Annotated in this window: 53 protein-coding genes and 2 pseudogenes (1 of these 55 cut by a window edge); 36 read left to right on the top strand and 19 right to left on the bottom strand. The window is 69.8% G+C overall.

Annotation, left to right across the window (positions count from 1 at the left end; all coding sequences use genetic code 11):
• The 6 genes and pseudogenes from gyrB to ACTJJZ_RS16375 all read right to left on the bottom strand — a co-directional run.
• Positions 1-777 carry the 5' end (the start) of a DNA topoisomerase (ATP-hydrolyzing) subunit B gene (gyrB, locus tag ACTJJZ_RS16400; RefSeq protein WP_440722259.1) on the bottom strand. 1,323 nt of this gene lie to the left of the window's left edge, so only the first 777 of its 2,100 coding nucleotides appear in the window; it begins with the start codon at positions 775-777; its stop codon lies off the left edge, out of view.
• A 117-nt stretch (positions 778-894) separates the two neighbouring features.
• Entirely contained in the window at positions 895-1,386 is a 492-nt protein-coding gene (locus tag ACTJJZ_RS16395; protein WP_440722258.1) for a DUF721 domain-containing protein, read from the bottom strand.
• The gene (gene recF, locus ACTJJZ_RS16390) at positions 1,379-2,683 is read right to left on the bottom strand and encodes a DNA replication/repair protein RecF (protein WP_440722257.1); all 1,305 of its coding nucleotides are present in this window, start codon (positions 2,681-2,683) and stop codon (positions 1,379-1,381) included. The genes ACTJJZ_RS16395 and recF overlap by 8 nt, the downstream gene beginning before the upstream one ends.
• 52 nt (positions 2,684-2,735) lie before the next feature.
• Positions 2,736-3,875: a DNA polymerase III subunit beta gene (gene dnaN, locus ACTJJZ_RS16385; RefSeq protein ID WP_440722256.1), complete on the bottom strand. Its 1,140-nt coding sequence runs from the start codon at positions 3,873-3,875 to the stop codon at positions 2,736-2,738.
• A 543-nt stretch (positions 3,876-4,418) separates the two neighbouring features.
• Positions 4,419-5,675: pseudogene (gene dnaA / locus ACTJJZ_RS16380) on the bottom strand (chromosomal replication initiator protein DnaA); the annotation flags it as partial.
• Positions 5,648-5,819, bottom strand: a pseudogene (locus ACTJJZ_RS16375) (chromosomal replication initiator protein DnaA); the annotation flags it as partial. The pseudogenes dnaA and ACTJJZ_RS16375, both read right to left, overlap by 28 nt.
• A 301-nt stretch (positions 5,820-6,120) precedes the next feature.
• On the opposite strand from ACTJJZ_RS16375, the gene rpmH reads away from it, so the two are divergent.
• The 9 genes from rpmH to ACTJJZ_RS16330 all read left to right on the top strand — a co-directional run bounded on the left by rpmH (position 6,121) and on the right by ACTJJZ_RS16330 (position 13,534).
• On the top strand, positions 6,121-6,258 hold the full coding sequence (gene rpmH, locus ACTJJZ_RS16370) for a 50S ribosomal protein L34 (protein ID WP_043595303.1): 138 nt from the start codon (positions 6,121-6,123) through the stop codon (positions 6,256-6,258).
• A 4-nt stretch (positions 6,259-6,262) separates the two neighbouring features.
• On the top strand, positions 6,263-6,595 hold the full coding sequence (rnpA, locus tag ACTJJZ_RS16365) for a ribonuclease P protein component (RefSeq protein ID WP_440722255.1): 333 nt from the start codon (positions 6,263-6,265) through the stop codon (positions 6,593-6,595).
• Positions 6,592-6,942, top strand: a complete 351-nt coding sequence (gene yidD / locus ACTJJZ_RS16360; RefSeq protein ID WP_440722254.1) for a membrane protein insertion efficiency factor YidD — start codon at positions 6,592-6,594, stop codon at positions 6,940-6,942. The genes rnpA and yidD overlap by 4 nt, the downstream gene beginning before the upstream one ends.
• 3 nt (positions 6,943-6,945) lie before the next feature.
• Positions 6,946-8,031, top strand: a complete 1,086-nt coding sequence (gene yidC, locus ACTJJZ_RS16355; protein ID WP_440722253.1) for a membrane protein insertase YidC — start codon at positions 6,946-6,948, stop codon at positions 8,029-8,031.
• Positions 8,028-8,513: a Jag family protein gene (locus tag ACTJJZ_RS16350; RefSeq protein ID WP_440722252.1), complete on the top strand. Its 486-nt coding sequence runs from the start codon at positions 8,028-8,030 to the stop codon at positions 8,511-8,513. Before yidC ends, ACTJJZ_RS16350 begins: the two co-directional genes overlap by 4 nt.
• Positions 8,514-8,528: 15 nt before the next feature.
• Positions 8,529-9,176: a 16S rRNA (guanine(527)-N(7))-methyltransferase RsmG gene (gene rsmG / locus ACTJJZ_RS16345; protein ID WP_440722251.1), complete on the top strand. Its 648-nt coding sequence runs from the start codon at positions 8,529-8,531 to the stop codon at positions 9,174-9,176.
• A 2,011-nt stretch (positions 9,177-11,187) separates the two neighbouring features.
• Positions 11,188-12,114: a ParA family protein gene (locus tag ACTJJZ_RS16340; RefSeq protein WP_440722250.1), complete on the top strand. Its 927-nt coding sequence runs from the start codon at positions 11,188-11,190 to the stop codon at positions 12,112-12,114.
• On the top strand, positions 12,114-13,097 hold the full coding sequence (locus ACTJJZ_RS16335) for a ParB/RepB/Spo0J family partition protein (RefSeq protein ID WP_440722249.1): 984 nt from the start codon (positions 12,114-12,116) through the stop codon (positions 13,095-13,097). Before ACTJJZ_RS16340 ends, ACTJJZ_RS16335 begins: the two co-directional genes overlap by 1 nt.
• A 98-nt stretch (positions 13,098-13,195) precedes the next feature.
• Positions 13,196-13,534 (top strand): tryptophan synthase subunit alpha, encoded by a 339-nt coding sequence (locus ACTJJZ_RS16330; protein ID WP_440722248.1) that lies wholly within the window; start codon positions 13,196-13,198, stop codon positions 13,532-13,534.
• 382 nt (positions 13,535-13,916) lie between these two features.
• Here the strand turns inward: ACTJJZ_RS16330 and trxA are convergent, their stop codons facing one another.
• The 5 genes from trxA to ACTJJZ_RS16305 form a co-directional block, all read right to left on the bottom strand.
• The gene (trxA, locus tag ACTJJZ_RS16325; RefSeq protein ID WP_440722247.1) at positions 13,917-14,240 is read right to left on the bottom strand and encodes a thioredoxin; all 324 of its coding nucleotides are present in this window, start codon (positions 14,238-14,240) and stop codon (positions 13,917-13,919) included.
• Between the two features lie 71 nt (positions 14,241-14,311).
• Complete coding sequence (gene trxB / locus ACTJJZ_RS16320) at positions 14,312-15,265, bottom strand: thioredoxin-disulfide reductase (RefSeq protein WP_440722246.1); 954 nt, start codon at positions 15,263-15,265, stop codon at positions 14,312-14,314.
• 231 nt (positions 15,266-15,496) lie between these two features.
• Positions 15,497-16,147: an IMPACT family protein gene (locus tag ACTJJZ_RS16315; RefSeq protein ID WP_440722245.1), complete on the bottom strand. Its 651-nt coding sequence runs from the start codon at positions 16,145-16,147 to the stop codon at positions 15,497-15,499.
• A 25-nt stretch (positions 16,148-16,172) separates the two neighbouring features.
• Complete coding sequence (murJ, locus tag ACTJJZ_RS16310) at positions 16,173-17,789, bottom strand: murein biosynthesis integral membrane protein MurJ (protein ID WP_440722244.1); 1,617 nt, start codon at positions 17,787-17,789, stop codon at positions 16,173-16,175.
• A complete protein-coding gene (locus tag ACTJJZ_RS16305; RefSeq protein WP_440722243.1) occupies positions 17,782-19,980 on the bottom strand; it encodes a DUF6049 family protein in 2,199 nt (732 codons plus the stop codon). Before ACTJJZ_RS16305 ends, murJ begins: the two co-directional genes overlap by 8 nt.
• Positions 19,981-20,114: 134 nt before the next feature.
• Between ACTJJZ_RS16305 and ACTJJZ_RS16300 the strand changes: the two genes are divergently transcribed.
• The 11 genes from ACTJJZ_RS16300 to ACTJJZ_RS16250 all read left to right on the top strand — a co-directional run bounded on the left by ACTJJZ_RS16300 (position 20,115) and on the right by ACTJJZ_RS16250 (position 34,348).
• Positions 20,115-21,710 carry a DUF7059 domain-containing protein gene (locus ACTJJZ_RS16300; protein ID WP_440722242.1) on the top strand — a complete coding sequence of 532 codons (1,596 nt, stop codon included), beginning with the start codon at positions 20,115-20,117 and terminating at the stop codon, positions 21,708-21,710.
• Between the two features lie 126 nt (positions 21,711-21,836).
• On the top strand, positions 21,837-22,892 hold the full coding sequence (locus tag ACTJJZ_RS16295; protein WP_440722241.1) for an LLM class flavin-dependent oxidoreductase: 1,056 nt from the start codon (positions 21,837-21,839) through the stop codon (positions 22,890-22,892).
• Positions 22,893-22,976: 84 nt separating this feature from the next.
• Positions 22,977-23,279 (top strand): hypothetical protein, encoded by a 303-nt coding sequence (locus ACTJJZ_RS16290; protein WP_440722240.1) that lies wholly within the window; start codon positions 22,977-22,979, stop codon positions 23,277-23,279.
• A 32-nt stretch (positions 23,280-23,311) separates the two neighbouring features.
• Positions 23,312-24,769 carry a CCA tRNA nucleotidyltransferase gene (locus tag ACTJJZ_RS16285; protein ID WP_440722239.1) on the top strand — a complete coding sequence of 486 codons (1,458 nt, stop codon included), beginning with the start codon at positions 23,312-23,314 and terminating at the stop codon, positions 24,767-24,769.
• Positions 24,770-25,098: 329 nt separating this feature from the next.
• Complete coding sequence (locus ACTJJZ_RS16280) at positions 25,099-26,424, top strand: GAF domain-containing protein (protein WP_440722266.1); 1,326 nt, start codon at positions 25,099-25,101, stop codon at positions 26,422-26,424.
• Positions 26,425-26,584: 160 nt separating this feature from the next.
• On the top strand, positions 26,585-28,135 hold the full coding sequence (gene exaC / locus ACTJJZ_RS16275; RefSeq protein WP_440722238.1) for an acetaldehyde dehydrogenase ExaC: 1,551 nt from the start codon (positions 26,585-26,587) through the stop codon (positions 28,133-28,135).
• A gap of 71 nt (positions 28,136-28,206) precedes the next feature.
• Positions 28,207-28,611, top strand: a complete 405-nt coding sequence (locus ACTJJZ_RS16270) for a DUF779 domain-containing protein (protein ID WP_440722237.1) — start codon at positions 28,207-28,209, stop codon at positions 28,609-28,611.
• 174 nt (positions 28,612-28,785) lie between these two features.
• Entirely contained in the window at positions 28,786-30,420 is a 1,635-nt protein-coding gene (locus tag ACTJJZ_RS16265; protein WP_440722236.1) for an ABC transporter substrate-binding protein, read from the top strand.
• A 100-nt stretch (positions 30,421-30,520) separates the two neighbouring features.
• On the top strand, positions 30,521-31,597 hold the full coding sequence (locus ACTJJZ_RS16260; RefSeq protein WP_440722235.1) for an ABC transporter permease: 1,077 nt from the start codon (positions 30,521-30,523) through the stop codon (positions 31,595-31,597).
• 1 nt (position 31,598) lies between these two features.
• On the top strand, positions 31,599-32,615 hold the full coding sequence (locus ACTJJZ_RS16255; RefSeq protein WP_440722234.1) for an ABC transporter permease: 1,017 nt from the start codon (positions 31,599-31,601) through the stop codon (positions 32,613-32,615).
• Complete coding sequence (locus ACTJJZ_RS16250; RefSeq protein ID WP_440722233.1) at positions 32,612-34,348, top strand: dipeptide ABC transporter ATP-binding protein; 1,737 nt, start codon at positions 32,612-32,614, stop codon at positions 34,346-34,348. The genes ACTJJZ_RS16255 and ACTJJZ_RS16250 overlap by 4 nt, the downstream gene beginning before the upstream one ends.
• A 101-nt stretch (positions 34,349-34,449) precedes the next feature.
• On the opposite strand, the gene ACTJJZ_RS16245 is transcribed toward ACTJJZ_RS16250, so the two are convergent.
• Together ACTJJZ_RS16245 and ACTJJZ_RS16240 are read right to left on the bottom strand one after the other, a co-directional pair.
• On the bottom strand, positions 34,450-35,607 hold the full coding sequence (locus ACTJJZ_RS16245) for a hypothetical protein (RefSeq protein WP_440722232.1): 1,158 nt from the start codon (positions 35,605-35,607) through the stop codon (positions 34,450-34,452).
• A 53-nt stretch (positions 35,608-35,660) separates the two neighbouring features.
• Positions 35,661-36,653 carry a hypothetical protein gene (locus ACTJJZ_RS16240; RefSeq protein ID WP_440722231.1) on the bottom strand — a complete coding sequence of 331 codons (993 nt, stop codon included), beginning with the start codon at positions 36,651-36,653 and terminating at the stop codon, positions 35,661-35,663.
• Positions 36,654-36,831: 178 nt separating this feature from the next.
• On the opposite strand from ACTJJZ_RS16240, the gene rpsF reads away from it, so the two are divergent.
• The 11 genes from rpsF (at position 36,832) to ACTJJZ_RS16185 (ending at position 46,847) form a co-directional block, all read left to right on the top strand.
• Positions 36,832-37,197 carry a 30S ribosomal protein S6 gene (gene rpsF / locus ACTJJZ_RS16235; protein ID WP_440722230.1) on the top strand — a complete coding sequence of 122 codons (366 nt, stop codon included), beginning with the start codon at positions 36,832-36,834 and terminating at the stop codon, positions 37,195-37,197.
• 5 nt (positions 37,198-37,202) lie between these two features.
• Positions 37,203-37,721: a single-stranded DNA-binding protein gene (locus ACTJJZ_RS16230; RefSeq protein ID WP_440722229.1), complete on the top strand. Its 519-nt coding sequence runs from the start codon at positions 37,203-37,205 to the stop codon at positions 37,719-37,721.
• 68 nt (positions 37,722-37,789) lie between these two features.
• A complete protein-coding gene (rpsR, locus tag ACTJJZ_RS16225) occupies positions 37,790-38,044 on the top strand; it encodes a 30S ribosomal protein S18 (RefSeq protein ID WP_040168021.1) in 255 nt (84 codons plus the stop codon).
• A gap of 11 nt (positions 38,045-38,055) precedes the next feature.
• Positions 38,056-38,508: a 50S ribosomal protein L9 gene (gene rplI, locus ACTJJZ_RS16220; protein WP_440722228.1), complete on the top strand. Its 453-nt coding sequence runs from the start codon at positions 38,056-38,058 to the stop codon at positions 38,506-38,508.
• Positions 38,509-38,807: 299 nt separating this feature from the next.
• Positions 38,808-39,509, top strand: coding sequence for a hypothetical protein (locus ACTJJZ_RS16215; RefSeq protein WP_440722227.1), 702 nt, complete (start codon positions 38,808-38,810; stop codon positions 39,507-39,509).
• 49 nt (positions 39,510-39,558) lie between these two features.
• Positions 39,559-40,260 carry a class F sortase gene (locus tag ACTJJZ_RS16210; protein WP_440722226.1) on the top strand — a complete coding sequence of 234 codons (702 nt, stop codon included), beginning with the start codon at positions 39,559-39,561 and terminating at the stop codon, positions 40,258-40,260.
• 118 nt (positions 40,261-40,378) lie between these two features.
• Positions 40,379-41,278, top strand: coding sequence for a hypothetical protein (locus ACTJJZ_RS16205; protein WP_440722225.1), 900 nt, complete (start codon positions 40,379-40,381; stop codon positions 41,276-41,278).
• A 9-nt stretch (positions 41,279-41,287) separates the two neighbouring features.
• On the top strand, positions 41,288-42,034 hold the full coding sequence (locus tag ACTJJZ_RS16200) for a SecDF P1 head subdomain-containing protein (RefSeq protein ID WP_440722224.1): 747 nt from the start codon (positions 41,288-41,290) through the stop codon (positions 42,032-42,034).
• 369 nt (positions 42,035-42,403) lie between these two features.
• A complete protein-coding gene (gene dnaB / locus ACTJJZ_RS16195) occupies positions 42,404-45,091 on the top strand; it encodes a replicative DNA helicase (protein WP_440722223.1) in 2,688 nt (895 codons plus the stop codon).
• Between the two features lie 236 nt (positions 45,092-45,327).
• Complete coding sequence (locus ACTJJZ_RS16190; protein WP_440722222.1) at positions 45,328-45,714, top strand: YciI family protein; 387 nt, start codon at positions 45,328-45,330, stop codon at positions 45,712-45,714.
• 56 nt (positions 45,715-45,770) lie between these two features.
• Positions 45,771-46,847, top strand: coding sequence for an RNA polymerase sigma factor (locus ACTJJZ_RS16185; RefSeq protein ID WP_440722221.1), 1,077 nt, complete (start codon positions 45,771-45,773; stop codon positions 46,845-46,847).
• Positions 46,848-46,893: 46 nt separating this feature from the next.
• Here the strand turns inward: ACTJJZ_RS16185 and ACTJJZ_RS16180 are convergent, their stop codons facing one another.
• The 3 genes from ACTJJZ_RS16180 to ACTJJZ_RS16170 all read right to left on the bottom strand — a co-directional run bounded on the left by ACTJJZ_RS16180 (position 46,894) and on the right by ACTJJZ_RS16170 (position 48,430).
• Entirely contained in the window at positions 46,894-47,637 is a 744-nt protein-coding gene (locus ACTJJZ_RS16180) for a sulfite exporter TauE/SafE family protein (RefSeq protein WP_440722220.1), read from the bottom strand.
• Positions 47,638-47,730: 93 nt separating this feature from the next.
• Entirely contained in the window at positions 47,731-47,955 is a 225-nt protein-coding gene (locus ACTJJZ_RS16175; protein ID WP_440722219.1) for an RNA-binding S4 domain-containing protein, read from the bottom strand.
• Positions 47,956-48,022: 67 nt separating this feature from the next.
• Positions 48,023-48,430: a cupin domain-containing protein gene (locus tag ACTJJZ_RS16170; protein ID WP_440722218.1), complete on the bottom strand. Its 408-nt coding sequence runs from the start codon at positions 48,428-48,430 to the stop codon at positions 48,023-48,025.
• A 78-nt stretch (positions 48,431-48,508) separates the two neighbouring features.
• Between ACTJJZ_RS16170 and ACTJJZ_RS16165 the strand changes: the two genes are divergently transcribed.
• Both ACTJJZ_RS16165 and ACTJJZ_RS16160 read left to right on the top strand, forming a co-directional pair.
• Positions 48,509-48,835: a hypothetical protein gene (locus tag ACTJJZ_RS16165; RefSeq protein WP_440722217.1), complete on the top strand. Its 327-nt coding sequence runs from the start codon at positions 48,509-48,511 to the stop codon at positions 48,833-48,835.
• On the top strand, positions 48,822-49,403 hold the full coding sequence (locus tag ACTJJZ_RS16160) for a carboxymuconolactone decarboxylase family protein (protein ID WP_440722216.1): 582 nt from the start codon (positions 48,822-48,824) through the stop codon (positions 49,401-49,403). The genes ACTJJZ_RS16165 and ACTJJZ_RS16160 overlap by 14 nt, the downstream gene beginning before the upstream one ends.
• Positions 49,404-49,429: 26 nt before the next feature.
• On the opposite strand, the gene ACTJJZ_RS16155 is transcribed toward ACTJJZ_RS16160, so the two are convergent.
• Together ACTJJZ_RS16155 and ACTJJZ_RS16150 are read right to left on the bottom strand one after the other, a co-directional pair.
• Positions 49,430-50,740 carry a serine hydrolase domain-containing protein gene (locus ACTJJZ_RS16155; protein WP_440722215.1) on the bottom strand — a complete coding sequence of 437 codons (1,311 nt, stop codon included), beginning with the start codon at positions 50,738-50,740 and terminating at the stop codon, positions 49,430-49,432.
• A gap of 156 nt (positions 50,741-50,896) precedes the next feature.
• A complete protein-coding gene (locus ACTJJZ_RS16150; protein WP_440722214.1) occupies positions 50,897-51,838 on the bottom strand; it encodes a J domain-containing protein in 942 nt (313 codons plus the stop codon).
• A 74-nt stretch (positions 51,839-51,912) separates the two neighbouring features.
• Between ACTJJZ_RS16150 and ACTJJZ_RS16145 the strand changes: the two genes are divergently transcribed.
• The 3 genes from ACTJJZ_RS16145 to ACTJJZ_RS16135 all read left to right on the top strand — a co-directional run bounded on the left by ACTJJZ_RS16145 (position 51,913) and on the right by ACTJJZ_RS16135 (position 55,690).
• Complete coding sequence (locus ACTJJZ_RS16145) at positions 51,913-52,731, top strand: 2-phosphosulfolactate phosphatase (RefSeq protein WP_440722213.1); 819 nt, start codon at positions 51,913-51,915, stop codon at positions 52,729-52,731.
• Between the two features lie 84 nt (positions 52,732-52,815).
• Positions 52,816-55,407, top strand: a complete 2,592-nt coding sequence (locus ACTJJZ_RS16140) for an FAD-binding and (Fe-S)-binding domain-containing protein (protein ID WP_440722212.1) — start codon at positions 52,816-52,818, stop codon at positions 55,405-55,407.
• A complete protein-coding gene (locus ACTJJZ_RS16135; protein ID WP_440722211.1) occupies positions 55,325-55,690 on the top strand; it encodes a hypothetical protein in 366 nt (121 codons plus the stop codon). The genes ACTJJZ_RS16140 and ACTJJZ_RS16135 overlap by 83 nt, the downstream gene beginning before the upstream one ends.
• Before the next feature lie 148 nt (positions 55,691-55,838).
• On the opposite strand, the gene ACTJJZ_RS16130 is transcribed toward ACTJJZ_RS16135, so the two are convergent.
• On the bottom strand, positions 55,839-56,269 hold a 431-nt coding region (locus tag ACTJJZ_RS16130), incomplete at its 5' end, for an LPXTG cell wall anchor domain-containing protein (protein WP_440722210.1).

Genomic DNA, 56,269 nt, shown 5'->3' with positions numbered 1-56,269 from the left:
CTCGACCTCCTCGTCGACCGTGGCACCGGCGCGCTCGTCGTGCAGCTCGATGCGCAGCCCCTTGTTCAGGAACGCCATCTGCTGGAACCGGGTGCGCAGAGTGTCGTAGTCGAAGTCGACCGTCTCGGTGAAGATCGTCGGGTCCGGCCAGAAGGTGATGGTCGTACCGGTCTCGTCGGTCGGCTCGCCCTTCTCCAGCTGCTGCTGCGGGTGGCCGCCGTTCGCGAAGCTGTGCCGCCAGACGAAGCCCTGGCGCTTGATCTCGACCTCGAAGCGGGTCGAGAGCGCGTTCACGACAGAGGATCCGACGCCGTGCAGACCGCCGGAGACCGCGTATCCGCCGCCGCCGAACTTTCCGCCGGCGTGCAGGATCGTGAGCACGACCTCGACCGTCGACTTGTTCGGGTCGGAGGAGTGCGGGTCGACCGGGATGCCGCGCCCGTAGTCGATGACGCGGATGCCGCCGTCGGCGAGGATCGTCACGATGATCGCGTCGTTCGCGCCGGCGAGCGCCTCGTCCACCGAGTTGTCCACGATCTCGTAGACGAGGTGGTGCAGACCACGCGGACCGGTGGATCCGATGTACATGCCGGGACGCTTGCGCACGGCCTCGAGACCCTCGAGGATCTGGATCTCGTCGGCGCCGTACGCGGCTGCCTGTCCGCTCGCCTTCGCCGGTGAGGATACCGTGGCGGAGCCGGGTGCCTCTGAAGCTCCCGTCGGGGTCGATTCGCTCTCGGTCGATTCGTTCGCGTCAGAGGTGTTTTCAGGTGTCATCTGAGAGGAGGCTCCACATCGAAATCTAGGCCTTCAGTCTATCGGAAACCGTTCTCAATGTCGCGTTGTACGGCGTTCTGCGCGCCTGAATCCTCCGTGAACGGGATGGATCATGTCCTAGCCGTAGGTATCGCGCGGGCCGCGCCCTGGAGCGACTCTGGGGCCCCATTTCCAGGACGGGACGTCCGGCCCGACGAAGCGCAGGTTCTGCACCCCTGCCTCGGGATACCTGCGGCCGATCTCGGTGATGATCACGGCACGCATGTACTGCAGGTTCTTCGCCCACGCCGTCGAGTCGCATTTCACCGTGAGCATGCCGCCCTCGAGCGACACCGGCTCGGAGTGCTTGGCGGTGTCGGGCCCGGCGAGTTCGGCCCACTGCAGTACGAGGTCCTCACGGCTGAGCGCGGCCTCCCAGCCGGAGTCGCGGGTGAGCTTGGCGAGCACGTCGCCGAGGGATCCGGGGTCCCGGCCGGGGGTGAACGGTGCGTTGTCGTCGTCGACCAGGCGCTTCTTGCGCTTCCAGTTCTTCGAGCTCGGCTTCAGCCCGCGCAGCCGCAGGTAGGTCGCGACCGTCTCGGGGACGTCGGGTTCCGCGGGTTCAGGCATTCGCGCTCTCCGTTCCCTCGGTCGCTGCGGTCGGCGAAGCGTCCTCGTCCGACGCCGAGGTCCCTTCGACAGGCTCGGGGACCGACGGGACCGGGTCAGGGACCGACGGGACAGGCCGGACCGGCTCGGGGACCGACTGCTCGCGTTCGTCGGAGATCGTGCCGGCCGAGATCCGCACCACGTGGCGGTGCAGAACCTCGGGGATGTCCTCCTCGACGGCGGCCGTGACGATGACCTGCTCGTATCCCGCGGTGATCCCGGCGAGGCGCTGCCGGCGCTCGGCGTCGAGCTCCGCGAAGACGTCGTCCAGGATCAGCACCGGATCACCCGCGGGGGACTCGCGCCGCAGCAGCTCGGCCGAGGCGAGGCGCAGGGCGAGCGCCACCGACCAGGACTCCCCGTGCGAGGCGTAGCCCTTGACCGGGAGATCACGCACCCGCAGCACCAGGTCGTCCCGGTGCGGCCCGACCAGCGTGAGCCCGCGCTCGAGCTCGGCCGGGCGCTTGGCCGCGAGGGCCGCACGGAACAGGTCGGCGGTGCCGGCGGATCCGGTGACCTGGTCGGCCGACTCCTGGCCCTCGCTCTCCTCGGGGTCTCCGCCGCGGATCGACTGCGCCCACTGCAGCCGCGGATCGTGGTCGGCGCCCGCGATCGCCGCGTACGAGTCCGCGACGCCGGGCTGCAGGTCTGCGGCGAGGCGCGTGCGGGCGTCGATGATCTCTGCACCGAGCGCGATGAGCTTGTCGTCCCACACGTCGAGGGTGGTGAGCGCCTCGGCCTTGATGCCCCGGGCACGAGCCGACTTCAGCAGCGCGGTGCGCTGTCGCAGCACCCGGTCGTAGTCGCCGAGCACCGCGGACATGCGCGGCGTGCGCTGGATCAGCAGCTGGTCCGCGAACCGGCGCCGGGCAGACGGATCCCCCCGGACGATCTGCAGATCCTCCGGCGCGAACAGCACCACGTGGGCGTAACGTGGCAGGTCGGCGGTGCGCCCCGGTGCGGCGTTGATCCGCGCCTTGTTGGATCCCTGCCGGTTGATCTGCACCTCGATCAGGACTTTCCGCTGACCGTGCGCGAGGCGGGCACGCACGATCGCCGCCTCGTACCCGTCGCGGACCATCGGTGCGTCGGAGGAGACGCGATGCGAGGCGAGCGTCGCGAGGAACACGATCGCCTCGGCGAGGTTCGTCTTGCCCTGCCCGTTGCGGCCGACCAGGACGTTCGGACCGCGGTGCAGCGTGAGTTCGGCGGTCGCGTAATTGCGGAAGTCGACGAGGCTGAGATGCTCCACAATCACCCGAGCAACCTTACCCGCGGGCACCGACAGGGGACCCTGCCGCGGACTCGGCTCAGCGCAGCAGCAGGTTGGGCTGCAGCAGGTACTTGAACGAGTCGAGACCCGCCTGCTCGACCGACGTCTGGCTGGTGATCAGCACCGGACTGAGCTTGTTCGCGTTGTCCGACGACGTGAACGTCACCCGCACGAACTCGCTCTTCACGGCACCGAGGGCCTCGAGCAGGTACTGCGGGTTCAGGCCGAGGGTGACCTCGCCGCCGTTGAGGTGCGCGTCGACGGACTCCGAGGCGCGGGCCTGCTCGCCGCCGGACGCGTCCATGGTGACCGCCGAGGTGTCGAACGTGAAGCGCAGCGGGGCGGAACGGTCCAGCACGAGGGCGACGCGGCGCACGGCCTCGGTGAGATCCGCGGTGCTCACGACGGCGTGGTGATCGGTCTGCTCCGGGAACAGCCGGCGCACGGGCGGGAAGTTGCCCTTGATCAGCAGCGAGGTGACGGTCTTGTTGCCGGCGGTGAACGCGATGATCTCGCGGTCACCCGCTCCCGAGAACGAGATCTGGATCGTGCCGGCGTGACCGAAGGTCTTTCCGACCTCCTGCAGGGTGCGGGCGGGCACGAGAGCGGTCTGCTCGACCGACTCGCCGTCCCAGGGGACATCGCGCAGCGAGACGCGGTAGCGGTCGGTCGCGACGAGACTGAGGGCGTTGCCGGTGACCTCGAGCTGCACGCCGGTGAGGACGGGGGTGACATCGTCGCGCGAGGCGGCGAAGGCGACCTGTGCGATCGCGGTGCTGAAGTCCTCCGCGGGAACCAGGCCGGAGGTGCCGGACACCTCGGGGATCGAGGGATATTCCTCGACCGGCATGGCCGCGAGCGTGAACCGCGCGGATCCGCAGCGCACGGCGATCCCGCCGTCCTCCTCGACAGCGATCTCGATCGGGGCGTTCGGCAGCCGGCTGGCGATGTCGGAGAGCAGACGGCCGTGCACCAGGATCGTGCCTGGCTCGTCGACCGTCGCGTCGATCGTCGTCCGCGCGGAGGCCTCGTAGTCGAAGGCGGAGAGGGTCAGCCCGTCCGGTCCGGCCTCGATCAGCACGCCGGCGAGGATCGGCTGCGGGTTGCGCTGGGGCAGCAGTTTGACGACGAAGGACACTGCTTCGCTGAAGACATCGCGATTGACCTGGAACCTCACCGGCGCTCCTTCGTCGTTGGATCGCGGAGGGTCATGTCGGACACGCCTTCCGCTGCATGGCGAACGCCACGGGCTCCCATGCTAATGCCATGGTCGCGCGCTCCGGGGTCGCGGGGGACGGCGGCGCCTCCCATCAGCTCGTCGGCAGCGGTTCGCGGTTCGTGATCGGGGACCGCTCGGCGCTCGACCACGATCCGGCAGACGGATCCATCCCCAGGCCGGTCCTGGAAGGTCATCGATGGACCTGAATCTCAAAAGGGTTCTTAACGGTGTTAACGCCTGTGGATACTGTGGATAAGTCTGGGGATGCTTTACGGGACAAGGGAACTACACGTCTGTCAGTTGTGGAGATCCTGCGGAATCACTGGGGTCTCGGTCGGTCCCCCGGGAGCCGGGAGACCGAAGTTATCCACAGTTCCGGGGTTCCTGTGGGGATCGGCGAGGGTGCGGACGCCGAGATATCCCCAAGTTATCCACATGTGGACTCTTGGCCCCGGTCGTGCAATGATCCTCCGTCGCGATCCGCGTTCCGGACCTGCGGGGTCAGCGCCGGCTGAGCTGCGCGGTGATCTCGGTCACCTGGTTGAAGATCGCGCGGCGCTCCTTCATGAGCTCGCTGATCTTCTTGTAGGCGTACATCACGGTGGTGTGGTCGCGGTTGCCGAAGAGCTGACCGATCTTGGGCAGCGAGAGGTTGGTGCGCTCGCGGCACAGGTACATCGCGATCTGCCGGGCGGTCGCGATCTGCTGCGAGCGGCTCGATCCGTACAGGTCGTCTTCGCTGAGCTTGAAGTAGTTCGCGGTCGTCGTGATGATGTCGGTCGGCGAGATGATGCTGTCCTCGTCCTGATCCACGATGTCGCGCAGCGCGGTCTGCGCGGTGGCGATGTCGAGCGCCGACCGGTTCAGGTTCGCGAAGGCGGTGGCGCGGATGAGCGCACCCTCGAGCTCGCGGATGTTGGACGAGACCTTGGTGGCGATGTACTCGAGCACGTCGTCCGGCACGTGCAGCTGCTCGCTCTGCGCCTTCTTGCGGAGGATCGCGATGCGCGTCTCGAGGTCGGGCGCCTGCACGTCGGTGATCAGGCCCCACTCGAACCGGCTGCGCATGCGCTCCTCGAAGCCGGTGAGGTGCTTGGGCGGCACGTCGCTGGTGATCACGACCTGCTTGTTGTGGTCGTGCAGCTGGTTGAACGTGTGGAAGAACGCCTCCTGCGTCTCCGCGCGGCCCTGCAGGAACTGGATGTCGTCGATCATCAGGATGTCGACCTCGCGATAGCGCGCCTGGAAGGCGGATCCGCGGTTGTTCGCGATCGAGTTGATGAAGTCGTTCGTGAACTCCTCGCTCGACACGTAGCGGACCTTCACCCCCGCGTACAGGGATTGCGCGTAGTCGCCGATCGCGTGCAGCAGGTGGGTCTTGCCCAGTCCCGGGCCGCCGTAGATGAACAGCGGGTTGTACGCCTTCGCGGGGGCCTCGGCGACTGCGACCGCGGCCGCATGCGCGAACCGGTTGGACTGCCCGATCACGAAGTTGTCGAACACGTACTTCGGGTTCAGCCGGGATTCGTGGCGGATCGGGGTGGGCTGCTGCTCGATCGGGGAATCGATGCGCGCGGAGTCGGTGCGTCCGGAGGCGAAGTCGGCGACCGGGATCGGAACCGTCTGCTGTTCGACCATGTCGTGGTTGACGGTGACGCGGAACGAGGTGACCTCGTCGCCGATGCGGGAGAGGGCCTCCATGATCGGCAGCCGCAGGCGCTTGTTGATCTGTCCGGCGGTGAGGTCGTTCGGCACCTCGAGGTAGAGCGTCGCGGTCATGACCCCGGCGGGAACCGCCAGGTTGAGGAAGCCCTGAAGCGGGGCGGTGACCCGATCGTCCGCGGCCAGCTCGGCGAGCAGCTCGTCCCAGATCGGCACGTCGGACGCTGTGGCTGCTGACATTGTTCCCCCGGCGACTCGGCACGGCGGCGGAAGGGATCGCGCTGCCTGTGGATAACTGCTCGTGCCACGGTAGTCAGCGCGGGCGTCGAGAGCAACCTGTGACTGGTCTGTCCCGGAGGCGTGTCCCTGTGGGCAGATCGATCCACAGGTGTGGATAATGGCGATTCCGCCTGCTCGGTTTGCGATGTGGGGGCCGACGTCGTAGCCTTAATCGGTTGACTTATGCCTGTTCGGCATCCTTTTGTCCACCTCGTCTCCGGCAGCATGCGATCCCGGTGACAGCTTCCCTCCCGGAGAAATCATGAGCAAGCGCACTTTCCAGCCCAACAACCGTCGTCGCGCCAAGAAGCACGGCTTCCGCGCCCGCATGCGCACTCGTGCCGGCCGCGCGATCCTCGCGGCTCGTCGCGGAAAGGGCCGCACCGAGCTCTCGGCGTAAATCCGTGCTCGCCCGCCCGTATCGCATCACGCGCGGGTCCGACTACCGCACGGTGGTCCGGCGCGGGCGACGGCACGGCGGGCCCCGGCTGATCCTCTCGGTGCTCGACACGGGGGATCCTCGTCCGGCTCGGTTCGGTTTCATCATCAGCAAGCAAGTGGGGAACGCGGTTGTCCGCAACACCGTGCGTCGGCGTCTCAAGGACGTCTGTGCACGGCAGCTTCCCCTGCCCGACGGCGTGGATGTCGTGATCCGCGCGCTTCCCGCCGCGGCTGCAGCGCCGTTCTCCGAGCTGCTGTCGGACGTGGAACGGGCCCTGCAGCGAGGCGTGCGATGAGCGCGCTGCCGGCGTATTCGCGGGGCACTGCGCAGCTGCACGCCGCGGACGCCCTCCGCACGATCCCGCTGCTGCCGCGGAATCTGCTGCTCGGGCTGCTCGCGGTGTATCGCACGGTGATCTCCCCGCTGTACGGAGACGTGTGCAGCTACTACCCATCGTGTTCCGCCTACGCTGTAGGTGCGGTGCAGCAGCACGGCGCGGTGAAGGGCGCAGTCCTCTCGGCGTGGCGGATCCTGCGCTGCAATCCCTGGAGCCACGGCGGTGTGGACGACGTACCGCTGCACAAGAACTTCCGACACGCCCTCACGTCCCGAGGATTCGTCGTCCCTTCCCGAAAGGACTGATCAGTGGGTTACGACCTCCTGCTTGCCGCGTCCACGTCGACGCCCGCTCCCTCGAGTGGCGGCTTCGACCTGCTCGGCACCGTCATGTGGCCGTTCAAGGCACTGGTCGAGGCGATCCTCGTCGCCTGGCACTGGCTGTTCACCGCGATCGGGCTGCATGGCGCCGCCGGTCTCACCTGGGTGCTGTCGATCATCGGCCTCGTGCTGGTGATCCGCGCGGCGGTCTTCCCGCTCTTCGTGCGGCAGATCAAGAGCCAGCGCAAGATGATGGAAATCGCCCCTGAACTGAAGAAAGTCCAGGAGAAGTACAAGGGCAAGCGCGATCAGCTGAGCCGTGAGGCGATGAGTCGCGAGACCATGGCGCTGTACAAGAAGCACGGTACGACACCGTTGTCGAGCTGCCTGCCGCTGCTTGTGCAGATGCCCTTCCTGCTCGGCATGTTCTACACGTTGAGCGATGTGAAGAAGCACGCTCTCGCCGGCGAAGGCGGAGTGTGGCTGCTCACGAAGGAGCTGACGAAGCAGTTCTACGACGCCACGCTCTTCGGAGTGGCACCGCTGCACACCAGCCTGGTGGACGCGGTGCAGCACAAGCCCGCCGGCTGGGAGACGACCGTCGCGATCCTCGTCGTCCTGGTGATCCTGATGATCGGATCGCAGTTCTTCACGCAGCTGCAGATCATCTCGAAGAACCTCGCACCCGAGGCGAAGACCGGCCAGGCGTACCAGATGCAGCGCATCATGCTGTACATCCTCCCGCTCGGCTTCATCTTCTCGGGTCTGTTCTTCCCGCTCGGCGTCGTCATCTACTGGTTCATCAGCAACCTGTGGACCATGGGACAGCAGTTCCTCGTGCTTCGCGAGATGCCCACCCCGGGTTCGGACGCCGCCAAGGCGCGTGAGGAGCGCCTGGCGCGCAAGGGCAAGGCGATCAACTCAGAGGGCAAGATCGTGCCGATGGCCGCGTACCAGGCCGAGCAGCAGAAGATGCTCGAGGATGCCGAGCGCCTGCGCGCGCAGCAGCCGAAGCGGCAGCAGCCGAAGAGCGCCAAGCGCGCCAAGAGGGAGCAGAACGGGAGCGGGGCATGACCGAACAGGGCGCTGCGGAGCCGACGGTCGCCGAACTCGAGCACGAGGGCGACATCGCGGCCGACTTCATCGAGGGTCTGCTGGACATCGCGGACATCGACGGTGATCTGACGCTGGATGTGAAGCAGGGACGCGCCTACGTCTCGGTTGAGGCGGAAGGCGACGCACTGCGTCTCCTGTCGGCACCCGACACCGTGCAGGCGCTGCAGGAGCTGACTCGGCTCGCGGTGCAGAACGCCACGGGATCCTTCTCCCGCCTGATCCTCGACGTCGCTGGATCCCGTGACGCGCGACGCTCTCAGCTCGAGCGGCTGGTGGACTCCGCCGTGGCGAAACTGGATGAGGGAGCCTCGCAGGCCTCGCTGCCGTCGATGTCGAGCTACGAGCGCAAGCTGGTGCATGACATCGCGTCGGAGCGCGGGCTGGTCTCCGAGTCCTACGGTGAGGGTCCGACGCGTCACACCGTGATCCGCCGACGCTGACGTTTCACGTGAAACATGACTGAGGCCGTGCCCGGGACGCCCGAGCTGGAACAGGAGCCGGACGTCGCGGCGGAGCTGTTCGGCGAGGGTATAGAGCGTGCACGCCGGTTCGCGGCTGCTCTCGCGCGTGAGGGGGAGGAGCGCGGCCTGATCGGCCCGCTCGAGCTGCCGCGTTTGTGGACTCGGCACATCCTGAACAGCGCGATCGCTGTGCCGCTCTTCCACGGGTCCGTTGCCGACGTCGGTTCGGGTGCCGGGCTGCCGGGTATCGTCCTCGCGATCGCACGCCCGGACGTCGAGTGGACTCTGATCGAGCCGATGGAGCGCCGCGTGACGTGGCTCGACGAGCAGGTCGCCGAGCTGGAGCTGGGCAACGTGAGCGTGGTGCGCGGACGTGCGGAGGATGTCGGACTGAGCGGCACCTTCGACATGGTCACGGCTCGTGCGGTCAGTGCGCTGCGCACCCTCATCCCTTGGACCGCGCCCCTGGTGCGGAACGGGGGAGAGCTCGCGCTGCTCAAGGGCGTGAACGCCGAGAACGAGATCGCTGCTGCGCAGAAGGCGATCAGGAAGTTCCTGCTCACCGACGTTCGGGTCGAGACCCTCGGCGAGGGCGTACTCGCGGAGACGACACGCGTGCTCCGGGCGACCGTCCGCGCTTGAGGGATCTTCGTTCGCTGTTTGCGGTCCGTCATTCTCCGTTCGGTTCTCGGTTCGCCGTTCGCGGTAACCAGGTTGGCCGTCCTCGACAGCGGTCGGACGGACATCCGGCTGGCATGTGTGCCTGCGTTGGGAAGCGGCGATGTTTCACGTGGAACATCGCGGTAACGAGGGACCGCGCGATCTGTTCCGGGCGACACCATGGTCGCTGAGAGCGTGATTCGCGGACGGTTCGGCGTTGCCATCCACGGATGGTGATTCGGCGGATGGTGATTCGGCCGATTCCTAACGGTCTCCGCCTTTCACCCGGGGTTCGTACTGGGGTGCATCGCGCGCACGAGGTAGGCGTCCCGGAAGCACTCTGCCGGTCGTCGTCGATCTTCGGGTGGTTGATGATGGACGCCGGCGAGGGGAGTTGTTTCTCGACGCCGGGGGCCTGGTTCGTGACGAGATCGCGGCCGTCTCGGCATTGCAGGGTGCCACACGTTGAATGACTCAAAGGCAGGTCGAGAAGGTGCGAACGTCAGTGACCACTGGTTCTGTGGATAGGTCACGACACCGCACCGCGCCTCACCGCAGCCATTTCGGACACATCATCAGCCGGCCGAACACCGAGGTGAGGGGCGGCCGCGCGTGGCGAGGCTTCGGCCGGTGGGTCGTGCGTCGGCTTAGGAGTGATGTCCCCCCCGCCCCGATCTGGTTCGCGGTTCCGTGAGCGACTGGCGGAGCGCTCTCTGATGGACGGGCTTCGTGCGTCGCTCACCGTCGGAGTTCTTAAACCTCACAGGCCAACGAACGGTCGTCTCTGTGCGTGTGCGACGCACGCAGGGAGATCCGAATAGTCCGCGGCCGGCGAGCCGGGGCATTCGATGAGCCCGATCCCGTCCGCCTCTTGCTGCTCAAGGCGATGTTTCACGTGGAACGTTGTGATGGCAACGCGTGGTGCGTGGACGTGGGCGGCGGGGAGCCATCGATGACGGGCGGCCGTGGACGTCGTGTTTGTGGCGCTGATGCGCGCGACTGTAGGTGGTAGCTGGATTGCGTGCCAGACAGTGGGCTGTTTTCGCGGCGCGGGCTGCGCTGGACAGCGAGTTCGATGTCATGTTTCACGTGAAACGAGGGGCGCCATCCACTATCGGCTTCCCGAGGGTGTCGACGGTAACGGGAGAGACCTCTCGTCCAGGCTTTCGACCCTGGTGGAACACTGGGCGCCGGGCCGACCGCCTGCCTGCGCGCGGACCGCCCGGCAATGGGGGATATGCCACTGCGTGTGGGGTCTATCGCTGCGTGTGGGGTCTATCACCGCGTGCGGGTTCATCACCGCGTGCGGGTTCATCACCGCGTGCGGGTTCATCACTGCGTGCGGGTTCATCACTGCGTGCGGGTTCATCACTGCGTGCGGGTCCATCACTGCGTGCGCGGTCGATCACTGCGTGCGGGGTGCGGCGTGCGGGGTGATCCGCCTCTGTGCGGGCCGTCTTTCTGTGTAGCGGGTGCTCACCGCATCCCGGGTGGCCCCATTCCTACCGGTTTGCGATTCCGCGCGCGGGGCTCACCACATGCCGGCCTCATCCTTGCCGGTTTGCTACCTGTGTGCGGGGCCGACCGCCACGTAGTGTCTGAACTCCTCCGTCCGGGTTGACCACCGGCTCACCGGGTTGACCACCTGCGTATCCGAAGTGACCAGTTCCGTGCCGGCCAAATCTCCTACCGGCCGGGGTCCTGGTGCAGGGTGTTCGACACCTGCGGAGTGAGTTTCGCCCATCTCGCCAGATCAAGAACGCCACCCGTCATCGGGTCCTGGCGGCACGATACTGGCCGTCCGATGGCACCGTGCCTTTCCTGTCGGACAGACGCCTTACCGGTGTCTCGATCGGGCGGACAGCAACCACCCTCCACACCCTTGTTTCACGTGAAACATCACCCAGATTCCGGCTTGGCGACAGGAACGTCGGGCGCGCAAGTTAGAGTGGAGGTTCCGTCGTGTCCCGTCGGAGATCGTCGAAAGGAGTGGATGTTTCACGTGAAACAGTCCTCGAGCACCTCGACAACAGGATACGGAGCGGACACCCCACTCGCCCGAGAACTCGCGGATCTGACGGCCCGGCGCAGAGCACTCGAGGGAGTCAGCGTCTCGTTCGACGGTCCGACCCGTGTCTTCACGATCTCCAATCAGAAGGGCGGAGTGGGGAAGACCACCACGGCCGTCAACATCGCCTCCGCGATGGCTGATCTCGGCGGGAAGGTCCTCGTCGTCGATTTGGATCCCCAGGGCAACGCATCGACTGCACTCGGGGTGCCGCACACCGCCGATCTCCCGAGCATCTACGACGTGCTGATCGGCGACAGCGCCCTCGCGGAGGTCATCCAGGTCAGTCCGGAGTCCCCGAACCTGCTCTGCGCACCGAGCACCATTCACCTCGCCGGCGCCGAGATCGAGCTCGTGTCACAGGTCGCTCGCGAACACCGCCTCCGCACGGCACTCAACGACTATCTGGCCGCACATCACACGGACGTCGTGATCATCGACTGCCCGCCGTCGTTGGGACTGCTCACGATCAACGCCTTCACGGCGGCGACCGAGGTGATGATCCCGATTCAGTGCGAGTACTACGCGCTGGAAGGCCTGAGCCAGCTGCTCGGCAACATCCGGATGATCCAGAAGCACCTCAATCCCTCCCTCAGCATGTCGACGATCCTGCTGACGATGTTCGACGGGCGCACCAGGCTGGCACAGCAGGTGGCTGAAGAGGTCCGCAGCCATTTCCCGAACGAGGTGCTGGAAACGGTGATCCCGCGGTCGGTCCGTGTGTCGGAAGCGCCCAGCTTCGGGCAGACCGTGATCACCTATGACGGGCAGTCGGTCGGCGCGGTTGCCTACCGCGAAGCAGCAGTCGAGATCGCCGGACGGGCGAAGAACAACAACGAGAAGGGTCACTGATGGCGAAACGCACGGGACTGGGGCGCGGGATCGGCGCGCTCATTCCGACCTCCGACGCGACGGAACGGCCGGTCGACGTGTTCTTCCCGGGTGCGAAGCTCGCGGAAGCAGTGGCGGAGAAGTCCTCTGAGCCGGAAGTGCCGGTGCAGAACGAGCAGCTGGTGGAAGTCCCCGGCGCACGCCTGGTGCGCATCGATCCGCACGACATCGTCCCGAACCCCCGTCAGCCGCGCGTGCATTTCAACGAGGACGACCTCGCGGAACTCGTGCACAGCGTCCGCGAGTTCGGCGTGCTGCAGCCTGTCGTCGTCCGGGAGAACGCCGAGGGCAAGTACGAGCTGATCATGGGGGAGCGCCGCACGCGGGCCGCCCGCGAGGCCGGCCTTGAGTCGATTCCGGCCATTCTGCGCGAGACCGCCGACGAGGATCTGCTCCGAGACGCGCTTCTCGAGAACCTGCACCGTTCCCAGCTGAACCCTCTCGAGGAGGCCTCGGCCTACCAGCAGCTTCTCGAGGACTTCGGCATCACCCAGGAGGCCCTCGCCAATCGCATCGGCCGCTCGCGCCCGCAGGTGAGCAACACGATCCGCCTGCTCCGCCTGCCGATGCCCGTGCAGCAGCGCGTCGCCGCGGGAGTGCTGACCGCGGGACATGCGCGTGCGATCCTCTCGCTCGACGACCCGGAGCTCATGCAGCGTCTCGCCGACAAGGTCGTGAACGAGGATCTCTCGGTTCGTGCAACGGAGGAGGCGGCCAAGACGATCGCCGCCGCCGGAACGGTGACGAAGGCCGTGAAGCCGCAGGCCGGCTCCCGGCGCGCCTACCTCGATGACGTGGCAGGCAAGCTCGGGGACCGCCTGAATACCCGGGTGCAGATCGCCCTGGGCGCACGAAAAGGCCAGCTCAAGATCGAATTCGCTTCCATTCAGGACCTCAATCGCATCCTCACTGAGATCGGCGAGGAGAGCTACGGAGCGCGGTAGCAGCCGCCCCTGGCGCCGCTGTGACGAGGCCGGGACGGATCCGCGTGACGCGGGTGGTTCCCGGCCTTCGTGCATGCGGTGGCACGTAGGCTTGTCGGGTGAGTGATTCCCCGACCAGGCGCGCGAGCCTCGAAGTGCTGAGGGCTGAAGCGGCGGACGAGCTCGCGGTGCTCGTCCAGGAGCGCCTGCACGGGGGAGAGGACCCCTGGGACTTCATGGAGGAACTGCCGAGCGTCGATGAGCTCGTGGTGTTCCTGCTCCGTGCGGATGAGATCGTCGAACGCGGTGGAGTCCGTCCCGATCAGCCGCGCAACTTCGAAGTGCTGCGCAGGATCGCACTCGATTATCCGGAGCTCACCAGAGTCGTCTGGAGCCTGCTCGGCAACGGCCCGAAGTACCGCCGCTGGGACCTGCTGGCAGACGACGCTCGGTCCTGAGGGCCGGCCGGGTCGCCGACCGGACGCTCGGGGAGCACCGACCGCTTGAGACCGTGCACTCGGCGCGATTCCTGCACAGCGGCGTGCTCGCGCGGTCGATCACCATCCGTTCCACGCTGGGCTCCGTGTCGTCGCGCCGCTCCGGCAATGGATGGCAGGCGGCAATGGAGAGCGAGCGGGAATGGAGAGCGGCACCGTTCCGAAGGGGACGTTTCACGTGGAACATCGGCGACCGTGACACCAGGAACGTCCGCAGCACGCCGCCGCGCTCGTCGCTCCACGTGAAACATCGCCCACCGATCCCGCCGGTCCCAGATTGGGCGAGGAAGACGACGAAGCCCCACCCTCCCAGGGGAGAGCGGGGCTTCGGAAGACGACGGGATCAGCCCAGGAAAGCGGCGAGATCCTGCTCGAGCGCGAACTTCGGCTTGGCGCCGATGATCGTGGTCTTGACCTCCCCGCCCTGGAACACCTTCATGGCGGGGATCGAGGTGATCTGGTACTTCATCGCCAGATCCGGGTTCTCATCCACGTTGAGCTTCAGGATGGTGATCTTCTCCGGGTGCTCGGTCTGGATCTCGTCCAGAACGGGCGCGACCATGCGACACGGACCGCACCACGCGGCCCAGAAGTCGACCAGAACGGGACCCTCGGCCTTAAGCACGTCCTGTTCCCAGGTCGCCTGGCTGGTTGCCTTGGCAGTCATGATTCTCCTTGATTGGTTGAGACGCTCTGAGGCGTCAACAGTGGTGGGCGCGGAAGTGTTCCTGCGCGCTGTCAGGCGACAGCAGCCTCAGCCGGGGTGCCATCGGCCACAGCGGCGAGGAAGTGCTCGACGTCGAGAGCCGCGACGGTGCCGGAACCCGCGGCGGTGACCGCCTGCCGGTAGGTCGGGTCGAGCACGTCGCCGGCGGCGAAGACGCCGGGGACCGAGGTGCGCGACGAGCGCCCGTCGACCCAGATCGTTCCCTCCGGCGTGAGGTCGAGCTTGCCGTGCACGAGATGCGTGCGCGGGTCGTTGCCGATGGCGATGAACAGGCCGTCCAGAGCGAGTTCGCTCGTGGTGCCGTCGACGGTGTTGCGCAGACGGACGCCCGTGGTCTGGTCCTCGCCGAGGACCTCATCGACCGCACTATTCCAGATGAACTCGATCTTGTCGTTCGCGAAGGCACGGTCCTGCATGATCTTCGACGCGCGCAGGGTGTCCTTGCGGTGGATCACGTAGACCTTCGAGGCGAACTTGGTGAGGAACGCGGCCTCCTCCATGGCGGAGTCGCCGCCGCCGACCACGGCGATGGTGCGCTCGCGGAAGAAGAAGCCGTCGCAGGTCGCGCACCACGAGACGCCGTGCCCGGACAGCCGCTCCTCGCCCGGGATGCCGAGCATGCGGTACGCGGATCCGGTCGCGTAGATGATGGAGGCGGCCTCGAGCACGGTGCCGCTGCCGAGCGTGACCTTCTTGGTCTCGCCGTCGAGGTCGAGTTCGGTGACGTCGTCGTACAGGACCTCGGTGCCGAACTTCTCGGCCTGCTCCTGCATCCTGGCCATCAGGTCCGGGCCCTGGATGCCTTCCGGGAAGCCGGGGAAGTTCTCCACCTCCGTGGTCTTCATCAGCTCGCCGCCGACCTCGACCGAGCTCGCCACGAGCACCGGGTTCAGGTTCGCCCGAGCTGCGTAGATCGCAGCGGTGAACCCCGCGGGACCCGAGCCGATGATGATGACCTGTCGCATTGCCTCTCCTTGCTTTCGCACGCTTCAACACATGGTAGCCGCGCGGCATTCCGCGGACCTGGACGAGGTGGTGGCAGGGGTGGCGAGGGCGGATGGCCGTGCCGGAACCATCCGCTCCAGCAACGGAAGGCTCGGGTCCGCCGTCCCAGTGGGTTGCGGGAGCTCCGACGGTCCGACGCCGGCCGCCCCCGCTCCAGGCCGGCGTTCGTGCTGCCTGCGCTGCGCACGGCGTCAGCCGGCAGGCACGTCCACGACGCGGGTCGCACCGAACGCGACGGAGAGGGATCCGGCCGAGAGCGCAGCAAGATCATCACGGAATCGATCCTCTTCCGCGGGCGGGATCCACAGCGTGAAGATCGCCGAGGCGCCGTACACGGCGTCGTCGAGGGCGGCGCCGTGCGCGCCCGCCCAGTCGCGCAGCGCGTTGTCGATCCGGCCGGCATCGGCGTGCGGAACCTCGACGACTGCTTCGCGCAGCTCCCGCCGGTGCAGCAGGCGGGCCCCGTCGAGGACGTCGGAGACGGCCGTGGAGTATGCGCGCACGAGGCCCCCGGCGCCGAGCTTCACCCCGCCGAAGTAGCGCGTGACGACCGCAACGACGTCGGTGAGGCCCCGTCGGCGCAGGACTTCGAGCATCGGGATCCCGGCCGTGCCGGAGGGCTCGCCGTCGTCGGAGGACCGGGCCTGATCGCCGGCGACGCCGATGACCATGGCGGTGCAGTGGTGACGCGCGTCCCAGTGCCGCTTGCGAACCGCAGCGATCACGTCCTCCGCCGAGGCCACGGATCCGGCGGGCGCCACGAGCGCGATGAAGCGCGACTTCTTCACGACCAGCTCGCGGGTGAGGGGTGCAGCGATCGTGTCGGGATACGGAGCGGGCATGAGCGAGGCGGAGCGAGGATCAGGCTCAGGGCGACGGGACAAGGCGTCGGACGAGGCCCTTCAGCGCGTCCAGCTCGGGCGCGCGCAGCAGGGCGAGGATCCCGATGTAGATGGCGAGCACGATCGCAGCGACGATGGCGGCCCCCAGCGCGCCCGTGACCTGGGTGGCAGTCGTCCATCCGCGGGCTCCGTCGAGGAGAAGGAACACACCCCAGCCGGCGGCGCTCGCGGGGACGGCAGCGAGTGTGAAACGGCCGATCGCAGACATCCATGACGCGGTCCCGATCCCGCCGAGTCGGCGGTGCAGCAGCCACACGGCCAGTACCGCCTGGATCGTGCTGGCGATGGATTGCCCCAGGGCGATCGTCGCGGCGAGGCTCTCGATCGGGAGTACGCCGCTCTGGGTGAGCTCGCGTGCGCCGAACGTCGTGGCGACGATCAACGCGCACTGCACGAGCGTGAACAGGAAAGGAGTACGAGTGTCGCCGTACGCGTAGAAGGTGCGCTGCACGATGAACAGCACGGCGAGAGGGATGAGCGCCAACAGATATGCGAGAAGAACAATCGCGCTTGTCGTCGCGTCTTCGGACGTCGTGGTGAACACGCGGGACGTCGGCACGACCGCGGCGACGACAGCGGCAAGGGCACCCATCAGGAAGAAGCCGAGGGTCCGGATGGAACGCACGATGTCGCCGCGGACCTGTTCGTCGTCGCCCGCGTGCGCGTGCTCGCTGAGCTGGGTGAAGTAGGGGGTTCCGATCGACAGAACAATCACCGAGTACGGCAGCATGAAGACGAGCCAGGCGTAGCTCATGACGGCGACAGAGGGCCCGGCGCCCGACGCGACGCTGGCGACGTTCGTCTGGAAGATGCCTGCACCGAGACCCATCAGCGCCATGAGCAACGTCCAGCCCGCCATGCGTCCGACGCTCCCGAGGCCGACCCCTCGCCAGCGGAAGTCCGGTCGCAGGGCCAGGCGCGTCCGAGGCCAGAAGGCGATGAGGATGCCGGCCTGGACCGCGATGGCGCCGGTCACGGTGACTCCCAGCCACGCGATTCGATCAGGGGTCCATTGCGAGACCTGCTCAAGAGGGGCACCGAACATCGCCCCGATCACGAGGAACCCGGCGATCGAGACGATGTTGTTCGCGACGGGGGCCCAGGTGAACGGCCCGAAGATCCGACGTGCGTTCAGTGTCTCCCCGACCAGGGAGTACAGGCCGTAGAAGAAGATCTGCGGCAAGCACCAGTACGAGAGGGCGATCGCGAGTGCCTGCTGTTCGGGGTGAGCGCTGCCGTACGCGATCCAGACCAGCCACGGAGCGGCGATCATCGCGATGGCCGTGGTGATGAGCAGCACGAAGGTGCCGAGGGTGAAGAGTTTCGAGATGAAGGCGCTGCCTCGATCGGCGTGCGTCGTCGCCTGGACGATCTGCGGGACGATCACCGCGGTGAGCACTCCAGCCGAGATGATGGCGTAGACATCGTTCGGCAACTGGTTCGCGATGTTGAACGCATCGGCCGCCGGCGCTTTGTTGGCCCCGACGACGCCCACGAGCACGATCGTGCGCAGCAGCCCGGTGATGCGGGACGCCATGGTCCCCGCCGCGAGCAGGGCACTGGCGCGGCCGAGGCTACTCATGGGGCTCCTCGCCGTCGTCCGCGGCCTGCGCGGTTCCCGCCGAACCGGCCGGATCCTGATCCATGCCGTCTGCGGCATGTTTCGCGGCAGCCTTCCGGCGCCGACGGACCGTGCGGAAGGTTCCGCCGGCGATGAGCAGTACGGCGAGAGACCCGAACACGATCAGCCCGATGGTCTCCCACTCCGCGCGGATGGTGAGCTGGGCGGTCTGGTTCGTGCCGATCGCGACCCCGGTCGGACTCGTGAGCTTCATGCTCAGATCGACCTCGGCGTTCGCGACGCGTGCTTCGACCGGCATCTTGACCCGCGTGGTGCTGGACGGCTGCGCGTCGACCTCGGTCAGGGGCGGCACGTCGATCCGCGGGTCGTTCGCCACGGCATGCAGTCGCACGTGCACCGGGAACGGCAGGTCGTTGCGCACCCAGACCGGCACGTCGACCTTGGCGCTGATCAGGATCGGGTTGGACGGCTGGATCCCGACCGCGTTCAGGGTCTTGCGAGTCGCCTCGCGGTGCGCCGCGAGGGCCGCTGCGAAATCGTCGGCCGTGGTGTGCACGCCGACGCCGAGCAGGCGCATGATCGAGATGCGCTCCCGTACGGTGAGATCCTCCGGACGGTCCAGGATGGTGGCGAACTCGGCCACCTTCCCGGCGTCGCCGTTCAGCGCGACGACGGCGTTCGCGCGGTCCGCCGCGGAGGTCGTGGCGACCGCGAGGTCGGCGGCCGACGTGGAGAGGACCCGGCTGAGGCGCCCGTCCTGACCCCCGCTGAAGGTGGTCACGGCGGCGGTGAGGCCCTGATCCGACCGCACCTCCGCGCGGGAGAGCCCGGCGAGCACGGTGGATCCCGGCGCGGCGAACCACAGCATCGCGTTCGCCTCGGTGAGGGCAGCGCCGCGCCGGCTCGCGTCGGACTCGGCGGCCGCGTTGCTGAGGGCATCGGACACGGCGGTGTCGGTGACCAGGACCGAGGTGCCGCCGACGCTGCCGTGCGGAGCGACCGGCGCACCCTTGGTCCCGGACGCGAAGGTCGTGGACGGGAGGATCGGGAGCGCGCTCGTGCCGCCGGCAGGGGCATAGCGCGACATCGTCGCGATCTCCTGGGCCGTCACCTGCCCTCGCGGCCAGAGGAGGTCGTCCCTGGCACCGGAGATCGCGGTGATGTCCTCGCCGCCGAGCGGCGTCACCACGCCCGGCGTGGGGGTCGGCGACGGCGTCGCGGGCGTCTTGCCGGACGGGTTCGTGAACGGTTCGAAGGAGGGGACGGTGAGCGGTGCGCTCAGGCCGGCCGCGGCCTGGGCCGCCACGTCGGCGTCGCCGAACTGCAGCAGGAACCGCTCGTTCGGCAGTGCCTCCAGGCGGGCGAGCCAGGCGGTCGCGCTGGGCGGGGCGTTCGGACCCAGCACCCGGATCGCGGCAGGGATCGACGGATCGATCGCGAGCACGGCGGGGGTGCCGGTGACGCCGTTCAGCTGGACGGTGAGCGCGCCGGTCGGACCGGTGAGCGCGGTGAGCTCGGTCGCGCTCAGCAGGTCGCCGGCCGGGGTCGCCGTGATCGGGACGATGGTGATCACCGACGGCGCCGCGCCCTGCGGCACGACGATCACGCTCGACGAGCTGTGCGTGGAGGTGCGGGGAGTCCCCTGGACGGTGGGCGCCTGAAAGGTCGCGCGCAGGGGGTAGACGCCGGGGGCGAGGGTGCCGACATCCGGCACGGGCACCACGACCGAGGTGCGGACGTCGTCGCCGGCGTTCAGGGCGGACGTGCGCGCATCGCCGATCGAGGACAGCGCCGGCGCAGGGCCGGATCCGCTGAGCCAGGCCGACACGGCGGCACGGTCGGCGAGAGCGGTGCGTCCGAGCTCGAGGTGCACGGTGCCGGGTGCGAGCGCCGTGGTGTCGTCGTTGTGGATCTCGAGCGTCGTGGTCAGCGGCGACCCCGGGGCGTAGGCGCCGTTCCCGTCCGGAAGCAGCGACACCTGCAGGCCCGCGTGCTGCGGAGTGGGCGTCGGCGACGGCGTGGGGGTGGCGGCGGTCGCAGGCGAGACCGCCGCCAGCGGCAGCAGCAATCCCAGGGCGACGGCGGCGGTGCCGAGAGCCCGGCGGATCCCACGTCGCGACAGCGCCCGCAGCGACGAGGCCGAGGCCGACCGGTCAGGTGCGGGGCGTGGAGGTGCGGAGTGTGCTGTCATGGAGGGATCCGCCCGCGCTCGTCCCGCGGTCGCGGAGAGTGCTGGCCCTGCGATTCTAGGCGGGGCACCCGGTCGATCCCTGGAGGCGGACGGTCCCCTCCGCCCGCCCGGTCCGCTCCGCGTAGAGTGACGCCGTGGTCCGTCACCTCGTCCCCCGTCCCGACGCGCTGCGCTGCGCGGCGCTCGCCGCCGATCTCGACGCTGCGGACTTCCGCTCCGATCCGCTGCGCACGGCCTGGGGTGCAGAGGCGGACGACGCCCTCGCGCGGGGGATCCGATCCCCGCTGTTGCGCGCCGTCGAGGGCCGCAGCGACGCGCTCGTCACTCTCGGCCGCCTGTTCGTGGTGGGGATGCCGCAACCCGAGGATGCCGTCGCCGCCGCTCTCGCGCGCACCGGGATCGACGGGCTGGAGGAGCTCGGGCTGGCCTACCGCGAAGAGGGGCAGGTCGTCCCCGCGGCCCTGATCCGCCCGCAGTCGTTCGTCGACGCGGACGGCGTCGGGGAATGGTGGATCGCGAGCGATCTGGACGAGTTCGCGCTCGGCGGTGCGCTGCCGCCCGACCACACGCTCGGCGTGGGCGGAGCGTCGCGCACCCTCGCGTCGCTGGTGATGCCGATCGAGGTGGAGCGCGCGCTGGACCTGGGCACCGGCTGCGGGATCCAAGCGCTGCTGATCGCGCGGCATGCCGGGTCGGTCGTCGCGACGGACATCTCCGCGCGCGCCCTCGCCTATGCGGAGCTGAACGCCCGGCTCGCCGGCGCCGGCAACATCGAGTTCCGGCAGGGCAGCATGTTCGAGCCGGTCGCCGGGGAGGCCTTCGGCCTCATCGTCTCCAACCCGCCGTTCGTGATCACGCCGCGCGGTGCCGGGGTGCCCGAGTACGAGTACCGCGACGGCGGCCTGATCGGCGACGCGCTCGTCGAGGCCTTCGTGCGGGAGGCGCCGGCGCACCTCATCCCCGGCGGATCCGCGCAGCTGCTGGGCAACTGGGAGTCGCGGTCCTCGATCCCCGCGCCGCCCTCAGAACCGCGCTTGACGCCGACCGGAGCCCGCGGCGCGCGCGAGCCCGGCTCAGGGGACGAGGGGGTCGGGCTGCGCCGGCTGGAGTCGTGGATCGACCCCGCGCTCGACGCCTGGGCGGTGGAGCGCGAGAGCCTCTCGCCGCTGGGCTATGCCGAGCTGTGGATCCGCGACGGCGGCACGACCCCGCGAGACGCGGCGTTCGAACCGCTGCTGGACGCCTGGCTCGACGACTTCGCCGCGCGCGACGTGACCGAGATCGGGTTCGGGTACGTGCTCATCCGGCGGCCTGCGACCGCGAACGGACGAGGCCCGGCACCGCTCCGCCGCTTCGAGGCGGTGTCGCAGCCGGTCACCGGTGCGGGCCGCGCGTTCCGGGACGGCCTGGCCGGACACGACGCGCTTGCGGACGGCATCCCCGACGTCCTCCTGGTCGCGCCGGACGTGACCGAGGCCCGCCACCATCTGCCCGGGCAGGATGCGCCGAGCGTGATCGAGCTGCGTCAGGGCGGCGGGTTCGGCCGCACCGTGCCGGTGGATCCCGCGCTCGCCGGCTTCGTCGGCGCGTGCGACGGCGATCTCACCGTGTCCCAGATCGCCGCGGCCCTCGCCGACCTGTTCGAGGTGCCGCTGGCCGAGCTCTGGGCCGATCTGGAGCCGCGGCTGCGCGCGCTCGTCGTCGACGGGTTCCTGATCCCCGGGGAGTGACCAGTGGGTGCCACACTTTTCGACATGCGCCGCATCGATCTGTGGTGCATGAGTCGAAAACTGTGGCAGTGGGCGAGGAACTGCCGGACGAGGAATAGGATCCCGATCCATGCGTTTGGATGAATCATGAAGGCTTTCGGATTCCTCTCGTTCGGGCACTACGCGAACGTGCCCGGATCGGTGACGCGCACGGCGGGGGAGATGCTGCACCAGACCATCGAGCTCGCGCAGGGGGCGGACGAGATCGGCGTGAACGGCGCGTACGTGCGGGTGCACCACTTCGCCCGGCAGGCCGCATCCCCGATGCCGCTGCTGTCGGCGATGGCGGCGACGACGAAGCGGGTCGAGGTCGGCACCGGCGTGATCGACATGCGGTACGAGAACCCGCTGTACTTCGCCGAGGAGGCTGCGGCGCTCGACTGGATCGCCGACGGCAGGATCGCCCTCGGCGTCAGCCGCGGCTCACCCGAGACCGCGCTGCGCGGCTACGAGGCGTTCGGCTACCGCGACACCGAGGACGTCGAGCGCGGCGGGGTGCTCGCTCGCGACAAGTTCGACCAGTTCCTCGAGGCGATCGAGGGCGCCGGCGTGGTGCAGGGCGACCCGCGGATGGTCGGCGAGGGACGCTACCTGCCGATCGAGCCGCGGACGGCGACCCTGCGCGACCACATCTGGTGGGGATCCGGATCCCGTGCGACCGCGGAGGAGACGGGACGCAAGGGCCTGAACCTGATGAGCTCGACGCTGGTCACGGAGGCCACCGGCCAGCCGTTCCACGAGCTGCAGCGCGAGCAGATCGACCTGTTCCGCGCCGCGTACAAGGAGGCCGGCCACACCGGCTCCCCGCGCGTGTCCGTGAGCCGCAGCGTCTTCCCGCTCGTCTCCGATCAGGATCGCGCCTACTTCGGGCTGCGCTCCGAGGAGAACCACGACCAGGTCGGCGTGATCGACGGCTTCCGCTCCACGTTCGGCAAGACCTATGCGGCCGAGCCCGACGTGCTCATCTCGCAGCTGTTGCAGGACGAGGCCGTGATGGCCGCGGACACCCTCATGCTGACGATCCCGAACCAGCTCGGCCCCGAGTACAACCTGCACGTGCTGCAGGCGTTCGCCGAGCACGTGGCGCCCGCCCTCGGCTGGCAGCCGAACACCGAGGGACCGGTGCACGGCGATCCGGTCTAACGAGGGTCGGTCGCTCGCTCGGCGGCTCGGTCGCTTGGCCGGTCGCTAGCTCGGTAGCTCGGGGACGCTGGTTAGGCTGACCGCATGACCGACGCCGCTGACTATTCGACCGGGGCGCAGGTGCGCCGCATCACGGCGGAGTTCACCCGCCGGCGGACGCGCCTGTTCCTCGTGTTCGCGACCGCGGAGGGGCTCGCCTTCGTCGCGGCCGTCCTCGCCGTGTACGTGCTGGGACTCACGGATCCGAAGTCCGGCGTGTGGATCTTCGCCGCGATCGCGATCGTCGGGGGCGGCGTGCTCAGCACGCTGCTCCTCACGCAGATCCGGGCGCAGCAGCAGGCGATCCGCGACGTCGGCGGCACACCCTTCCCCTCCGCGGGCCGCTGAAGCCGCCGGCGCGCCCCGGTACCCTGGAATCCATGCTCAACATGGCCGAGGGACTCGCGCGTCTGCGCGGGCTCGCCGAGAACCCGGTCGTCCGGATCCTGGCGCGTGCCTTCGCCGACGCCGGGTTCGATCTCGCCGTCGTCGGCGGGCCGGTGCGGGACGCGCTGCTCGGCCGTCCCACGCACGACCTCGACTTCACGACGAACGCGCGTCCTGACGACATCCTGCGCATCGTGAAGCCGATCTCGACCACGCAGTGGGACATCGGGCGGGAGTTCGGCACGATCGGCGCGAAGGTGCACGGCGAGCAGGTCGAGATCACGACCCACCGCGCCGACGCCTACGACGGGGTGACCCGAAAGCCGGTCGTCGAGTTCGGCGACGGCATCGAGGGCGACCTGGTGCGCCGGGACTTCACCGTCAACGCCATGGCCCTGCTGGTTTCCTCTCCCGCCGGGGGCAAGGAGTCGGCGCTCGTCACGAAACTCGTCGATCCGACCGGTGGGGTCGAGGATCTCATCGCCGGCCTGCTGCGCACCCCGACCGCTCCCGAGGTCAGCTTCGGCGACGACCCGCTGCGAATGCTGCGCGCGGCCCGTTTCAGCGCGCAGCTCGGTTTCGCGATCGAGGAGCGCACGCTGGCGGCGATCGCCGACCTCCGCGAGACGCTGCGGATCGTGAGCCCGGAGCGGATCCAGTCCGAGCTGGTGCGGCTGCTGCAGTCCGACGACCCGGTGCGCGGGATCCGCGTGCTCGTCGACAGCGGGCTGATCGAGGAGTTCCTGCCCGAGGTGAGCGCGCTGCGGCTCGAGGTCGACGAGCACCACCACCACAAGGACGTCTACGAGCACTCGCTCACCGCTCTCGACCAGGCGATCGCCCTGGAGCACGAGCGGCACCCCGGTGAGCCGGCCGACGCGATCCTGCGCCTCGCGGTGCTGCTGCACGACATCGGCAAGCCGCGCACCCGCAAGCTCGAGCCCGGCGGCGCCGTGAGCTTCCACCATCACGACGTGGTGGGCGCCCGCCTCGCCCGCAAGCGGCTGCAGGCCCTGCGCTTCGACAAGGAGTCGACCGAGGCGGTCGCCAAGCTCATCGAGCTGCACCTGCGCTTCTTCGGCTATTCCGAGGGAGCGTGGACCGACTCCGCGGTGCGCCGCTACGTCCGCGATGCGGGGGACCAGCTCGAGCGCCTGCACATCCTCACCCGCGCTGACGTGACCACGCGCAACAAGCGCAAGGCGGCACGGCTCGCCGCGGCTTACGACGACATCGAGGATCGGATCATCGCGCTGCGCGAGCAGGAGGAGATCGACGCGATCCGCCCTGAGCTCGACGGCAACGACGTGCAGCGGATCCTGGAGATCCCTCCCGGTCGCGAGGTCGGCGAGGCCTACCGGTTCCTGCTCGAGCTGCGCCTCGACGAGGGCGTCATCGGGCCCGAGGCCGCCGAGCAGCGTCTGCGGGAATGGTGGGCCGCGCGGGGCTGACCCACGGTCTCGCGGATCTACGCACCCGAGCGGGATGCCGGTCGCCCGGCACGACGTTCCGAACTCAGTCGATCCGGACGTTCGTGCGAGGACTCGGCCGGATCGGCCCTGTTGTGACTGAGTTCGGAACCGGCCGCGGTCCTAAGGATGCCCCCGGCCGCGATGGCGAGGATGCCGCCGGCCGCGATCACGACGGCGCCGTCGGGCCGCGATCGCGAGCACGCCGCCGGCCGCGGTCACGAGGATTCCTCGCGCCCGTCCTCGTCGCCCGCCGTACACTGGTCGCACTCCGTCGTCGATGATCGGAGGCCGTCGTGACCGGAGGAACCGTGCCCTCGCCCTGGCAGCCCTCCCGCGAGCCCGTTCCCGGGGCGTCGCGCCTGCTCATCGAGCGCGCGCACGAGGAGCTCGTCGCGGGCAACCTCGCCGACGGCCGGTTGCAGAACGTGCGGTCCCTCGTGCGGGAATCGTGGGAGCGGTCCTGGCGGCAGCGCGTCGGCGCGGAGGGCCTGCCGCCGCTGGAGTTCACGGCCGACGCCCTCGACGCATACCGGCTCGCGCATCCCCTCGCCGGTGCGATGGACACGATCCGCGCCCTGCTGCTGCCCGGATCCGCGGAGGACTCCGGGGTCATCGTCGCCGTGGGCGACCACGCCGGGCGGCTGCTGTGGGTCGAGGGGGATCTGAATCAGCGGATCCTGTCCGGAGACATGGGCTTCGTGGAGGGCGCGAACTGGTCCGAGCGCGCGGTCGGCACGTCCGCACCCGGCACCGCGCTCGAGCTGGGCGCCTCGGTGCAGATCCACGGGGCCGAGCACTACAACCGCCTGGTGCAGCCGTGGTCGTGCACGGCCGCCCCCGTCTTCGACCCGGAGGACCGGCGGATCCTCGGGGTGATCGACGTGACCGGCGGATCCGAGGCCGCCAGCCCGCAGGCGCGGATGCTCGTCGACGCCACCGCGCGCGCCGTCGAGGCGGAACTGCTCGTCGCCCGGCTGAGGGCGCGGGCGGAGCCGGCCGCGCCCGTCCCGGCGCGGAAGCGCCGCCAGAGCCCGGAACGCGCGGCGCTGCGGGTGCTGGGCCGGGACCGCGCGCGGCTCGAGGTGACCGGAGGCGACGGCGAGCGCTCGGTCGAGCTGAGCGCGCGGCACGCCGAGATCCTGCTGCTGCTCGCGGTGCACCGGCAGGGGCTCTCCGCCGAGCGGCTCGCCGAGCTCGTGTACGGAGAGGGATCCTCGGCCGACACGCTCCGTCCCGAAATGGTGCGCCTGCGCAAGGCGCTGGAGCGGGTCTGGCCCGCGCTCGTGCCGGAGTCCCGGCCGTACCGGATCACGGTGCCGCTGGAGACCGACGCGCAGGACGTGCTGTCGCTGCTGGACCGCGGTGCGCACCGGGTCGCCCTGTCCGCCTACCGCGGACCGGTGCTGCCGGACTCGGTCGCACCCGGGGTCGAGGAGTACCGCGAGACCGTGCGGTCGACCCTGCGCGAGACCATGCGCACCGAGGCCAGCGTCGACGTGCTGCTGTCGTACGCCGAGATCCCCGAGGGCGCGGACGACACCGAGATCCTGCGTCTGTGCCTGGAGCTGCTGCCCGCGCGCTCCCCGAAGCGGGCGGCCCTGGTGAGCCGGATCGAGCGCCTCGAGCAGGGCTGACACTCCGCGCCGGGACTGGACGTCCCTTCGACAGGCTCAGGGACCGGCCTGCGTGCAACCGGATGCAACGTGACGCATCGGGGCGCAACGTGCGCGCGCATAGCGTCGAGGCACATCAACCCGCGCGGCGCCGGAGCCGCGGATCGTCGAAGGAGACGCGATGACCATCATCGAGGAGAGCGTGTCGACCGCCTACGCGGCGCCGGGGCAGCCGGGCGCGCTCGCGAACTACCGCCCGCGCTACGGGCACTACATCGGCGGCGAGTTCGTCGAACCCGTCAAGGGCCAGTACTTCGAGAACATCAGCCCGGTCAACGGCAAGCCGTTCACCGAGGTCGGCCGCGGCACCAGCGAGGACATCGACCGCGCGGTCGATGTGGCCTGGAAGGCGTTCGCGAGCTGGGGCAAGACGAGCCCCACGGAGCGCGCCAACGTCCTGAACAGGATCGCCGACCGGATCGAGCAGAACCTCGAGATCATCGCGATCGCCGAGACCTGGGAGAACGGCAAGCCGGTGCGGGAGACCCTCGCCGCCGACATCCCGCTCGCGGTCGACCACTTCCGCTACTTCGCCGGCGTGCTGCGCGCGCAGGAAGGCGGGATCAGCCAGCTCGACGAGACCACCGTCGCGTACCACTTCCACGAGCCGCTGGGCGTGGTCGGCCAGATCATCCCGTGGAACTTCCCCCTGCTCATGGCGACCTGGAAGCTCGCCCCCGCGCTCGCCGCGGGCAACTGCGTCGTGATCAAGCCGGCCGAGCAGACCCCGGCGTCGATCCTGTTCCTCTTCGACATCATCGGCGACCTGCTGCCCGCCGGCGTGGTGAACATCGTCAACGGCTTCGGCATCGAGGCGGGCGCCCCGCTCGCGTCGCACAAGCGGATCCGCAAGGTCGCGTTCACGGGCGAGACGACCACCGGCCGGCTGATCATGCAGTACGCCTCGCAGAACCTGATCCCGGTCACGCTCGAGCTCGGCGGCAAGAGCCCGAACGTGTTCTTCGAGGACGTCGCGCGCTCGACCTCCGACCCGTACTACGACAAGGCGCTCGAGGGTTTCACGATGTTCGCGCTGAACCAGGGCGAGGTGTGCACCTGCCCGTCGCGCGCGCTCATCCAGCGCTCGATCTACGACGGCTTCCTCGCCGACGGCCTGGATCGCGTGAAGAAGGTGGTGCAGGGCAACCCCCTGGATCTGACCACGATGATCGGGGCGCAGGCCTCGAACGATCAGCTGGAGAAGATCCTCAGCTACATCGACATCGGCAAGCAGGGCGGCGCGAAGCTGCTCACCGGCGGCGAGCGGGTCGACCTCGGCGGCGACCTCAGCGAGGGCTACTACGTCGCGCCGACCGTGTTCGAGGGCACCAACGACATGCGGATCTTCCAGGAGGAGATCTTCGGCCCGGTGCTGTCCGTCACCTCGTTCGACGACTTCGACGACGCGATCTCGATCGCCAACGACACGCTCTACGGCCTCGGCGCCGGCGTGTGGAGCCGCAGCGGCGACACGGCGTACCGGGCCGGCCGGGCGATCGAGGCCGGGCGCGTGTGGACGAACACGTACCACCAGTACCCGGCGCACGCCGCGTTCGGCGGGTACAAGCAGTCCGGTGTGGGTCGCGAGAACCACAAGATGATGCTCGACCACTACCAGCAGACGAAGAACCTCCTGGTGTCGTACGCCGAGGGGCCGATGGGCTTCTTCTGATCCGCGTCGGAAGCCGGGGGAGAGGACCGGGCGGGCGTTCCAGGGNGCCCGCACCACGAGAGGAGGGCAGGATGCCCGAGTACCACCGCGTCGACGTCTCCCCGGAGGCGGCGGCGCTGCTGCGCGAGCTGACCGCGCAGCACGGCCCGCTGATGTTCCACCAGTCCGGCGGCTGCTGCGACGGATCCGCACCCATGTGCTACCCGGTCGGGATGTTCCTGATCGGATCCGGGGACGTGCTGCTGGGACGGCTCGACATCGGACTGGACCCGGCGACGGGCGCAGGGCAGGCGGAAGGAGTCGAGGTGTACATGTCCGAGTCGCAGTTCGAGTACTGGAAGTACACGCATCTCACGATCGACGTGGTGGACGGCAGAGGATCCGGGTTCAGCGTCGAGTCGCCGACCGGCAAGCGATTCCTCACCCGGTCGCGGATGCTCGACCAGGAGGAGCTCGAGCACTTCGCCCTGGCCTGACCCGGCGCCTTCTCCTGCTGGGACCGAGTGCCGCCGAGGTCACGTCTCGGTGTCAGGGCTCACAGGATCCGCTGACGCGTGCCTACAATCGGTTGTCCCGTGCGCCGTGAACCCCTTCGGCCATGGATGTGTGGCTGCGACCAAGCGCGGCCTGGAACCGATACAGAGGTGTATATGTCATTCCACAGCACTCGAGGCCGCCTCGGCTTCGCCATCGGAGCGCTCGGCGTCTCGGCTCTCGTCCTCGCGGGCTGCGCGACGAGCAGCACGGGCGGCGGCGGCTCGACCGGCGGATCCTCCGGCAGCACGATCACGGTCGGCACCACCGACAAGATCACGTTCCTCGACCCGGCGGGGTCGTACGACAACGGCTCCTTCGCCGTGATGAACCAGATCTACCCGTTCCTGATGAACAGCAAGTACGGCACCGGCGAGGTCACCCCCGACATCGCAGAGTCGGCGTCGTTCACCTCGCCGACCGAGTACACGGTCAAGCTCAAGAAGGGACTGAAGTTCGCCAACGGCGACCCGCTCACCTCGGCCTCGGTGAAGTTCTCCTTCGACCGCATGGTGAAGATCAACGACCCCAACGGCCCGGCCTCGCTGCTCGGCAACCTCGACAGCACCGCCGCGCCCGATCCCACCACCGTCGTGTTCACGCTGAAGAACGGCAACGACCAGATCTGGCCGCAGATCCTGTCCAGCCCGGCCGGCCCGATCGTCGACGAGAAGGTGTTCTCGGCCGACAAGGTCACCGACGACGACACCATCATCAAGGGCAAGGCGTTCGCCGGTCAGTACGAGATCACGGACTACAAGAAGAACCAGCTCGTCGCCTACAAGCCATACTCCGGCTACCAGGGCGAGCTGGGCAAGCCCGCGAACTCGGCCGTCAACGTCAAGTACTTCGCGGACGCGTCGAACCTCAAGCTCGCGATCGGCAACGGCGACATCGACGTGGCCTTCCGCAGCCTGTCCGCCACCGACACCGCCGACCTCGCCAAGAACAAGAAGGTCAAGCTCGTCGACGGACCCGGCGGCGAGATCCGCTACATCGTGTTCAACTTCAACACGCAGCCCTACGGCGTCACCACGCCGGACGCCGACCCGGCCAAGGCGCAGGCCGTGCGACAGGCGGCGGCCGACCTCGTCGACCGCGCGGCGATCGCGAAGGACGTCTACAAGGACACCTACACGCCGCTCTACTCCTTCGTCCCGGACGGCGTGGCCGGCGCCACCCAGCCGCTGAAGTCGATGTACGGCGACGGCAACGGCGGACCCTCCCTCGACAAGGCGAAGCAGGTCCTCACGGCGGCCGGTGTGACCACGCCGATCACCCTGAACCTGCAGTACAACGGCGAGCACTACGGTCCGTCCTCGGGCGACGAGTACGCGGCGATCAAGGCCCAGCTGGAGAAGGGCGGCCTGTTCACCGTCAACCTGCAGCAGACCGAGTGGACGCAGTACTCGAAGGATCGCACCGCCGACGTGTACCCCGCGTACCAGCTCGGCTGGTTCCCGGACTACTCCGACGCCGACAACTATCTGTCGCCGTTCTTCCTCACGAAGAACTTCCTCGGCAACCACTACGAGAACAGCGCGGTGAACGACCTCATCGTGAAGTCGCAGACCGAGACCGACAAGGACAAGCGCATGGCCGACCTGGCCCAGGTGCAGGACATGGTCGCGAAGGACCTGTCGACCCTGCCCCTGCTGCAGGGCAAGCAGGTCGCGTTCGTCGGCACCGGCGTGAACGGCACCACGCTCGACGCGTCGTTCAAGTTCCGTTACGCGCCGCTCACCAAGTAGCGCAACCCTGAGACGGGGCATCGCCGCACGCGCGACGGTGCCCCGTCTCCCGTGCACGGCGCAACGCCGCGCCTCCTGATCTCACAAAGGTTCCACTCACATGGCCGTAGACGTCCTCGCCGCAGACCCCGTGGCGACGCGCTCGACATCCTCCGGCGGAGGACTCTGGCGCTACATCCTGATCCGCCTTCTCCTGATCATCCCCACCGTGCTGATCCTGGTCACCATGGTCTTCTTCCTGATGCGGATCACCGGCGATCCCATCACCGCGGCCCTCGGCGGCCGCCTGCCCGCCGCGCAGCTCGCAGAGCGCGTGCACGCGGCGGGGTACGACCGCCCCGTGCTGATCCAGTACTTCGAGTACCTGGGCAAGATCCTGCACGGCGACTTCGGCAACACCATCACCGACGGCACGCCCGTGCTGCAGGTGCTGCTGACGTACGGATCCGCCACGCTCGAGCTCGCGATCTACGCGCTCATCGTCGCGTTCGCGGTGTCGATCCCGCTCGGCCTGGTGGCCGCGCACCGCCGCGACAAGTGGCAGGACGCATCGCTGCGGATCATGGCGATCCTCGCCTACGCGACACCCATCTTCTTCGTCGGCCTGCTGCTGAAGCTCGTCTTCTCGGTGTGGCTGGGCTGGCTGCCGGTGTCCGGCCGGGCCAGCACCTTGACCGAGCTGCTGATGAGCGGCGTGAGCACCCCCACCGGGATCTACCTCCTCGACGCGATCCGGCTGGGCGACGGCGCGGCGATCGGCGACGTGCTGTGGCACGCGATCCTGCCTGCGCTCGCCCTCGGCCTGCTCACCGCCGGCATCTTCCTGCGGTTGATCCGCACGAACGTGATCGGCACGCTCGGCCAGCAGTACGTCACCTCCGGCCGCTCTCGCGGCGTGAGCGAGTACCGCCTGGTCACCAAGCACGCGTTCCGCCCCGCCCTCATCCCGATCATCACCGTGATGGGACTGCAGATCGCCCTGCTGCTCGCCGGCGCCGTGCTGACCGAGACCACGTTCGAGTGGAAGGGGATCGGCTTCATGCTGGCCGAGTACCTGAAGGCGCGCGACTTCGTGGCCGTACAGGGCATCGTCGTGATGATCGCGGTGATCGTCGCGGTGACCAACTTCATCGTCGACATCATCGCCGCCATGATCGACCCGAGGGTGAGGTACTGAGATGACCGCGGACTCTTCGACCGATCCCGTCCTGGACCGGAACCTCCCGACCCCGCAGACGTCGGTGCTGGCGGCCCAGCCGCCGCGCAAGCGCCGCTGGACGGAGCGGGTGCCCGTCGTCTCCCAGCTGCGCCAGAGCGTCGGGCTGCAGCGCGGCATGCTCGTGACCGGCCTCGTCATCACCGGCCTGTTCGTGCTCACCGCGATCTTCGCCCCGCTCATCGCGCCGTACTCCTGGGCACAGCAGACGACCGCGGCGGGCGTCAAGTTCGGCACGCAGCAGCCGCCGAACCCGACGAACCTGCTCGGCACCACCGTGAGCGGCTTCGACGTGCTCTCCCGCGTGATCTGGGGCGCGCAGACGGCCCTGCTCGTGATCATCGCGGCGATCGTCTGCTCGATCTTCATCGGCATCGCCCTCGGACTGATCTCGGGCTACTTCGGCGGTTGGCTGGACCGGATCCTCGTGGTGGTCGCGGACGCGATCTACGCGTTCCCGTCGCTGCTGCTCGCGATCGTGATGTCGATCGTGATCAGCCACGGCCAGTCCAACCTGTGGTCGGGCGTGATGGCGACCGCCCTGTCGATCACGGTCGTGTTCGTTCCGCAGTACCTGCGCGTGATCCGCGCCGAGGTGGTGCGGGTGCGCTCCGAGCCGTTCGTCGAGTCGGCGAAGGTCATCGGCGTGCCGACCGGGCGGATCCTGCTCCGGCACGTGCTGCGCAACGCGACGCGCTCGCTGCCGGTCGTGGTCACGCTGAACGCCTCCGAGGCGCTGCTGACCCTCGCCGGCCTCGGCTTCCTCGGCTTCGGCATCGAGGCGACCTCGGCCGCCGAATGGGGTTATGACCTGAACCGCTCCGTCGCCGACGTCACGAGCGGCATCTGGTGGACCTCGATCTTCCCCGGTCTCGCGATCGTGCTCGTGGTGCTCGGCATCACGCTCGTCGGTGAGAGCCTGAACGACCTGAGCGATCCGCGACTGCGCACCCGCCGTCGCGCGGGAGGTGCGGCATGACCATCACTACTGGCCTTCCGGATGTGGCAGAGCTCCGCAACCTCAAGGTGCGGTTCGCGACCGACGGCGAGCCCGTCGATGCCGTCAAGGGCATCGACATCCAGGCGCACGCGGGCGAGGTGCTCGCGATCGTCGGCGAATCCGGATCCGGCAAGACCGTCACCGCCAACGCGCTGCTCGGCCTGCTGCCCGAGACCGCGACCATGTCGGGCGCCGTGATCGTGCGCGGCCGCGGTGGCGAGACCGACGTCGTGCACGCCTCGCCGGCGAAGCTGCGCGCGATGCGCGGGCGCGATGCGGCGATGGTGTTCCAGGAGCCGTCGACGGCGCTGAACCCGGTGTACACCGTGGGCTGGCAGATCGCCGAGGGCCTGCGCGCCCACGAGGGATCAGGGAAGCTGTCCAAGAGGGAGGCGAAGGCGAAGGCCGTCGAGATCCTCCGGAAGGTGGGCATCCCGGATCCGGACAAGCGCGTGGACGACTACCCGCACCAGTTCTCCGGCGGGCAGAAGCAGCGCATCGTGATCGCAATGGCGCTCGTGCTGAACGCCGGCCTGATCATCGCGGACGAGCCGACCACGGCGCTCGACGTGACCGTGCAGGCCGAGATCCTCGAGCTGCTGCGCGCGTGCCGCGACGAGTTCGGCGCGACCATCGTGCTGATCACGCACAACATGGGCGTCGTCGCCGACCTCGCCGACCGCGTCGTGGTGATGCTGCGCGGCGACATCGTCGAGCAGGCCCCCGTGCGCGAGCTGTTCGCGAGCCCCCGTGAGGACTACACCCGCGAGCTGCTCGCCGCGGTGCCGCACGTGGGCCAGGGCAAGTCGGCTCTGGCGTCGGTCCCTGAGCCCGTTTCCTCGGTCCCTGAGCTTGTCGAAGGGACGTCCGTCGAGGCCCCCGCCGGCAGCCTGATCGTGGCGCGGTCGTGCGAGATCGGCTACCCGGGTCGCTTCGGGCGCGGCGGCGTGATCGCGGTCAAGGGCGTGGACTTCCACGTCGGCCCGGGCGAGGTCGTCGGGCTGGTCGGGGAGTCCGGATCCGGCAAGACCACGATCGGTCGCGCCGTCGTCGGCCTGACCACCGTGGTGGGCGGCTCGCTCACCGTGCTCGGGCAGGAGATGAAGGGGGTGAAGCAGCGCCAGCTGGCGCCGCTGCGCCCCGACATCGGCTTCGTGTTCCAGGATCCGGCGACGAGCTTCAACCCGCTGCTCTCGATCGCGGAGTGCATCGCCGAGCCGCTCATCGTGCACGGCAGGGCGTCGAGCGTCGCCGCCGCTCGCCCGCGCGTGGACGAGCTGCTCGACGCGGTGCGGCTGCCCCTGAACTTCGGGGACCGGTTCCCGCACGAGCTCTCCGGCGGGCAGCGTCAGCGCGCCTCGCTCGCCCGAGCGCTCGCGCTGGATCCCAAGCTGCTCATCGCCGACGAGCCGACCAGCGCGCTCGACGTGTCGGTGCAGGCGAAGGTGCTCGAGCTGTTCGTGCAGCTGCAGGCCGAGCTCGGCTTCGCGTCGCTGTTCATCAGCCACGACCTCGCCGTGATCGACGCCGTGAGCGACCGGATCATCGTGCTGCAGCGCGGCACGATCCGCGAGCAGGGCACGACCGCGCAGGTGCTGAACGACCCGAAGGATCCCTACACGAAGGAGCTGCTCGCCGCCCTCCCCGTGCCGGATCCGGTGGAGCAGGCCGAGCGCCGCGCCCTGTGGCAGGCGGTGCGCCGGGGCGCCTGAGCCGGCGGACCCTGGTCTCCGGCCCGACCGTGAAGAGGGAAGCCGTCGCACCGATGTTCGGGGCGACGGCTTCCCTCTCGCTCTGCGATCCCGGACGCTCGTCAGCGCAGGGCGAGGAGGTGCATCGCGAACCAGGCGATCCCGAAGAACGCGATCACGACCACCGACACCCACGGGATGGATCGCTTCAGCCGGCGCCCCGGCGCGGCCACGCCGGGCGGCGGCGCCCACGACTGGCCGGCGGGGCCTGGCGTCGGCGCGGCGACACCCGCGAAGGCCGCGGGCGCGGGGGAGACGCTCCCTCCCGGCCGCACGGGTGAGGCCTGCCCCGCGGCGCTGAGCCGCTCGTCGCGCCACCGCGCCCACTGCGCGAGCTTGTCGATCACCGCGCTCACGGTCGCGAACGCGTGCGCCCACGCGGCCGGATCCAGCGTGGAGACCTGCCGGTTCTGCGCGTACAGGAGCAGCCAGTCGTCGACGATCTCGACGTCGAAGGCCGCTGCGTTGTCCATGAAGCGCGCCATGATGTCGGGTGTGAACAGGTAGAGCGCGTCGCGCTCGTAGCCCTCGGGGCAGTACAGCGCGAAGGAGCGGTCGAAGTCCCCCTCGAGGGAGAGACGCTGGTGCCGGCTGTACGAGGCGGGCAGGTTCGAGCCCAGGAAGCCGTTGTTCGCGAGCGAGTCGAGCACGATGTTCGGCAGCGGCACGTCGAGGCGGATCGCGATGTAACCCCAGTTGTGGGTCTGTGCCTCCTTGCCCGACCCCGTCGTGTACCGGTAGTTCGCGAACTCGACGAAGCGGGGGGAGGATCCGCGCACCAGGTCGATCGACTTCCGGCTGTGCCCCAGGCCGAAGATCATGCCGGGCAACTGCGGGTCGGCGAGCTCGGGGAGATAGGTCATCCCGTTCGCGGCGGCGAACGTCTCGAGGCGGTACGCCCTGATCCGCCGGCTCCGCACCCAGGCCACGATGCCGACGACGGCCGCCGCCAGGACGACGACGATCAGCACGGGCGTGAGGATGAAGCCCGCCGCGCCCAGCGCCGCGCTCAGCATCGCGCCGGCGACCGTGCCGAAGGTGCTGAGGAGCACCAAGAGGAAGATCCCGCCGAACACCAGGCCGATGATGTGGGAGGCGCTCAAGGCCGCGGACGGCGTCGAGCGCGAGTACGCGGCCAGCGCGGCACGGTCGACCGGGGCGGTCAGGGGAGCGGCATCGAACGGATAGGTGCCGGCGGGTCGGCTGGTCGGGACGGTCACGCGTCCACGCTAACCCGCGGGACCCGGGTTCGGTACGGCCCCGACGCGGAGCGTCAGCGGTTGACGACGTCGGCGTCCCACTGCAGGTCCGCGCCCTCCGGGATCGGCACGGCCTCGATCCGGGTGTCCGCGCACAGGGCGGCGACGAGCGCCGCGGACCCGCCGACGACCGTGGAATCGAAGTCGATCTCGCTGACCAGGATCCACGCCCGGTCCGCGGGCCAGATCAGGCTCGGGTGCTGCGTGATCGGCGGGAAGCCGTGCCCTTCGGCCGCGGTCCCTGAGCCCGTCGAAGGGTCGCGCCAGGGTGCGAAGGCGACCCAGTCCGGATCCGCGAACGCCCGTGGCGGCGCGGCGAAGAGCACGTGCTCCCGCATCGGAAGCTCGAGGCGGGCGCCCTCGGAGATCTCGCGGGAGAGGATCCCGTCGTGCCACACCGCCTTCTGATACGGGTTGTTGAACGGGTCGTGGATGCTCTCGGCGAGCATCGCCGCGTGCGCGCTCTCGGCCCCGTCGGTCGCGGTCAGGATCACACTGCCGCTGGAGCCGTAGCCGCCGAGCAGACCGCCCCAGCCCGCCCAGACGCCCGCCACGCCCTCGTCCGGCGTGGCCGTGTGCGCGACCAGATGTCCTGCCACATGGGCGAGCAGCGCCGGCGGCAGGTCTCCCTCGATCGGCGCGGAGAACTCCCGCCCGTCCGGTGCGCGGCGGTGCCGCCAGTCCTCGCCCTCGGGCGTGCGCACGATCCGGTTCCACTGTGCGATCGGGTGCATCACGGTGCCGAATGCCGCCGCCGTATCCGCCCAGGTCGCCCCTCCGTCGTGGAACGCCGCGATGGTGAGGTCGAAGTCCTCCTCCGACATCGCCCGCAGTTCGTCGGACGTCGGCACGATGCCGCCGCCGGCGACGCTGCGGACCGACGCCGGATGGAAGATCCGCGCATACGCCTCGAAGCCGCGCGGCACGACCCCGTGCATCGTCGCGAAGCCGGGATCCAGGCGATCCCGGATCCAGCTCCCGACCTCGATGTCGTCCTGCCAGCGCATGGGCCCAGGCTACCCGGACCGATCACGGGCCCACCGGTGATCCGGGCGATTCGCCGCCCGGGAGCGGATCCGCTAAGCTGTTCAGGTTGCCTGGGCGCATTCTGCCCGGGCACGTGCACACACCCTCCTGCTTCCGGGAAAGTCCCGGAAGCCGTTCTAGTCCGAAGGAGGTGGGTAAGTGACGCACCAGTACGAGCTCATGGTCATTCTGACCCCCGAGCTGGACGAGCGCCAGGTTGCCCCCAACCTCGACAAGTTCCTGAAGGTCATCACCAACGATGGTGGCTCGATTGACAAGGTCGACGTCTGGGGCAAGCGCCGTTTCGCCTACGAGATCAACAAGAAGACCGAGGGCATCTACGCCGTCGTGAACTTCACCGCGACGAGCGCGGCCACCAACGAGCTCGACCGTCAGCTGAACCTGTCGGAGCTCGTGTTCCGCACCAAGGTGCTGCGCGCCGAGGAGGCCCAGGCCATGGTCGCCGCCGAGGCGAAGCGTGCCGCGGAGAAGGCCGCTCGCAAGCCCAAGGCCGCGAAGGTCTAAGGATCATGGCCGGCGAGACCGTCATCACCGTGGTGGGCAACCTCACCGCCGACCCCGAACTGCGCTACACGCAGAACGGGCTGCCGGTGGCGAACTTCACCATCGCCTCGACGCCGCGCACGTTCGACCGCCAGGCGAACGAGTGGAAGGACGGCGACGCGCTGTTCCTCCGCGCGTCCGTGTGGCGCGAGTTCGCGGAGCACGTCGCCGGATCCCTGACGAAGGGCATGCGGGTCATCGCATCCGGACGCCTGCGTCAGCGCTCCTACCAGGACCGTGAAGGCCAGAACCGCACGGCGATCGAGCTGGAGGTCGACGAGATCGGCCCCTCGCTCCGCTACGCGACCGCGCAGGTCACCCGTGCCGCCTCGAACGGCGGCGGCGGGTTCTCCGGCGGTCAGGGCGGCGGACGCCCGCAGCAGCAGGTCTCGGACGAGCCCTGGTCGACCCCCGGGTCGTCCGGATCCTCGAGCGCCGACGCGTGGAGCACTCCCGGCAGCTTCGGCGACGACACGCCTTTCTGATCCGAAGCATCAACAAGATCTGCGGATCCTGACGGATCCGATCATCATTTTCTCGTAAGGAAACAACCATGGCTGGAAAGTCGAGCGGCGACCGCCGCAAGCCGCGGAAGGGCGCGAAGAACGCCGCTCCCGCGAAGTCCATCCGCGTGGGTGTCATCGACTACAAGGACGTCGCGACCCTCCGCAAGTTCATCTCGGAGCGCGGCAAGATCCGCGCCCGTCGCATCACCGGTGTGTCCGTGCAGGAGCAGCGTCTGATCGCCAAGGCGATCAAGAACGCACGCGAGATGGCTCTCCTGCCCTACGCCGGCGCTGGCCGCTAAGGGGTACCGACATGGCAAAGCTGATTCTCACGAATGAGGTCGCCGGGCTCGGAAGCGCCGGCGACGTGGTCGAGGTCAAGAACGGGTACGCCCGCAACTACCTCGTCCCGCAGGGTTTCGCCGTCGCGTGGACGCGCGGTGGCGAACGGCAGGTCGACCAGATCCGTGCCGCCCGTCAGGCGCGCGCGATCCACGACCGTGACGACGCCGTGGCGCTGAAGAACGCGCTCGAGGCCGCCAAGGTCCGCCTGGCCGTCAAGGCCGGCGCCGAGGGCCGTCTGTTCGGCTCGGTCAAGACCGCCGACATCGCCGCCGCCGTCGAGGCTGCGGGCGTCGGCGCGATCGACAAGCGCAAGGTTCACGTGACCGCCCCGATCAAGTCGGTCGGCGAGCACGAGGCGACCGTTCGTCTGCACGACGACGTGACCGCCGTGATCACGCTGCAGGTCGTCGCCGCGAAGTAATCCGGCGGGCGCTGCGCTGCAAGGCGCGCGCCCTGTCAGGGGCCGTCTCCTTCGGAGGCGGCCCCTTTCGCGCGCCCGGCCGGGGAAGGCTGCGGATGTGCCGCGGGGCGTTGCCGATATGTTGCGCCGCGAGTATCGTCAGCCGCAGAGGTTGCGCGGGCTGGGGCGTGAGCAACTGTCGAAGTGGTCGGACCCGACGACCTGGGGACAAGGTCGTCGTGGTCATGGCACGACTCCGTCGTCCACACCCTGTTCGCGTGATCCGAACCGATCACAATCGAATTCTGGGGAGTGGGGCCATGACCCTGTCGAAGGGGAGCGCTGGGGCGCTCAGCTATGTTGCATCCGCGGCGGGAGCGCTGACGCTCGCCGCTGCGGGGATCCTGATCGCCGTCCCTGCTGCGTATGCGGCGGACTCGACGACGTGCACGCCGGCCGCGGCGTACGACGAGCAGGTGCTCGTGACGCCGGCCGTGCCGGCGACGCCGGGCACGCCCGCCGTGACGCAGACGGTTCCCGACCAGCGCTGGAGCTGGAATCCGCACGGGGATCAGGCGGGACCCGGCGGCTCCACCCCGCTGAACGATCCCGACCACTGGACCGCCAACACCGAGCAGTACAAGGACGGCGAGCCGCTGGGCGTGGCCTACCAGGCCGGCACGCCGGGGAACGGGGACTGGTTCTACTGGACGACGAAGGAGGTCGTCGTCACTCCGGCCGTGCCGGGAACGCCAGGGACGCCTGCCGTGTACAAGACCGTGCATCACGACGCGGTGACCTGCCCGGCGACGGTCGTCACGCCTCCGGTCGTGACACCGCCTGTCGTCACGCCGCCGGCACCCGCGCCGGTGGCCGAGCAGCCCACCGAGCACACGATGCCCGCCACGGTGCAGACCGACGGCGACACGACGTGGATCCCGATCGCCGCGGGCGGGCTCGGCGCGCTCGCCGCGGCCTCGCTGGCGGGGGCCGGTCTGCTGATGCGCGGCCGCCGCAGCTGAGCACCCGACGGGGAGAGGAGGGGTCGTCGTGATGCGCAGGCGCCTCGAGATGACCCTTCTCGTCGTCGCGGTTCTCGCCGGAACCGGCGCGGTCGCGCTCGCGGGTGCGGCGCATGGCATCGGTGCGGTGCCGATGAAGCCGGCGCCGCAGGCCGCCGCGACCGCCTCCGCGACCCCTGCACCCGCGCCGACCGCGTCGCCGAGCCCTGCGGCGCCTGCCACGCCCACCCCCGCGCCCCTGCAGGACATCGCGGGCACGCCGGTGCACGTCACCGTGCTCCAGCAGGGCGCGCCGCTGATCGACGCTGATGTCAACCGGATCCAGCTCAACGGCGACGGCTGGCTCAGCCCGGACCCGGGGCTGGCCGGCTGGTACGGGCCGCCGCAGTGGGACACCGTCCCGGGCGACCTCTCCGACTATCACGGCGTCATCGTCGGGCACAACGTGACCGGATCCGGCACGAAGGACGTCTTCTACGATCTGGGCCGGGTGCGGGCGGGCGACAGCGTCGTGCTCACTTACGCGCTGCAGGGCGGCGGCTACGCCACGGCCGGGTTCACGGTCGCCCAGGACGCCCGCTCGGTCCCGAAGCAGGATGTCGTGGCGCAGGCGACGACGGCCTACAAGTGGGTGTGGCAGTCGGATGTGCCGGACCGCGTCCTGTCGCTGTTCTCGTGCGATCTCGACGCCCCGCACATCGACGGGCACTCCGTGGACAATTGGGTCGTCACCGCGGTGCGCGTGTCCTGATCCCGCCGGGTCCGGTCCGGCGCTCGCGCACGCCCGCTCCCGCGAGTCGTCCCTCGCGTCGCCACGAGCCTGCGCGCTACTGTCGAGGCGGAGGCGGAGGCGGAGGCGGAGGGGGAGCATGAGCACCGAGGCCGTCGAGACGATCCCGTATCCGCTGCCGCGCAACTGGCAGGACCGGGGCATGCCGGTGAAACCCGTCGGCCGGGTCGCGATCATGACCCTGGTGGCGGCCCTTCTGCTGGCGTTCGGCGCTCGAGGAGCGCTGCTGGGCGACCTGTTCGGCGTGGTGCTGTGGGCGGTCTTCTATGCGGCGCTGATGTGCGGCGTGGCCGTCGCGCGGGTCGGCCCGGGCAGGATCCGCGGCCCCGTGCTGATGAACGCCGTAGCGCTCACCCGGGCGAAGCACGAGCCACCGGATTCGTGGGTGCACTTCTTCCGCGAGGAGTTCGGTTCCCGGGTGCTCGGCTGGGCACTGCTCTTCGGCGGTCTCGGATCCGGGGCGCTGCTCACGACCGCCGGGGTGCGCGCCGTCGCCACGGGTGCGGGATGGTGGCTGTACCTCGTCATCCCGCTGGGGCTGGGGGCCGCGGTACTCGTCCTGTGCGGCGCGATCGCGCTGGTCGTCGCGGTCCGCAGCGCCTCGTTCGGACGCATCCCCGTCGGCCTCTCGATCGGCCGCAGCGGCATCGTCCGGTACTACCTGGACGCGATCGAGACCGTGCGCTGGGAGGACATCCGCTCGGTCACGGCGATCGAGCGCGAGGATCGGGACACCGAGGGCGGCAGAGACGTCCTCATCGACCGCGAGGGTCAGGATCCGTGGCGCGTCGGAGTCGACCAGTATGCGACGCCCGCGTGGGTCCTCTACGCCGCGCTGCGGTACTGGCACGAACACCCGGAGGCGCGCACCGAGCTCAGCACGACGTTCGCGCAGCGCAGGATCGAGCAGTGGTGCGCGGCGATGCAGGATCAGAACCAGCGGCGTGCGCCCGCCGGTCTGGTCGAGGACGCGGGCTAGGCTCCGGTCATGATCCGCTCGGTCCGTTCCTGCGTCCTCGCCGTCGTCCTGCTCGCGTTGCTGACAGGATGCACGGCGTTCCCGTTGCCGCCCCAGGAGCTCTCCGACGAGGTCGTCCTGCGGGTTCCTGCGGGCACCGCCGACGCGGTCGCCAAGGACCTGGGACGCCGTCTGGACGTCGCCCAGATCACGGAACGCAGCATCAGCACGGCGGGCGACAGGGTGACGGTGCACTACAACCCGCCGCGCAGGGACGGGAAGAGGGTCGCCGTGAAGCACGAGCTGTTCGACGCGGCGGGTGTTCTCGGGATCCGTCCGGTCACCCGGCTCGGGACGGATGCCTCCGTGCCTGCCGAGTGCACACGCGAGGCGTCGCCGTGCGCCGCGTCGACCGATCACGGCGAGCCCCTCGTCCTCGGGCCCTCCGCGGTCACGAACAAGCACCTCCGCAAGGCCGAAGCGGTGCAGCCCCAGGGTCAGTGGGGAGTGCAGCTGGACTTCACCAAGGACGGCGCTGCCGCCCTGAAGACCCTCACCGACAAAGTCTCCTGCCAGGACGACGAGCAGCTGAAGCGGATCGCGATCCTCGTCGACGGGCGGATCCTGACCGCGCCCGACCTCAGGCTCGAATGCGGCCAGTCGCTCTCCGACTCGGCGGAGATCGCCGGGCTCGACCGCGATCAGTCGGCGCAGCTCGCGGCGCTGCTGAGCGCGCCGCTGCCCGCCGGCGTGACGGTCATATCCTCCCAGCCGTAAGGCCCGGCCGCGCCCCGGAGGAGCACCTCGAGGAGCAGCGGGTGCTCGTGCGAGCGCGCGCCACTCCCGCCGAAAGGACGACTTGACAAACAGGTCGGTGCATGAGTGTTGTCCCCAAGTTGTGCACATCCGACCAAGCCGCGACGAACCTTAAAGAAGCACTTTAAGCAGAATTCCGTCCACAAGCTGGGGAATCCGGAAATACCTGATCAACGGGAATTAACTCGTTCCAGATCCACGTGTTCCCCACAGTTATCCCCAGGCGTTCTGCACAGACACTCCGGACTTTCCCGCAGTCTCTCCACAGAGTTATCCACAGGGGGTCTTGCACCTGCGGAGACGCCCTTCTAGCGTGGTCGAGCATCCCTGATGTCGGTGGTTCATGGTCTGCTGTGCCTGCGGGGGAAGACCCCGCGGCCCGCCCGGATCCGACGGGGATGCGACAGGCCATCGGGGGAGCAGAAGGGGGTGCGCGTGTCGATCGCGGACATCGCAGAAGAGCGGCTCGGACGAGAGCGCGGCCCTGAGCGAACCCCTCCGCACGACCTCATGGCCGAGCAGAGCACGCTCGGCGGCATGCTGCTGTCGAAGGACGCCGTCGCCGACGTCATCGAATCGCTGCGCGGATCCGACTTCTACATCCCCAAGCACGAACTGATCTTCGATGCGATCCTGTCGCTGTACTCGCACGGGGAGCCGACCGACGTCATCGCGGTCACGGACGAACTGATCAAGACCGGCAACCTGTCCCGCGCCGGCGGCGCGGACTATCTGCACTCGCTGACCTCGATCGTCCCGACCGCCGCGAACGCGGGCTTCTACGCCGGAATCGTGTCGGAGCGCGCGATCCTGCGCAAGCTCGTCGACGCGGGCACCCGCATCGTGCAGATGGGCTACGACGGCCAGGGCGAGGCGCTCGATCTGGTCAACACCGCGCAGGCGGAGATCTACTCGGTCACCGGCACGGAGCAGGCCGAGGACTACGTGCCGCTCACCGTCGCCGTCGACGCCGCCGTCGAGGAGATGGAGGCCGCGAGCGGCCGCGACGGTTCGATGACCGGCGTCCCGACCGGGTTCCGCGAGCTCGACGATCTCACCAACGGCCTGCACGGCGGCCAGATGATCGTCGTGGCCGCCCGGCCTGCGATGGGCAAGGCGCTCGCCCTCGACACACCGCTGCCCACTCCGACCGGGTGGACGACCATGGGTGACGTACAGGTCGGGGACTACCTCTACGGCGCTGACGGGCATCCCACCAGTGTCGTTGCAGTGACCGAGGTGATGGTGGATCGGCCGTGCTACGAGGTCGAGTTCTCCGACGGCTCGACGATCATCGCCGACGCTCAGCACCAGTGGGTGACCGAGACGCGGGCATCGCGACGCTCCGCGAGTGGCGGCACGCAGACCGTCACGACCGTGCAGATCCTTGAGACGCTCACGGTCGGCGCCGACCGACGCGCGAACCACTCCATCCCCAACGCCGCGCCGTTGCGCGCTGTCGAGGCGGATCTGCCGATCGCACCGTATGCGCTCGGGGCCTGGCTCGGTGACGGTCACAGCGCATCGGCGCGGATCACCAGTGAGACCGACGAGATCCCGCTGCTCATCGGGGCGGCGGGCGTGCGGGTCGAACCCCGCGGCGGGATGCTTTACTCGCTGAAGCTCGCGGAGCGGGCCCTTCTGGTCCGGAATTGCGACGTCTGCGGAGCGGAGTTCGTCGCGCGCCACCCGAACGTGAATACGTGCGGTCGAACGTGCGGGCCCAAGAACAAGGGAAACCATCCGGAACGGCTTTCCTGCCCGGACTGCGGCCAGCCGTACTCGGGGGAGGCGCAGCGTTGCGACGCCTGCAACCGTGATCATGGCAGCTTCGCCGCCCTGTTGCGCAAAGTCGGGGTGCTCGGTGACAAGCACGTTCCGTCGCTATACCTGCGGGCATCCGAAGCGCAGCGTCGCGATTTGCTGGCTGGCCTGATGGACACCGACGGCACGGTCGTCAGGGGGGTCGGATCCTGCCAGTTCTCGGTGACCAGCAAGCGCCTCGCCGACAGCGTGTACGAGCTCATCGTCAGTCTCGGTTACAAGTGCGGGAGGACGACGAAGCGCGTCCGCGGGCGCACGGAGGCATCGTCGACCGCCTACATCCTGAACTTCTCAACCACCGACGAAGTGTTCCGACTCGAGCGCAAGCGGAAGCTTCACGCCGAGGAGCGTCCCGCATCGACCCGGCGCATCGGTCGCCGATACGTCAAGGCCGTGCGCCCGATCGCGAGCGTTCCGGTGCGATGCGTGCAGGTGGACAACGAGGACCACCTCTACCTCGCTGGTGAGTCGATGATCCCGACGCACAACTCCACGCTCGCGCTCGACTTCGCGCGCGCCGCGTCGATCGGTCACAACCAGCCGTCGATCTTCTTCTCCCTCGAGATGGGCAAGGCCGAGATCGCCATGCGCCTGCTCAGCGCCGAGGGGGCCGTGCCGCTGCAGAACCTGCGTAAGGGCACGCTCGACCAGCGCGACTGGACCACCGTCGCGTCGACCCGCGGGCGCATCAACGACGCCCCGCTGTACATCGACGACAGCCCGAACATGACGCTCGTCGAGATCCGGGCGAAGTGCCGGCGGCTCAAGCAGCGGGTGGGGCTGAAGATGGTGATCATCGACTACCTGCAGCTGATGACCAGCGGCAAGCGCGTCGAGTCGCGTCAGCAGGAGGTCTCGGAGTTCTCCCGCGCGCTCAAGCTGCTCGCGAAGGAGCTGCAGGTGCCGGTGATCGCGCTCTCGCAGCTGAACCGTGGACCCGAGCAGCGGCAGGACAAGAAGCCCGCCATCAGCGATCTCCGCGAGTCGGGCTCGATCGAGCAGGACGCCGACATGGTGATCCTGCTGCACCGCGACTCCGTCTACGACAAGGACGTGCGCCCCGGCGAGGCCGACCTCATCGTCGCCAAGCACCGCAACGGCCCGACCGCGACGATCCAGGTCGCGTTCCAGGGGCACTTCTCGAGGTTCGCCGACATGGCGAACGACTTCCAGGGCGGCGGCGACTTCAACTGACGGCTCCAGGTTCCGAGCGCTGCTCGCACCGTTCGCGCTGATGGCAGCGTCCGCCCTGCCGGAGCGGCCTGCGCTCGTGCCGTTCACACCCGCCGCCTCGTGGAGGACACCGGCATAGGTACCCAGGCGGACGCGTCGGATCCGCCGCGACAGGATCCGTCGTGCGGCGCAGGATGTCGATCGGCGGCCCCTGCGATCGTCATCCTGATGTCGATATCCTCAGGAAAGGACGGATCATGCGTTACACGCTTCTGCTGCAGTACCCCGAGATGAGCGCGGAGGACCTCGGAGCCGAGGCTCTCGCGGAGGGCATGCGCGCGTTCGACGCGTACGCCAAGGCCCTGGACGACGCCGGCGTGCTGCGCAGCGCCGAGGTGCTGCACCCCTCCTCGGCCACGACCACGGTGCGACTGCGGGACGGACGGCCGGTGGTGCAGGACGGGCCGTTCGCCGACACCAAGGAGCAGCTCGGCGGATCCTTCGTGATCGAGGTGGACGACCTGGACGCCGCGATCGCCTGGGCCGCGCAGGCGCCGTCCGCGACCTGGGGCGCCGTCGAGGTCCGACCGGTCGCCACGCGGTTCGTCGACGGCGCCTGGCACGGCGCCGTACCGGTGCAGTAGGCCGCTCCGGAGATCCCGGCCCGCGTGGCCGGATCCGCGGACCGTCAGGAGGCGACGTGAGCACGACCGAGGAGGCGCGGACCGCCGCCGAGCGCGCCGTCCGCGCCTCGTACGGCCGGCTGATCGCCCTCCTCGCGGGCGGGGACCGCGATCTGGCGCTCGCCGAGGACTGCCTCGCCGACGCCCTCGAACGCGCCCTGCGCACCTGGCCGGATGCCGGCGTGCCGGACAACCCGGAAGGATGGCTGCTCACCGTGGCCAGGAACAGACTCCGCGACGTGTGGGGATCCGCGGCGCGACGCACGAGCGCCCCGCTCGACGACGCGCACGAGCTCGTCGGCGATGCACGTCCGGCGGGCGGCATCGACGTCCCGGCACTGATCGAGCGGGGTGACGCGATCCCGGACCGGCGGCTCGAGCTGCTGTTCGCGTGCGCGCACCCGGCGATCGATCCGGCCATCCGCACGCCGCTCATGCTGCAGACGGTCCTCGGGTTCGACGCGGCGCACGTGGCGCAGGCGTTCGACGTCGAGCCGCGGGCGATGGCGCAGCGCCTGGTGCGGGCGAAGCGGAAGATCCGCGACGCCGGCATCCCGTTCACGCTGCCGACGAGGGCCGACATGCCCGCGCGCACCGAGGCGGTGCTGGAGGCGATCTACGGCGCCTACGCGCTGGACTGGCTGGGCCCTCACGACGACGTGCGCACCTCGATCGCCGACGAGGCGCGCTGGCTGGCCGTGCTCACCGCGACCTTGCTGGACTCCGACCCGGAGGCATGGGGCCTCGCGTCGCTGCTCACCCTCGCGCAGTCCCGCGCACCGGCGCGGATCCCGCCGATGCCGGGACAACCCTGGCCGCCCCTGGACGAGCAGGATCCGGCGCTCTGGGATCGCGCGCTCATCGCCGAGGGCGAGACGCTGCTGCATCGCGCCGCCCGAGTCAGCGGCATCGCCGAGGGCGGCGAGCCTGGCCGGTTCCAGCTCGAGGCGGCGATCCAGTCGGTGCACTGCGACCGCGCCCGCACGGGCGTGACAGACCGGGCGACGCTGCTGCGGCTGTACCGGGGCCTCGTGCGGATCGCGCCCACCCGGGGCGCCCTCGACGCGCTCGCGGCGGTGGAGGCGGCGGGATAGCGCACCGCGACGGCCCCGTTCTATGCCACGGGGGAGCGGCCGGCGGTCACGGGATCAGCAGGTAGGCGGCGCCGAGGATCGTCAGGACCAGCACGATCCGGTCGAACAGGCCCTGATGGATCCGCGGGATCAGCCAGCGGCCGAACAGCGCGCCGATGACCACCATCGGCACGAGCACGGCATCCATCAGCAGCACCGGGACCGTTATCAGCCCGAGTCCGGCCAGCACCGGGACCTTCACGAGATTGACGATCGCGAAGAACCACGCCGCGGTGCCGAGGAAGACCTTGACCGGCGTGCGCATCGCCAGGAAGTACATCGACATGACCGGGCCGCCCGCGTTCGCGACCATGGTCGTGAAGCCGCCGAGAGCGCCGTAGCCGAGCGTGGTGCCGAGGTGCGTGGCGCCGTCCGCGGGTTCCGGGGCGCGCCGGCGTCGCCAGAGGGTGATGCCCACCATCGCGAGCAGGATCACGCCGATCACCGGCCGCACCACCGTGTTGCTCGCGAACGCCAGGAACACCGCGCCCAGCACGAGCCCGGCGGCCACGGCAGGGGCGAGGCGCAGCAGCGTCGGCCAGTGCGCGTGCCGGCGATAGGTGAGCAGCGCGAACATGTCGCCGACGATGAGCAGGATCAGCAGCGCACCGGTCGATGACCGGGCGGGCAGGATCGCGGCGAAGATCGCGACCGAGATCGTGTTCGCGCCCGGCAGCGCGGTCTTCGACAGGCCGACGACCGTGCCGGCGACGGCGAGCAGGATCCAGGCCCAGGGTGCGAGGTCGATCACGGGCGCACCGCGGGCAGGATCCGGGGAAGGGGCATTCTGGGACGCTATCAGCGGCGGCCGCGCGGGTACGAACCCGTTGCAGACCGCGCGGTCTCAGCGGCCGACTCGGACCGTCCGCCCCTCGAACGTCACGAGGTCGCCCTCGACGAGCTGACGTCCGCGGCGGCGCTCCTCCTCGCCGTTCACCGACACGTAGCCGTCGATGATGGCCTCCTTGGCGTTGCCGCCGGAGTCGAGCAGGCCGGTGAACTTGAGGAACTGTCCGAGCCGGATCGACTCGCCGCCGATGGGGATGCTGTCCGGGTCGCTGCTCGTCATCCCTGAATGCTAACTTCCCGCGCTGTGCCGCCCTCGGCGTGCCCGTCGAGGCGGCGGCGGTCGCCGCTCAGTCGCTCCACGGGAACGGGCGCTCCCTGTCCAGCTCTCCGTCGCGCCCGATCGAGGCGAGGGCGTCGCCGCCGCCGCGCAGGCACAGCCACTTCAGCGGGCGGTCCGCGTCGGCGGCGCTGTGCACGGCGCGCCACGTCTCCGGCTGGACGCGCACGACAGTACCGGGCCGCACCTCGACCACGTCGTCGTCGAGGGCCATCTGGCCGCGGCCGTCCAGGAAGACGTACAGTTCCTCGAACCGGATGTGCCGGTGCCAGAACGGGCTGCTCGCCCCGGGCTCCGTGGCGTTCACCGACAGGCCGAGGAACTGCGCCGACTCACCGTCGACGAACCGCTTCCCGGTCCCCTCCGCCGCACCCCAGGTGTCGATTCCGCCCATCTCGCTCACGTCGTAACCGCTCATATGGCCACGGTATCCCACCGCCGCCTGACCTCCCGCGCTCCATTCCCGTCGTCCGCGAGGGGGAGTAGATTCGCCGTCATGGCAGAGGACGCGGATCACCGGAGCCTCGCCGAGGCGCTGCGGCAGCGTCTGATGAGCGGCGGGGATCCCGAGGTGGTGCGGGCGGCGGCGCGGATCGGAGCGGGCGACCGGACGTCGTCCCCCGAGCCGTATGCGGAGCTCGCCCGCACCATCGACGAGGCCTCGTACCGCGTCACGGACGAGCAGGTCGCCGCCGTGCGCCGGGCCGCCGGCTCGGACCGCGGCGCCTTCGAGGTCGTCATGGCCGCGGGCGTCGGGGCCGGACTCCGCCGCTGGGACGCGGCGCTGCGTGCGATCGAGGAGAGCGGCCATGCGCCTCGCTGAAGTGGAGCGCGGCGACAGCGTCGCCCACCGGCTGCTGATCGGCGCGATCTCGCGTTTTGCCGGCTATCGGCTTCCGGACGCCGCGCGGGTCGCGTTCTACGACCGCGGGTTCGTCGGCCCGGCGCTCGGCCGCTGGACGCAGCGGGCCATGCGCGGGCCGAGCGAGTGGAGCGTCTCGGAGCGCGAGCTGATGGCGGCCATGGTGGCGGCGTGGAACACGTGCCCGTTCTGCGTGGGGGCGCACCGCGCGATCTCGGTGCGCGGGCTGGATCCGGCCGTGGCCGACGCGGTGCTCGCCGACTACCGCACCGCTCCCATCGCCGAGCCGCTCCGGGCCGCGCTCGCGTTCCTCGAGACGATGACGAAGGATCCGGACAGCCTCTCGGCCGTCGACGCCCGCGCCGCCTTCGACGCGGGCGTGACCCGGTCCCAGCTCGAGGACGCCGCGGCGGTCGGCGCGGTGTTCGCGGTGATCACGCGCAACGCCAACGCCCTCGACTTCGAGATCCCCACGCCCGAGGAGTTCGACCGGGCGGCGGGGATGCTGCTCCGGCGCGGATACTCCTAGGCCTGGAGGGTTCAGGACCCGCCCGGCTACTTCTTCTGCGGGGCGAAGGGGGTGCCGAGCTCCTTCGCGAGGGACTGGAAGATCCGGGTCGCGGGGGAGCTGCACGGCAGATCCGTCGGGTTGTCGGTCAGGGTCCTGGCATCGCTGGGGCAGCCGCCGGACGGGATGTCGCTGTTGACCATCGTGACGATCGTGGTGTCGTCCTTGGTGCTGTAGAACATCGCGGTGTTGTAGCCCGGCAGCTCCCCGGTGTGGCCGACCCAGCCGTTCTGGCAGCCCCAGCCGATGCCGTACCCGCCGTTGCCCGGCCCGTTGAACTCGCGGAAGGACGTGAGCCGCTCGAGCTGATCCTTCGCCGGCACGAGCCCGGCGCCCGTGGCCTCGGCCCGGCCGAAGCGCAGCAGGTCCTGCGCGCTCGAGATGAGCTCTCCCGCGCTCCACCCCCAGGACGGGTTCCAGTTCGTCGCGTTCGCGGGGCTCTCCGGCGTGCCGTGACCGCCCTGCAGCGTGAAGCCCTGCGCGTGCGGATCCGGGAGGTCGGCGGATCCCGCCGGGAAGATCGTGTGCGTGAGGCCGAGCGGGGTGAGGATCTTCTCCGCCAGCACGTCCTGGTAGCTCTTGCCGGTCACCTTCTGGATCACGAAGCCCAGCAGGATCGTGTTCGTGTTGGAGTAGTCGAACGCGGTGCCGGGCGCGAAGTCCTGCGGCTTCAGGCCCAGCCCGGCCTTGAGCAGCTCCTCCGGCTTCCACACGCGTTCGGGCTCGGCGAAGAAGATTTTCTGCCAGGCGTCGTCCTTCGTGTAGCTCGTCACGGAGCTGGTCATGTCGGCGAGCATCCGGATCGTGACCTCGTCGCCGCGGGGCACACCGTCGACGTACTTCGAGATCGGGTCGTCGAGGCTCAGCCTGCCCTCGGCGGCGAGCTGCATCGTCAGGGTGCCGGTGAACGGCTTCGTGATGGATCCGACGCGCTGATAGATGTCCGTCGTCATGGGTGCGCCCGTGGCCGGATCCGCCACACCGTACGCCTTCAGGAACAGTCCCTTCGGGGACTGCACCGCCACGACCGCACCCTTCGCGGAGGTCTGCGCGAAGGCGCCCTGGGCGGCCTTGTCCAACGTCGCGGCGAGATCGGCGGGGAGGGCCGTGGTCGGCGGATCGGCGGTGCGCGCCACGACGGCCGACGGGTCGGCGACGCAGGTCGAGACCGCCGGCACCGTCGATGACGGCGTGCCGGAACCCGTGGCGGGGCCGGGGACCGGCTGCGCCGTGCAGCCGGCGAGCACGAGCAGAGCGGCGGCGAGCGCGATCGGCCTCGCGAGGCGAACGGTGACCATGGCGGAGTCCCTTCCGGCGGCCGGTCCGCCCCAACCAAACTCTGGCACTGCCGGAGTTCGGGCGGAAGAGACGCGCGCCCGTTCCTGTCGTGCCGGATGTCGAGGGACAGTGCTTGCGAGCGCCGCCGTGCCGTGCGATCGGGATCCGTCCGCTGCTCAGGCGAGCCGGACGGCCTGCTGGATCCGGGTGCGCAGATCGAACAGCTCGGTGCCGCCGATCGTGCGGGATCCCGGCAGACCGGCGCGCAGCAGCGGGCGCAGGGCGCTGCGCCGCACGACCACGACCGCGCTGCCCCGGATGGTGCCGAGCGGTGTCGTGTGCTGGGCCAGGTCGTCGTCGGGGAGGACGAGGATCGCCCCGCTGAAGCGCACTCCGGCGGCGCGGGACACCAGACGGATCCGGCCGAGCAGCGCAGTGACCGGGGCGCTCGCCCCCGTCTCCGGGCCGATGATCTCGCCGCCGCGGAACCGTGCGACTCCGCCGAAGTCGGCCGACGTCACGCCGTACAGTCCGGAGGGGCCGAGCACGATGTGGTCGAGAGTGTCGTCGGTCTCCGGGGAGCCCGGCTCCCGCGTCGCGCCGGACCCGGGTCCGACGGCGACGTCGTGCCAGGCGGTGAATCCCATGCCGAGGTCGCTCACCGTGAAGGCCGTGTGCTCCTCGGCGAGGGCGTGCGCGAGGACCCGTCGCAGCTCACGGGGGAGAGTGCGCACGAGGGCCGGGTCGTAAGGATCCGGGACCTGGGATCCAGTCCACTCCTGCACGCCCGCGACGAAGCGGCGGCGGCTGCTGCCGCCCGCCTGCCCGTACGACTTCGCGCGAGGCCGGGTGTCGGTGCCGGTCGGAGCGCGCCAGGCGCTCGGACCGTGGTCGGCACCGCCGAATCCGTGCCCGCGGTCGTAGGCGCGGCGCAGCTGCGGAGTGCCCACGAGCTCCCACGCGCGCTGCACCTGGATGAACACGGCCGCATCCCCGCCGGTGTCGGGGTGGGTCCGGCGCAGCTGCAGGCGGTAGGCGCGGCGCAGCTCCTCATCGTCCGCGGTCGCGGCCACGCCGAGCACCTCGTATGCCGACGCGGAGAGCGGGCTGTCGAACATGGCCCTCCTCGGGTGGTCTGCGGTGGCGAACGGCGGGATCCAGGGTATCCGGGCCGCCCGGGTAGCATGCCGGGGTGACGAAGACCCGATGGACCCCGATGAGCCCGGACCAGCCGCTGCAGCAGGACTACGAGGTGCGCTTCGACTGGGCGGGCGAGGGCCTGCGGGGGATCGCGCCCGGGGCCGGCGTGATCGTGATGATCGACGCCATCTCGTTCACCACGACCGTCGAGCGTGCGGTGACCGAGGGGCTCGAGGTGATGCCGTTCCCGGGGCTCCGCGCCGAGGCCGAGCGCATCGCCGCCGAGGGCGGTTTCGGTGACGCGCGGCTCGCGGGCCGCCGTGGGGAGCCCGGCGTCTCGCTGTCGCCGTCGAGCATCACCGCCGAGAGCGTCGCCGCGTTCGGCGCCCGGCGGGCGGTCGTCTCGTCGTTCAACGGCTCCCGGCTGTCCGCGGCGGCCGCCGGATTCGGGGTGCCGGTGCTCGCCGCCTCGCTGCGCAACCGATCCGCCGTCGCGCGGTGGATCCTGGCGCACCAGCATGCGCTCGGGCATCGCGTGCGAGTGGCGGTGATCGCGGGCGGTGAGGTGCGCGATGACGAGACGGTGCGGTTCTCCGTCGAGGATCTGCTCACCGCGGGCGCCGTGATCGACGCGCTCGGTGCCCTCGGGATCGACGCCTGTTCTCCTGAGGCCGCCGCCGCGTGCGCTGCGTACACGGGCCTGTCCCGCGCGATCCGGCACCTGTTCACCGCCTCGACGAGCGGCGTCGAGCTGCGCGAGGACGGCCAAGGCGCCGATGTCGAGCTGGCCGCGCAGACAGACGTGTCGACGACGGTGCCAGTGCTGGTCGACGGGGTGTTCCGGATCGCGGAGCCCGGGTCTGTGGCCTGACGCGGCGCGGCACGGTCCCGGAGGCCGGGGGCGATACTGGTCAGACGCCCCGATCCACTCGAACCACCGCGAGGAGAGCTCACGATGCCCGCCACCGAGGTCGCCCCGCTGGACGCGACGATCCTCGGGCCCGACGTGCGTGTGGCCTCGCGCACGATCGACCGCTTCGCGCGGGCGCACGATGCGTCGCACTACCTGCTCGTGCCCGACGCGGTGCTCGTGCCACAGGATGCGCCCGCGGTCGCCCGCGTGTTCGACGCCGTGCGCGCAGCGGGGCGGAGCCTGACCTTCCGCTCCGGCGGGACCAGCCTCAGCGGCCAGGGCGTGACCGGCGACGTCATGGTCGACACGCGCTCGGCGTTCCGCGGCCTCCGCGTCTCGGACGACGGCACCTCCGTCGCGGCTCAGCCCGGCGCCACCGTGCGCCAGGTGAACACCCGGCTGGCGCGGTTCGGGCGCAAGCTCGGCCCGGATCCGGCGAGCGAGATCGCCTGCACGATCGGCGGCGTGGTCGCCGACAACTCCAGCGGCATGGCCTGCGGGATCGTGGAGAACTCGTACCGCACGATCGAGTCGCTGCTGCTCGTGCTGCCGAGTGGCACGATCCTCGACACCGGCGCGCCGGACGCCGCGGAGCAGCTGCAGCGCGACGAGCCGCGGATCGCCGACGGCCTGCGCGCCCTGCGGCGGCGGCTGCTCGACGATCCGGACGCGACCGCGGAGGTCGCTCGTCAGTTCTCGATGAAGAACACGATGGGCTACGGGCTGAACGCGCTGCTCGACTTCGACGACCCGGTGCGGATCCTGGAACACCTGGTGATCGGATCCGAGGGGACGCTCGCGTTCGTCGCCGATGCGCGGTTCCGCACGATACCGATCCAGCCCGAGATCTCGACCGGCCTGCTCGTGTTCGACACCCTGTCCGACGCGATGGCGGCGCTGCCCGGGCTCACCGCGCTCGGCCTCGCCACGATCGAGCTGATGGACGCCGCGTCGCTGCGGGTCGCGCAGGGTCTCAGCACGGTGCCGGACGTGATCGCCGACATCGACGTGCGGGGACATGCGGCGCTGCTCATCGAGGTGCACGCCCCGGATGCCGACGCGCTCGCCGAAGGCAAAGCGGCCGCGCTCGCGCATGTCGCGTCCCTGCCGCTCACGACGCCCGCGCATCTGACCGAGGATCCGGCGGAGCGCGGCGAGCTGTGGACGGTCCGCAAGGGTCTGTACACGGCGGTCGCCGGAGCCCGGCCGTCCGGCACGACCGCGTTGCTCGAAGACATCGCGGTGCCGGTCGATCGTCTGCTCGGCGTGTGCGAGGGCCTCACCGCGCTGTTCGAGAAGCACCGCTACGAGGGCTGCGTGATCTTCGGGCACGCCAAAGACGGCAATGTGCACTTCCTGATCAACGAGCGCTTCGACGACCCGGCCGCGCTGGCCCGCTACGAGCGGTTCACCGAGGACCTCGTCGAACTGGTGCTCGCGCAGGGCGGCACGCTCAAGGCCGAGCACGGCACCGGCCGGATCATGGCGCCGTTCGTGCGCCGGCAGTACGGTGACGCGCTGACCGACCTGATGTGGGACCTCAAGCGCCTGATCGACCCGGACGGGATCCTCAACCCCGGCGTCGTGCTGTCGGACGAGCCGGTCTCGTACCTGGCGGATCTGAAGCTCGTCGCGACCGTCGAGGAGGAGGTCGACCGCTGCGTCGAGTGCGGATACTGCGAGCCCACCTGTCCCAGCAAGGACATCACGCTCACGCCGCGGCAGCGCATCGTGCTGCGCCGCGACATGACCGCCGCCCGCGCGCGCGGCGACGATGCGCTCGTCGCCGCCATCGCGGCGGACTACGACTACGACGCGGTGCAGACGTGCGCCGTGGACGGGATGTGCGGCGTCGCGTGCCCGGTCGACATCAACACCGGCGACCTCGTGCGCCGGCTCCGCGCCCAGGAGGCCGGGCGGCTCGACGAGGCCCTGTGGGACGGCGCGGCGAAGGGCTGGGGAGCGATCACGCGCGGCGGCGGTCTCGCCCTGACGGTGGCGAAGGCGCTGCCGGCGCCCCTGGTGACCGCAGCGACCCGGGCCGGCCGCGCGCTGCTCGGCGCCGAGAACGTGCCCCTGTACGACAAGGGACTGCCGCGCGGGGGATCGCGGCCCCCGCGGCCGCAGGATCCGTCCGACGCGCAGGCGGTGCTGTTCGGCGCCTGCATCGGCACCATGTTCGGGCCGGAAGCCGGTGCGGACGGGCACGGGATCGGATCCCGCGACGCCGTGCGGACGCTGCTCGAGCGGGCGAGCATCCCGTTCGCGATCCCGGACGGGGCCGGGTCGCTCTGCTGTGGCACGCCGTGGAAGTCGAAGGGCGAGCTCGACGGTCACGCCACGATGACCGACCGCGTCCTCCCCGCGCTCTGGGCGGCNCGCCCTGCCGGTGGTCTGCGACGCCGCGTCCTGCACGGAGGGGCTGCAGGTCATGCTCGCCAAGGCGTCCGCAGCGCACCCGGAGTACGCGGCGCTGCGGATCGAGGACGCGACGACCTACCTCGCGCGCGAGGCGCTGCCGAAGCTCGCCGTGCGGGAGCGGATCCGGTCCGTGGCCGTGCATCCCACCTGCTCGACCACGCAGCTCGGTGCGAACGCCGCGCTCCGGGAGCTCGCGGCCGCCGTGGCCGATGAGGTGTACGTGCCGGACGGCTGGGGCTGCTGCGCTTTCGCGGGCGACCGCGGCATGCTGCACCCCGAGCTGACCGCGAGCGCCACCGCGGTCGAGGCGGCCGAGGTCGCCGCCGCTGGTCGTCGTAGCGCTGCACGGCCCCGGAGCGCGGGCGGCGAGGAACCGCGCGGCGGCTTCGACGCCTACGTCTCAGCGAACCGCACGTGCGAGCTCGGCCTGAGTCGCGCCACGGGCCGGCCCTACCGGCACATCGCCGAGGTGATGGAGGAGCTGACGAGGCCGTAGCCCTCCGAGGCGGCGGAGAGCCGGCACGGCCCCCCGCGCGATCCCTGTGCGCCGGATCGAGACACAGAGAGATGGGCCGCCTCCGTGAGGAGACGGCCCACCCGGACGGTGGGGCGGATGCGAGATCCGCCCCACCGTGGTGCGCGATTCAGCGCTGTTCGATCAGCTTCACGGCGGCGCCGCCGGCCAGCAGCAGAACACCGGCGAAGAGCAGGAACGGGTCGAAGGACGACCCGGTCTGCGCCAGCCTGATGTTCCGCAGCGTGGAGGCCGCGGACGTCATGCTCGCCGCGTTCAGGCCGTGCTGCACCTGGGAGGCGACGTGGCTGATGGTGGAGGCGGGAATGGTGGTTCCGCCGGGAAGGGCGCCCGATCCGGAGTCGCCCCCGGGCGCGGTGCCACCCGAGGTTCCTCCGTTGCCGCCGGGGGTGGTGCCACCCGGGAGGGTGCCACCCGGCAGCGATCCGCCGGGGAGACCCGGAAGACCCGGGAGGGATCCGCCGGGCAGGCCCGGGAGTGCGCCGGTCAGGTTGCCGAGGACCGGCAGCGTGACGGAGGCGTGTCCGGGCGTGGTGCCGG

The sequence above is a fragment of the Microbacterium sp. 22242 genome, assembly GCF_052045495.1.
Lineage (GTDB): Bacteria > Actinomycetota > Actinomycetes > Actinomycetales > Microbacteriaceae > Microbacterium.
Note: the sequence above shows the minus strand (reverse complement) of the source record. Positions and strands in the feature narration are given on the sequence as shown.

Excerpts from the sequence above, each read along its gene's own strand:
- ACTJJZ_RS16285 (WP_440722239.1), top strand. The coding sequence starts at position 23,312 with ATGCTCAACATGGCCGAGGGACTCGCGCGTCTGCGCGGGCTCGCCGAG.
- rpmH (WP_043595303.1), top strand. The coding sequence starts at position 6,121 with ATGAGCAAGCGCACTTTCCAGCCCAACAACCGTCGTCGCGCCAAGAAG.
- ACTJJZ_RS16155 (WP_440722215.1), bottom strand. The coding sequence starts at position 50,740 with ATGGTCACCGTTCGCCTCGCGAGGCCGATCGCGCTCGCCGCCGCTCTG.
- ACTJJZ_RS16215 (WP_440722227.1), top strand. The coding sequence starts at position 38,808 with ATGACCCTGTCGAAGGGGAGCGCTGGGGCGCTCAGCTATGTTGCATCC.
- ACTJJZ_RS16150 (WP_440722214.1), bottom strand. The coding sequence starts at position 51,838 with ATGTTCGACAGCCCGCTCTCCGCGTCGGCATACGAGGTGCTCGGCGTG.
- ACTJJZ_RS16160 (WP_440722216.1), top strand. The coding sequence starts at position 48,822 with ATGCGCCTCGCTGAAGTGGAGCGCGGCGACAGCGTCGCCCACCGGCTG.
- ACTJJZ_RS16265 (WP_440722236.1), top strand. The coding sequence starts at position 28,786 with ATGTCATTCCACAGCACTCGAGGCCGCCTCGGCTTCGCCATCGGAGCG.
- ACTJJZ_RS16205 (WP_440722225.1), top strand. The coding sequence starts at position 40,379 with ATGAGCACCGAGGCCGTCGAGACGATCCCGTATCCGCTGCCGCGCAAC.
- ACTJJZ_RS16395 (WP_440722258.1), bottom strand. The coding sequence starts at position 1,386 with ATGCCTGAACCCGCGGAACCCGACGTCCCCGAGACGGTCGCGACCTAC.
- ACTJJZ_RS16230 (WP_440722229.1), top strand. The coding sequence starts at position 37,203 with ATGGCCGGCGAGACCGTCATCACCGTGGTGGGCAACCTCACCGCCGAC.
- ACTJJZ_RS16165 (WP_440722217.1), top strand. The coding sequence starts at position 48,509 with ATGGCAGAGGACGCGGATCACCGGAGCCTCGCCGAGGCGCTGCGGCAG.
- ACTJJZ_RS16210 (WP_440722226.1), top strand. The coding sequence starts at position 39,559 with ATGACCCTTCTCGTCGTCGCGGTTCTCGCCGGAACCGGCGCGGTCGCG.
- ACTJJZ_RS16290 (WP_440722240.1), top strand. The coding sequence starts at position 22,977 with ATGACCGACGCCGCTGACTATTCGACCGGGGCGCAGGTGCGCCGCATC.
- trxB (WP_440722246.1), bottom strand. The coding sequence starts at position 15,265 with ATGCGACAGGTCATCATCATCGGCTCGGGTCCCGCGGGGTTCACCGCT.
- exaC (WP_440722238.1), top strand. The coding sequence starts at position 26,585 with ATGACCATCATCGAGGAGAGCGTGTCGACCGCCTACGCGGCGCCGGGG.
- ACTJJZ_RS16255 (WP_440722234.1), top strand. The coding sequence starts at position 31,599 with ATGACCGCGGACTCTTCGACCGATCCCGTCCTGGACCGGAACCTCCCG.
- trxA (WP_440722247.1), bottom strand. The coding sequence starts at position 14,240 with ATGACTGCCAAGGCAACCAGCCAGGCGACCTGGGAACAGGACGTGCTT.
- ACTJJZ_RS16295 (WP_440722241.1), top strand. The coding sequence starts at position 21,837 with ATGAAGGCTTTCGGATTCCTCTCGTTCGGGCACTACGCGAACGTGCCC.
- rsmG (WP_440722251.1), top strand. The coding sequence starts at position 8,529 with ATGACTGAGGCCGTGCCCGGGACGCCCGAGCTGGAACAGGAGCCGGAC.
- ACTJJZ_RS16315 (WP_440722245.1), bottom strand. The coding sequence starts at position 16,147 with ATGCCCGCTCCGTATCCCGACACGATCGCTGCACCCCTCACCCGCGAG.
- ACTJJZ_RS16240 (WP_440722231.1), bottom strand. The coding sequence starts at position 36,653 with ATGCGCTGGCAGGACGACATCGAGGTCGGGAGCTGGATCCGGGATCGC.
- rplI (WP_440722228.1), top strand. The coding sequence starts at position 38,056 with ATGGCAAAGCTGATTCTCACGAATGAGGTCGCCGGGCTCGGAAGCGCC.
- ACTJJZ_RS16340 (WP_440722250.1), top strand. The coding sequence starts at position 11,188 with ATGTTTCACGTGAAACAGTCCTCGAGCACCTCGACAACAGGATACGGA.
- ACTJJZ_RS16270 (WP_440722237.1), top strand. The coding sequence starts at position 28,207 with ATGCCCGAGTACCACCGCGTCGACGTCTCCCCGGAGGCGGCGGCGCTG.
- dnaB (WP_440722223.1), top strand. The coding sequence starts at position 42,404 with ATGTCGGTGGTTCATGGTCTGCTGTGCCTGCGGGGGAAGACCCCGCGG.
- ACTJJZ_RS16350 (WP_440722252.1), top strand. The coding sequence starts at position 8,028 with ATGACCGAACAGGGCGCTGCGGAGCCGACGGTCGCCGAACTCGAGCAC.
- rpsR (WP_040168021.1), top strand. The coding sequence starts at position 37,790 with ATGGCTGGAAAGTCGAGCGGCGACCGCCGCAAGCCGCGGAAGGGCGCG.
- ACTJJZ_RS16335 (WP_440722249.1), top strand. The coding sequence starts at position 12,114 with ATGGCGAAACGCACGGGACTGGGGCGCGGGATCGGCGCGCTCATTCCG.
- ACTJJZ_RS16250 (WP_440722233.1), top strand. The coding sequence starts at position 32,612 with ATGACCATCACTACTGGCCTTCCGGATGTGGCAGAGCTCCGCAACCTC.
- ACTJJZ_RS16175 (WP_440722219.1), bottom strand. The coding sequence starts at position 47,955 with ATGACGAGCAGCGACCCGGACAGCATCCCCATCGGCGGCGAGTCGATC.
- ACTJJZ_RS16200 (WP_440722224.1), top strand. The coding sequence starts at position 41,288 with ATGATCCGCTCGGTCCGTTCCTGCGTCCTCGCCGTCGTCCTGCTCGCG.
- ACTJJZ_RS16260 (WP_440722235.1), top strand. The coding sequence starts at position 30,521 with ATGGCCGTAGACGTCCTCGCCGCAGACCCCGTGGCGACGCGCTCGACA.
- murJ (WP_440722244.1), bottom strand. The coding sequence starts at position 17,789 with ATGAGTAGCCTCGGCCGCGCCAGTGCCCTGCTCGCGGCGGGGACCATG.
- ACTJJZ_RS16305 (WP_440722243.1), bottom strand. The coding sequence starts at position 19,980 with ATGACAGCACACTCCGCACCTCCACGCCCCGCACCTGACCGGTCGGCC.
- ACTJJZ_RS16170 (WP_440722218.1), bottom strand. The coding sequence starts at position 48,430 with ATGAGCGGTTACGACGTGAGCGAGATGGGCGGAATCGACACCTGGGGT.
- ACTJJZ_RS16190 (WP_440722222.1), top strand. The coding sequence starts at position 45,328 with ATGCGTTACACGCTTCTGCTGCAGTACCCCGAGATGAGCGCGGAGGAC.
- yidD (WP_440722254.1), top strand. The coding sequence starts at position 6,592 with ATGAGCGCGCTGCCGGCGTATTCGCGGGGCACTGCGCAGCTGCACGCC.